The following is a 44769-nucleotide window of genomic DNA, read 5'->3' on the forward strand; positions in this document are numbered from 1 at the left end:
TGGGTTAGCTGTGCGAGTGTTGGTGCCGTCGTTCAACGCCCACCCTGCGGTGCCACCACCCCCGTCCGAGCCTGCGGCTCGAACATCCCCTCCTTGGTAAGGAGGGGAGCTGTCCTTGCGTCTCGCTACCGCCGCGACGACGACTCCCGCACCAGCAGCTTGGGCTTGAGCACAATGGGCTTGGGCGGGCCCACGCGGTTGGGGTTGTTTTTCAGCATCTTTTGCAGCAGTTGCACCGCCGTTTTGCCCATCTGCTCGCAACGCTGGTCCACGCTGCTCAGCATGGGCTCGGTGAGCATGGTGAACATTTCGTTGCTGAAGCCGACAATGGCCAGGTCGCGCGGCACGCGCAGCCGCTGGCCCTTGGCCGCCTGAATGGCCCCGATGGCGGCCAGGTCGTTGCTCGAGAACACGCCGTCCGGGCGCTTGGGCAGCTTCAGCAGCTGGCGCATGGCCTGGGTGCCGCCCTTCTGGCTCATCTCGCAGAACACAATCAGCTCCTCGTCCAGGGGCAGGCCGTGGGCTTTTAGGGCGTCGCGGTAGCCCTGGTGGCGGTTTTTGTGAATGTTGAGGTGCAGCGGGCCGGTGAAGTGCGCAATGCGGGTGCAGCCCTGCTCGATGAGGTGCGTCACCACCTGATAGGCGCCCTGGTAGTCGTCAATCATCACGGCGCTCACGTTGCTGCCGCTGAAATCTTCCACCACGCGGTCGAAAAACACCAGCGGAATGTTCTGCTGGCGCACGGCTTCGAAGTGGCCGAAGCTCTGGGTGGTGTTGGCCAGCGACACCAAGATGCCTTCCACCTGGGAGTTCATCAGCAGGTCGATGTTCTTCTGCTCCTGGCGCACGTCTTCGTTCGACTGGCAAATCATCACGTTGAAGCCCAGCTTGGCGGCTTCGGTGGCGATGCCGTGCACCACCTGCGGGAAAAAGTGCCCCGTGATGTGCGGCACCAGCACGCCCAGCGTGTTGCTGCGGCCGCGGCGCAGGGCGGCGGCCAGCTGGTTGGGTTGGTAATGAAGTTCTTCGGCGAGCTGGCGCACGCGGGCCTTGGTGGCCTCGCTCACGTCGTCGTGGTCGCTGAGGGCGCGCGAAATAGTGGACGGCGAAAGCCCCAGCGTCTTGGCTAGGTCAGTAATGGAAGCGCGGCGATTGGCCATCTGGTGGTCGGAGCAAGGTGAAAAAATACCCGAGTTCGGCTTGCAACCGACAACTGCGGGACCTATTCAGTGCCTAAGAAAGGGCGGCCTTGCGGACGCCTCGGCACTGTGTGCTGACAATGAACCGGAAGCGGGACGGCGACCTGGACAAAAGCCGCCTCTTCCGGTAGTAGATGGGAATTCAGCCGCAATCTACTCGGCGGAAAGCATTCGGAAACGCCGCAAACGATTTTTTTTACTGGGGGTGCTACGGCGGTGCTTATAGCTGGAATAAGCGGCGCCCCGCCCGCCCGTGGCGGCCTTATTCCACCACCAGCCCAAACTTGGCCACCACGCCCAGCAAGCCGTGCAGCGTGAAACGCGCGTTGAGCAAAGCATTGCTCACCGGGTCGATGGTGAAGCCGGTGGCGGTGGTGAAGTCGGCGCCTACCAGCTTGGTGTTTTGGAACACCGCGCCTGCTAAAGAGCAGCTCTCAAAGGCGGCGCCCGACAGGTCGGCGTCGGCAAAGTCGGCCTCGTCGAGCTGGCAGCCCACGAAGCGCGTGCCCGGCATGGTGCGCCCCGCAAACGACACGTAGCGCATCGGGCACTGGTCGAAATGCACGCCAAAGAGCATGTCGCGGCAGGCCGTGAACTGCAGCCCCAGCAGCTTGCACTCGGCAAACGCCACGTTCTGCAAGGCCGTGCCCGCCAGCTTCACCGCCGACAGGTTGCACCGCTCAAACAGGCAGTCCGTGAAGCGCAGGTGGCTAAAATCGGCCCCGGTGAAGTCGCAGTTCACGAAGCGAAACGCGTCAAACTCGGTGTGGCCCACTAAGTGCCGGGCATCCCAGCGCTCGGCCACGTTGTCTTCGGGAAAATAGTCAGGTTTGCGGGCAGCCGTGGGCTTGCGGCGTGGTTTCATGGGGCGAATTTCGGCAGCGGCAGCGAAATCTGACTGGTTTTGTCCCGCGGAGAGCCACGGCGGCGCGGCCGTAGCGTGGACTTTTAGTCCGCGTGTTTACTGAATAGGAGTGGGTGACTCGCGGACTAAAAGTCCGCGCTACGTCTCGTCAGGCTTCGCTTTTTGGAGAGGCGCTGGAAGTGAGGTTGCGCGCAAACCTACAGCTTCACCACTCGCTGCACCTGGTTCAGGCCCGCGCCGTGCAGGTGCAGCACGTAGGTGCCGGCTGCCAGTGCAGCGGTGCGGCGGTCAACCTCGGTCGCCAGCGTTTCCGCAGGGCTACTTAGCGACAGCACCCGCTGGCCTAGCAGCGAAAACACTTCCAGGGTGAGGGGCTGCGCGGCGGGTGCGCCCGTGATGCGCAGGTTGAAAGCGCCGGTAGCGGGGTTGGGGAATACCTCCAGCTGAGCCCCCGCGCCGGCTTTGGCGGTGGCCGTGGCCACGCCTCGGAAATTCAAGCCGATGAGGATGGGGTCGTGGTCGGAAGAACGGAAGGGGCTGGTGATGTCGGTGGCAGCGCCGGCCACGTCGTACTGCAGAAATGCTGGCTCGGCGGCGTTGATGTGCCATTTTTCCACGGCGGCGCGGCTGGCCAGGTTGGGCGTGAGCACCACGTGGTCGAGCGAGCCGCTCTGGCCGTCGAAGACGTAAGAGGTGCTGCCGGCGGAGCCCGCCACCAGCAGGCCGGCGGCGCGCAGAATGTCCATGGGGTCTTCCTCGTAGTTGGCGTTGTAGTCGCCCACGCTCAGCACGTAGCGCGTGCCCGCTGGCCGCACCGTGGTGTTGATGAACTGCACCAGTTCGGTGGCCTGGGTCTTGCGACGGGGGTTCGAGGCGCTTTGGCCGTCGCCCTGGTCGGCGTTGGCGCCGGTGCCGCTGGCTTTCGATTTCAGGTGGTTGACGACGACCGCAAAAGTGTCTTGCACGGCCGCCAGGGTGGTAAACAGCTGGGCCACCGGCGGCCGCTCAAACACGCCGGTCGTGGCCGAGAGCAGCACGTTGCCGTAGGGCGTCACCACGGCTGGCTTGTAGAGTATGGCGCAGCGAATCAGGTCGGTGTTGTTGGGCTGGCGCATGGCCCCGTCGTTCACAAATGCATAGGTGCCCGCGCCCAGGGCCTGGTTTAGCCCATTCACCATGTCCTGGAGGGCCGAATTGGCGCCGGTACCGTCGTTCTCAATCTCAATCAGGCCCACCACGTCGGCGTTCATTTGAACCAGGGCCGCGAGGATTTTGCTGCGCTGGCGGTTGAAGTCCACCAGCGTATTGGCGCCGCGGGCCGTGGGAAAACCGCCGCCCGCGCCGTCGCCGTTGAAGTAGTTGAGCACGTTGAAGCTGGCCACTTTCACCTGAATGGGCCCGAAGGTGGGCACGGCGGGGCGCACGGTCGTCACGGCGGGCGCGTCGGCGCCGGGCAGGGGCTGCACGCGCCACCGGCTAAAGGCGTAGCCCAGAATGCCGCGCAGGTTGGCCACGGTGCTGCCCACGCGCGCGGTGCCGGTGGTGGGGTCGAGGTAGGGGATGGGCGTGGGGTTGGTGGCGGCGCGGCCGTCGTCGAGCAGGAAAGACTTGTTGACGTTAGCGGCCTGGTAGGCGGTCACGGCGGCCACGTTGCTAGTGCCGGTGCTGCTGGTACCGCTGGCGGGGCTGTCGTTGGGGTCCACAAACTGCGTGGGCTGGTACACCAAGCCCTGGGTGGAAATTTCCAGCTCGCCGCGCGACTTCAGCGTCGACACATCCGACACGGTGACTGGACCCGAAAACTGCACGCGCATGCCCTCAAACGGCTCGGCCGTGGCGTTGGTGAACGTGGCGTTGTTCAGTACGGTGAAAGCGGGCAGCGCGGTGCTGGCCGCCAGCACCGTGATGGCGGGGCCGGTGAGCACGGCCTGGTTGAAGGACGGCGTGCCGGCAATTTCCTGCACGGCGCCGGTGATGCGCACCCGGTTGCCGACGGCCACCGTGGGGGAGGTTTGCACCACGAACAGGGCGTCGGAAGTGGCGGGGTCACCGTCGGCCGCGGCCGCGTCGTTTTGCACGTAGAAACCGGCCGGGCTCAGGTTGGGGTACACGCCCGTCACCACGGCCTCGATGGTGTAGGTGCCCGACGCGGCCAGCACCCCGCTGCCCTGAATGGCACCGATGGAGGTAACCATTTGCGCCTGGGCTGCCCCGTGGGCCAGTGAGCAAGCTGCGGTGAAGAGTAATGCCTTAGTAAAGAGTTTCATGCAGCCGAATATGGGAACGGGAATAATCAAGGGATACAAAAGTACCTGACTTTAATCCATTGGAGATGAAGTCTGGTTAAATAGCGTGTCATCTTTAGATTAGAAGAGTCCCTGCTGGGCACGGCCGCGCTACTCTCATGCCCGCCATAGTTGAGTTCAAAGGGTTTGGAGGCAGTTTTCAGCTCTCAAAAGGCAACACTCGACGGGGAAAGGCGCGTAAGGTCATTACCACCTTTCCCCTTTCCCCATGTTCCAAGAAAACACTTCTGCCACAAGTCCTTTCGACTCTTCCACGGGCCCCGGGCCCGGATACGACGAGTCGCGCCGCCAGTTCATCAACCACGCCGGACGGGGGCTGCTGGCCGTGGGCGTAGCCGGTGCCCTGCCCCTGGCCGCGGCCGAAGCCGCTGGCGAGGCCGCCGCGCCGCCCCCCAGCGGGCCCCTCGACATCAAGCTGCCCCCGCTGGAGGCCCCCACCGACCCCAAAGGCTCCGAGCCCTTCAACCCCGACGCCCCCGAACGCCGCGTAGGCTTTGCGCTGGTTGGCCTGGGCCACCTCACGCTCAATGAATTGCTGCCCGCCTTCGGCCAGTGCAAGCACGCCAAACTGACGGCCCTGGTGAGCGGCGACCCCGAGAAAATGCGCAAAGTGGCGCAGCAGTACGGCATCAAGCCCAGCAGCTGCTACTCCTACCAGAACTACGACAACATCAAGGACAACCCCGAGGTGGACGTTATCTACATCGTGCTGCCCAACTCCATGCACCACGAATTCACGCTGCGCGGGGCCAAGGCCGGCAAGCACATCCTCTGCGAAAAGCCCATGGCCAACTCGTCTAAAGAGTGCGAGGAGATGATTGCGGCCTGCAAAAAAGCCGGCAAGAAGCTCATGATTGCCTACCGCATTCAGTACGAGCCACTGAACCGCATGGCCATGAAAATGGTGCGCGACAAAACCTACGGCGCCACCAAGCTCATCGAAATGGTGAACTGCCAGAACCAGGCCCACGACAACCAATGGCGCCACAAAAAAGCCCTGGCTGGCGGCGGCGCCCTGCCCGACATCGGCCTGTACTGCCTCAACACCACGCGCTTCCTGCTGGGCGAGGAGCCCACCGAGGTGTCGGCCCAGATTTATAACACGCCCGGCGACGCCCGCTTTAAGGAAGTGGAAGAGAACGTGACGTTTACCATGCGCTTCCCCAGTGGCGTGCTGGCGCAGTGCATGACCGGCTACGGCACCTTCAACAGCAAGGCCTACACCGTGCACGGCGAAACGGGCAGCATCAAGATGGACCCGGCCTTCAGCTACCAGGGCCTGCACCAGGAGCGCGTGCACGCCCCCAAAGGCAAGCAAACCAAGGAAACGCCCACCGACCCGCAGGCCGACCAGTTTGCCCTGGAAATGGACCACATGGCCGAGTGCGTGCGCAACAACAAAACGCCCTACACGCCCGGCGAAGAGGGCCTGCAGGACCACCGCATCATGGAAGCCATCTACCAGGCTGCAAAAGATAACAAGCCAGTGAAGTTGCAGGCCGTGAACAAAATAGACGCCTTCCGCGGCACCCCGCCCACTGACGAACAGGCCTAAACATTCACCCCAGTGCGGCGCTTTACTGAGCCGTCACGCCAGCGAATGTCTTGCACCAGAACGTGTCATGCTGAGCGCAGCCAAAGCATCTCTACCGCGGCAGTAATTATTTACTCTTCGCGGTAGAGATGCTTCGGCTGCGCTCAGCATGACACGTTCTTTTGCATACTATTCCCGTTTCAAGTAAGAAACATACTCCCTCGAATGCGCACCATTAAGCAGCAGCACCGCGCCGTGAGTGCGCCCATTGCCGACCTGGTTACCTACCGGGCCCTGCCCACAGAATCGGTTGAATACGTCGACCCGTTTCTGTTTCTGAACCACCACGGGCCGCAGGTGTACCGGCCCAACAACAACGGGCTGCCCTTCGGCCCGCACCCGCACCGCGGCTTCGAAACGGTCACGTTTATCCTCGAAGGCGACATTCTGCACAAGGACAGCAGCGGCCACGAAAGCGTGATTGAAGCCGGGGGCATTCAGTGGATGACGGCCGGCAGCGGCCTGATTCACGCCGAAGTATCGTCCGGTAATTTCAAGAAAACGGGCGGGCCGCTCGAAATTCTGCAGCTGTGGGTGAACCTGCCAGCCAAGGACAAGATGACGGCCCCGCGCTACATCGGCCTGCAAAAAGACGAAATCCCGACCGTGACCCTGGACGGGGGAGTATGCATTCACGCCGTGTCGGGTGAGTGGGCCGGCGCCCCGGGCGCCGTGCAGCCGCTGGCCGATGTGCAGCTGGCGTGGCTGGAACTGCCCTCGGGCAGCCGCACCACGCTGCCCATTGCGGCCGAGCGCAGCATTTTCTTCTACACCGTGCGCGGCGGCCTACGCGTAAACGGCACCGAAACCCAGGCCCTGCAACTCGTGGAGTTCAACCACGACGGCGACGAGCTGGTCATTGAGGCCGCAACCGAGGCCCTTATTCTGCTGGGCCACGCCCTGCCGTTCAACGAGCCGGTGGTGTCGTATGGGCCGTTTGTGATGAACTCCGAAGCTGAAATCCAGCAGGCTTATGCCGACTACCGGGGCGGCGCATTTGGCACCTGGAAAGGCTAGCGTCGAAAAAAGATTGCCCGGAAATTAACCTCAGACGCAACGTAGCGGTTGTGGGCTGCAAACCTGCGCCATTCGGCGCGTTGACGTTTATTTTAGGTCGTATATTTCTTGATGCCGCAGCTCGTTCGCTCCCTTTATTTTGAAAACAGCATTGGCCGGATTTGGGAGGAACCCGGCGACTACCTGCGGCTGGAATACCGGTCGGGCCCGCGCGAGCTCATTCAGTTTCGGGCCCTGCTCACCCACACCGCGCAGGCCCTGGTGCGCCGCGGCTGGGACAAAGTGCTGGTCGACCAACGCCACATGGCGCCCTACAGCCCCGTGGAACAGGACTGGATGACCAACGAGTGGTTGCCCCGCGCCGTGAACGAAAGCCGCTACCGCTACGGCGCCGTGCTGGTGGCGCACGACGTATTTGCCCGCCTGGCCATGAACCAGTTCATGATGGCCAGCCGCAACCTGCCCCACACCTACCGCACCTTCGAAACCGAAGAAACGGCCTTGGCCTGGCTGGGGAACCAGCGTTAGCCAAGCCACCGGGCCAGGGGCTGCCTAGTCCATCCGGTGTAGCTTTGAGCCACACCTGAACCTACTCTGGTATGCTCAAAACGTTGCTTTTCGTCACAGGCTTAGCCCTGACTGCGCCCGCAGCCTTCTCCCAAACAATTCCCACCGTCAGTGCGGCTAAAGCTCCGCAGTATGAGCACTGCATTTTGGTGCTAAGAGGGACGTATTATGCTAGCAGGAACATATATCTGGAGTTTGGGCAGGATGTAAAAGATGCGCCTCAAAATCCCGAACTACTGCAAGCGAACGCAGCCCTTCGCAAGCTGGCTTCGGTGGTATCTGCCCTCAACTACATGAGCAGCCAAGGCTGGGAGTGCATTAGTGTGAACACCCTGCCCGGCGACAGCGGCGACGCGGGCTACCTGCTGCGGCGCGCCAAGTAAGCCGGCTTGCGCCTAGCTCACTTTCTCTGCTTCTACAGTATCTACCTGTCCGGCCAGCAGGTCCTCGAAGGTCTGACGGCGGCGGATGAGGCGCAGCTGCCCGTCTTCGAGCAGCACCTCGGCGGGGCGGGTGCGCGAGTTGAAGCTGCTGCTCATTTCGAAACCGTAGGCGCCGGCATTGTGGAAGGCCAGCAGGTCGTTTTCGCGGATTTCGGGCAGCAGCCGGTCCCAGGCGAAGGTGTCGGTCTCGCAGATGTTGCCCACCACGGTGTACAGCCGCTCCGTGCCCTTGGGGTTGGTCAGGTTGCTGATGTGGTGGTAGCTGTCGTAGAACATGGGCCGAATCAGGTGGTTGAAGCCCGAGTTCACGCCCGCAAACACGGTGGCGGTGGTTTGCTTCACCACGGCCACGTTCACCAGCAGGTAGCCGCTTTCGCTCACCAGGTACTTGCCCGGCTCGAACCAGCATTCCAGCTCGCGGCCGTACTCTTTCTCGAAGCCCTTGAAGGCGTCGGCCACTTGCTTGCCGAGAGCGTTGACGTCCGTTTCGGGGTCGCCGGGCTTGTAGGGCACTTTGAAGCCCGAGCCGAGGTCCAGGAAATCCAGCTCGGGGAAGCGGCCGGCGGCATCGAACAGAATTTCCAGCGCGCGCATGAACACGCCCACGTCCTTGATTTCGGAGCCGGTGTGCATGTGCAGGCCGCGCACGTGCAGGCCAGTGCCTTTCACCACGCGCTCCAAGTGGCGCAACTGGTGAATGCTGATGCCAAATTTGCTGTCGATGTGGCCAGTTTGAATCTTGTAGTTGCCACCCGCCTCAATGTGCGGGTTGAGGCGCACGCACACCGGGTACGAGCCGCCAAACGTGGCGCCGAAACGCTCCAGAAGCGAGATGTTGTCGATGTTGAGGTTAACGCCCAGGTCTTTGGCCTCTACCAATTCCTCAAACGTCACGCTGTTGGGCGTAAACAGGATGTCGTCGGGCGCGAAGCCGACGTGCAAGCCGAGCCGCACTTCGTTGATGCTCACGCAGTCGAGCCCCGCGCCCAGGCTCAGAATGTGACGCAGAATCGAGACGTTGCTCAGGGCTTTGCAGGCGTAGAAAAAGCGCGTTTTATGCCCCGAAAAAGCTTTGGTGAGCTTTTTGTATTGGCCCGTGATGGACTCAGAATTGTAGACGTAAAGGGGGGTGCCGAACTGGTCGGCAGCGGCGCGCAGCGCATCGTTAATACCAGACATAATCACAAAAGTAAGGCCCGCAACGGCGCCTTAGATGAACCTCAGGCAGATAGTACATTCACGACCCATTCATAGTTTCCCGTTTTCATCCCTTATGCCTCCTCCCGAAACCATTGAAGTCTGGCTGCGCGGCCCGTTGCCCGCCGTTCCGCCGTTGCTCCAGCCCGTGGCTCACGCTCTGCTGCAAGCCCGCGAAGAACTCACCGCCGCCCTGCACGATTTCCCGCCCGTGCTGCTCAACGTGCGGCCCGAAGGGGTAGCCTCGGTGGGCTTCCACCTCCAGCACCTCACCGGCGTGCTCAACCGCTTGCTGACCTACGCCCGCAAGGAAATGATAACCGAGGCGCAACTCGAAGCTTTTCACGCCGAAGTGCCCCCGCTCACCATTGAGGAAGGCTTGGTAGAAAGGTTGGTCAAGGAATTCAGCGACGAGGTAGACCATGCCCTCAGCCAGCTTCGCAGCACCGACGTCGGCACCCTGACCGACGTGCGCGGCGTAGGACGGGCGCAAGTGCCCTCCACCCACCTCGGCATTCTGGTCCACGCCGCCGAGCACACCACCCGCCACTTGGGGCAGTTGCTCGTCACGGCTCGCTGGGTGAAAAGCTTGGCCTAACGCAGTAGCGCGGACTTTTAGTCCGCGTCTAAGGCCCGGACGCGGACTAAAAGTCCGCGCTACTGCGCTACCGCTGGCTGGCGGCGGTTTGCACGCGCGGTTTGGCCCGCTCGTATTGCACCGGCCACTTCATTTCGGCGCCCAGCTCATGCGCCGCGTACAGTGGGAAGTAGGGCTCGCGCAAAAACTCCCGCGCCAGCAGCACCAAGTCGGCTTGGCCGTTGGCCAAAACGGCCTCTGCTTCGGCTGGCGTGGTGATGAGGCCCACGGCCCCGGTCAGGATGCCGGCCTCTGCCTTGATGCGCTCGGCAAATTGTACTTGGTAGCCGGGGCCCACGGGGATGGGTGCCTTGGGCACGTTGCCGCCGGTGGAGCAGTCAATCAGGTCGACGCCGCGGGTTTTGAGCATGGCGGCCAGCTGCACGGCTTCGTCGGCGTTCCAGCCGCCATCGGTCCAGTCGGTGGCCGAAACGCGCACGATGATGGGCAACTCTTCCGGCCACACTTCGCGGGTGGCCGCCACCACTTCGAGGAGCAGGCGAATGCGGTTTTCGAAGGTGCCGCCGTATTCATCGGTCCGGTGGTTGCTCAGCGGCGACAGAAACTGGTGCAGCAAATAGCCATGCGCCGCGTGCAGCTCAATCACCTGAAAACCCGCCGCCAGCGAGCGGGCCGCCGCGGTCCGAAAATCGGCCACGACCTTCTGGATGCCGGCAGCGTCCAAAGCCGTGGGTTGGGGGTAATTATCGGCAAAGGCCACGGCGCTGGGGCCGACTACCGACCAGCCGCCTTCGCTTTCGGGCACGGCGCCTTCGCCTTTCCAGGGGCTGTAGGTGCTGGCTTTGCGGCCGGCGTGAGCCAGCTGGATGCCCGGCACGCTGCCCTGGGCCGTGAGAAAAGCGGTGATGCGCTGAAGCATGGGCAGGTGCTCGTCTTTCCAGATGCCGAGGTCGTCGGGGCTGATGCGGCCTTCCGGCGACACGGCCGCCGCTTCGCTGATGATGAGGCCGGCGCCACCCACGGCGCGCCCGCCCAGGTGCACCAGGTGCCAGTCGTTGGCGAAGCCGTCCACGCTGCTGTACTGGCACATGGGCGATACCACAATGCGGTTTTTCAAGGTGACGCCGCGGAGGGCGAGGGGTTCAAATAGCTTGGGCATGAGACGAATTCTAATGGGAAATACCAAGCAGGCTAAACCGGGTTTTCGAGGCGAAGGTTATGGACGAACCGGCAAGGACTAGTAGGCCGTCATGCTGAGCGCAGCCGAAGCATCTCCACCGCTATACTAAATCAGATTAGTGACGCAGTAGAGATGCTTCGGCTGCGCTCAGCATGACGGATTGGAAGAGTAGCAAATAGTGGGCAATGAATTTGCATTTCCCAAACTCCTGCCTAACTTGCCAGCACATTCACCACCAGCATGCTCCAGACGCGCTACTTTTTTGGCTACTATTATTTCTACGCTGCCGCGTAGAACGAGCCGCCGTTTGTAGCTAACCCAACAAACTTCTCCAGCGCCGCTCGTTCATCGGGAAGGCGCTTTTTTAATGTCCATTTACCTCATGGCACCCACGCAGCAAGTGTTTTTTACCTACGGCTATTACTTCTTCTATTCGAAGAAGCCGGCCCGCTGTTGCCAGAGTTAACCACCACACTCTCCGCCAACAACACAAGGGCCCCGCACTCCGGAGGCCCTTTTTTATTGCCTGAGTATTAGTTGTCAGTTGCTGGTTGTCAGTTGTCAGGGGTTCAACAGCTAACCAATAAAACTAAACAACTGACACTGACAACTGACAACGAGCAACTAACAACTAACCAACTAACGCCATGCCCACGCACGTGTCCATCCAAGGTTTCCAGGGAAGCTTTCACGAAGTAGCCGCCCGCCAGTATTTCGGGGTGGCGCCCGCGCTGTTGCCCTGTGCGACTTTTGCGGCCGTGGTGGCGCACGTGGTGAGCGGCAGCGCGGGCGCGGGCCTGATGGCCATGGAAAACTCACTGGCCGGCAGCATCCTGCCCAACTACCTGCTGCTGGAGCGCCACGCCGTGCAGGTAACGGGCGAAGTCTATTTGCCCATTCATCAGCATCTGTTGGCGCTGCCCGGTACCACGCTGGCCGACGTGCAAGCCGTGCACTCGCACCCCATGGCCCTGCGCCAGTGCGGCGAATTCCTGGACCGCTACCCGCACTGGAAACTGGTTGAAACCGATGACACCGGCCACAGCGCCCAACTCCTGGCCGAAAACCGCACGCCCGGCGTGGCCGTGGTGGCCGGCGCGCAAGCCGCCGAGCAGTTCGGCCTGCAAATCCTGGCACCCGCCATCCACGACGACCCGCACAACTACACCCGCTTCCTAGTGCTGGAGCGCGCCGACACCGCCCAGCCGAACCCGCAAGCCGACAAAGCCTCGCTCTATTTCTACACCAGCCACGCGCCCGGCAGCCTGGCCGCGGTGCTCACCCGCGTGGCAGCCCACGGGCTCAACCTGAGCAAGCTGCAATCGTGCCCGCGTCCCAGCCAGCCCTGGCACTACGGCTTCCACGCCGACGTGGAGTTTGACACCCTGGCCCAGCTGGATGGCCTCCTGACCGATTTGGCCGCCGTGACGGAGGAGCTGCGCGTGTTGGGCGCCTACCGCCGCGGCCAATGGAACGAAACTCCCCTCCTTACCAAGGAGGGGACGCCAGCGCTTAGCGCTGGCTGGGGTGGTTAAATCGTTGAACAACACCCGAACGAGCTTTTCCCGCGACTCTCACGCCCACAACCACCCCCGTTTTCGCTGCGCGAAAACATCCCCTCCTTGGTAAGGAGGGGAGTCTGCTCCGCTCCGCCATGACAAATTCACCCATGCAAGTCTCCGTTGCCAGCCGACTGGCCCATACCGGCGAATACTACTTCTCGCGCAAGCTGCGCGAGTTGGCGGCCCTCAATGCGGACGGCGCCAACATCATCAACCTGGGCATCGGCAGCCCCGACTTGCCACCGCACCCCAGCGTGACGGCCGCTCTAACGGCCACCGCGGCGCTGCCCACTGCCCACGGCTACCAGGGCTACCAGGGCACGCCGGCCCTGCGCGGCGCCATGGCCGACTTTTATCAGCGCCACTACGCCGTTGCCCTCGACCCAGCCAGCGAAATAATGCCGCTGCTGGGCTCCAAAGAAGGCCTCATGCACGTGGCCATGACGTTTCTGGAAAGGGGCGACGCCGTGCTGATTCCCAATCCCGGCTACCCCACCTACCGCGCCGTGGCCGAAATCTGCGGGGCCGAGGTGCGCGAATACGACCTCACGGCCGCCACCGGCTGGCTCCCCGATTTGGACGCGTTGGCCGAAACCGACCTGTCGCGAGTGAAGCTGATGCTGGTCAACTACCCGCACATGCCCACCGGCACGGCCGCCGACCTGCCGTTCCTAACCCGCTTGGTGGCCTTTGCGCGGGAGCATGAAATCCTGCTGGTGCACGATAATCCTTACGGCTTCATCCTCAACGAAACGCCGCCCATCAGCCTGCTGGCCGTGCCCGGCGCCCGCGAAGTGGCCCTGGAGCTGAACTCGCTCAGCAAATCGCACAACCTCGCTGGCTGGCGGGTGGGCATGCTGGTAGGCCGCGCCGATTTGCTGGCCGACGTGCTCCGTTTCAAAAGTAACATGGACTCGGGCATGTTCCTGGGGGTGCAACAGGCCGCCGTGGCCGCACTGGCGCTGGGCGACGACTGGTTCACAGAGTTAAATGCCACCTACCGCGCCCGCCGCGAATTAATTATTGAGCTGCTGCAAGCCGTGGGCTGCGAGCCCGCGCCGGGCCAGGTCGGCTTGTTCATCTGGGCAGCCGTGCCCGCGGTCTATGCCGATGGGTACGCCCTCAGCGATGCCGTGCTGGCTGACGCCAAGGTTTTCATCACGCCCGGTGGCATCTTCGGCAGCAACGGCTTGGGCTATGTGCGCGCCAGCCTCTGCCAGCCAGAAAGCGTGCTGCGCGAGGCACTGGAGCGGGTGAATAATAGCCTTCTGTCATCCTGAGCGCAGCGAAGGACCTTCTCATGCCCGAACGAGACAGTGCTACGTGACAAGGTCCTTCGCTGCGCTCAGGATGACAGAAAGTAGGATAGAAAACATTCAGCACTCAAAACTTAACCCTTCCAATATGAACGTTACCATCATCGGCTTAGGTCTCATCGGTGGCTCGCTGGCGCTCAGCTTGCGGCACCACGGCTTGGCTCAGCACCTCGTTGGGGTCGAAGCCAGCGAGGCGCATGCCCGGCGGGCGCTGGAATTGGGTTTGGTCGACGAAATCGAAGCCGACCTTGCCAGCGCCGTGCGGCGGGCCGATTTTATCGTGGTGGCCGTGCCCATGGATGCCATGGTGACCGTGCTGCCGCCCGTGCTCGACGCCGTAGCCGCCCACCAGGTCGTCATCGACGTGGGCTCGACCAAGCAGGCGCTGCTGGCGGCTGTAGCCCAGCACCCCAACCGGGGACGCTTTGTGGCCGTGCACCCCATGGCCGGCACCGAGCACTCCGGCCCCGAAGCCGCCATCAACGGCCTGTTCGAAGGAAAAACCGTCGTCATCTGCGACGTAGTCAACAGCGACCCCGACGCCGTGCGCACCGTGGAGCAGTTGTTTCATGCGCTGCCGATGCGCCTGCTCTACCTCGACGGTGCCGACCACGACCTGCACACGGCTTACGTGTCGCACATTTCGCACATCACCTCGTTTGCCCTCGCCCTCACGGTGCTCGAGAAGGAAAAGGAAGAGCAGCGCATTTTCGACCTCGCCAGCGGCGGTTTTGAGTCGACGGTACGCCTGGCTAAAAGCTCGCCTGCCACATGGGTGCCCATTTTTCGCCAAAATCGCCTCAACGTGCTCGATGTGCTCGACGAGCATTTGCACCAACTCCAGCGCCTGCGCGAGCTGCTGGCGCAAGAGGATTACCAAGGCCTCACCGAGCAAATTCAGCTAGCCAACCACATTCGCAAGATTCTGCCGTGATACAGAACAAAAACTCCCCTCCTCAGATGAGGAGGGGATGTTCGCGCTTCAGCGCGGACAGGGGTGGTTGAATCGTTGAACGACTCGCTTTAGAATCATCCAAGCCACTTTCAACGCCTACAACCACCCCAGCTGCCGCTTCGCGCCAGCATTCCCTCCTTGGTAAGGAGGGGAGTTTGTTTCAGATTCAAAAATCAACCCCAATCCCATGATACCGACCATGAAATCTGCGCTGTTCAACCGGCAGCCCGACGACAAACCCTTCCTCATCTCGGGCCCTTGCTCGGCGGAAACCGAAGAGCAGGTGCTCGACACCTGCCAGCGCCTGGCCGCCACCGGCAAGGTGCAGGCCCTGCGCGCCGGTATCTGGAAGCCGCGCACCAAGCCCGGCATGTTTGAGGGCGTGGGCACCAAGGGCCTGCCGTGGCTGAAAAAAGCCAGCGAGCTAACCGGCCTGCCCACCGCCGTGGAAGTGGCCACCGCCAAGCACGTAGAGGATTGCCTGGCCTTCGGCATTGACATTTTGTGGGTGGGCGCCCGCACCACCGGCAACCCGTTTTCGGTGCAGGAAATTGCCAATGCCCTGCGCGGCGTGGACATGCCCGTACTGGTGAAAAACCCCATTCACCCTGAGCTGGAGCTGTGGGTGGGCGCCGTGGAGCGCCTCCAGAAAGCCGGCCTCACGCATGTGGGCCTCATTCACCGGGGCTTTTCGAGCTACGGCAACACTGACTTTCGCAACGCCCCGATGTGGCATTTGCCCATCGAAATGAAGCGCCGGATGCCCGAAATGCCGCTACTCTGCGACCCCAGCCACATTTGCGGCCGCCGCGACACGCTGTTCACCGTGGCCCAGCAGGCCCTCAACCTGGGCTTCGACGGCAACATGATAGAGTCGCACCAAGACCCTGACGCCGCTTGGAGCGACGCCAAGCAGCAAATCACCCCGGAAGTACTGCGCGACCTGATTGAGGACCTAGTGTGGCGCCACGAGAGCACCGACAAACGCGAGTTTCTCACGGCGCTGGCCAGCTTCCGCGAGCAAATCAATCACCTCGATGCGGAAATCATGCAGCTGCTGGGCCGCCGCATGGCCGTGGCCGAGAAAATTGGTCAGTACAAAAAGGAAAACGACATCACCATTCTGCAAACCAGCCGCTGGAACGAGGTGCTAGAGCGCGCCCTGCGCCAAGGCTCAGCCGTGGGCCTGACCAACGATTTTGTGGAGCAATACCTGGCCGCGGTGCACCTGGAATCCATCAACCGCCAGAATAAAGTGATGGAAGGCTAAAATGGTATTTCTGATTCTGGGGCAGACTACGCAGAAAGCCGCTGAATAAAATAATAGCCCGTCATGCTGAGCGCAGCCGAAGCATCTCGCTCGCATCGTTCAACGATTGAATTACTACCACACGCGAGATGCTTCGGCTGCGTTCAGCATGACGGGCTTTGTGTATAGTAAGGACGTTGACTGAATCACAAAAAAGTGCCTATACGGTTCGGTATAGGCACTTTTTTTGTGAAACATGAGGCCAAATAGGTAAGTAAAAAGACGTGCCAGAAAGGCAATAGTTCTTTTTGTTCAACCCTTAACACTTTAGCGTCATGGCTATTCAAAAGTATCAAGACTCTTTCGGCGACATGATGCCGCAGAGTTTCTCGTCACTGCTTGACCGGTTCTTTCAGGACTCGATGGCGGGCCGCGGCCGGGTCAGCGCTTTTTCGCCCCAGGTAGATGCTTACGAAACCGAAAAAGGCTACCAAGTGGAGGTGGCTCTGCCCGGCCTGAAGCGGGAAGACATTAAAGTAGACTTCCATCAGGGCCGGCTCACGATTTCGGGCGAGCGGCACTTCCGGAACGAGCAGAATGACCGCCGCTACCACATGGTGGAAAGCTCGTACGGCTCGTTCCACCGCTCTTTCCAACTCCCCGACACCGTGGAGCCGCGCCAGATTCAGGCCAACTTTGAGGACGGCATTCTGCGGGTGACAGTGCCCAAAAACGAAGAGAAAACCATGCGGCACCAGATTCAGGTGCAGGGCGGCCAGAGCAACCAGCAGCAGAGCATGGGCGCTGGGCAGATGTCGGAGCGCATGGGCCAGCAGGCCACCGACGTGCAGGTGCAGCAAGGCAACGGCGACGGCCAAAACAGCCCCAACGGCGAAAACAGCCAGCGGGAGCCGCAGATGGCCGCTCACTAAGTAACTTGCACGCCAGCTCGTGAGCACAAAAGTGTTTTGTGCGAATTTTGTACTGATAGTATATAAAAAAGACGCCTTGTGATAAACAGGGCGCCTTTTTTATGCTGAGTAAGTTGCGCTACGCGGTGCGTTTGCGGCGCAGGCGGCGAAGTCCCAAGCCCACGCCCGCCGCTACCAACAAGCTCACGCCGCCATCAATGGGCACAGCGGTAGGGTCGGGAGTAGCAGGAGTGCCCGGGGTGGGGCCGCCGGTGCCCGGCTGGGCCTGAGCTGTGGTAAAAGTACCCGTAGAAAGCCAGAGCGCAGCCGCAGCCAGCGTCAAGCGCAAGAAAGTATGTTTCTTCATAAATCAGAGAGGAGAAAGTGACTGTAATTTCCCCAGCGCGCCTGGGCACAAACGGCTCAAGCGCGCTGCGGAAACAAGGCTTAATTGACGGTCAGACGCTTGCTGATGGTGCCTGCTGCCGTTTGCAGCCGCACCGTGTACACGCCCAAGGCAAGGCTGGGCAGATTTAGCGAGCGCACGGCGTCGGTGTTAGCCGGCAGGGTCTGACGAGCTACGGTTTGGCCTAAGGCGTTGAGCAGCATGACTTCCACGGTTTGCTGACGCAGAGTGGCTGGGAGGCTCAGCGAGACGCTGTTGCCGTGCACGGGGTTGGGGAATACTGCCACTTGCTGGCTGATGGCCGCTGGGGCCGTGCCCAGCACGCGGTTGTACGTCAGCACCAGCGTGAAGCGGCCAGTGGCGGCCACACCCGCCAGCAGGTCGACGGCGTAGCCGCTGCTCTGGCTCAGGTCGAACTGGGTGCCCGACTGGGCATCGCGCAAGTAAGCGTTTAGGCCGGTGGGCAGGTTCAGCAGCTCGGTGGCGCGCAGGGTGTAGCGGCCCGCTTGCGGTGCTTGTACGCGCAGGGGTACCAGCACATCGGTCGTGCCCAAAGCGGGCAGTGCGTTGATGGAAAGCAGGGCCGTGGCGCTCAACTCGCTGGCCAGCACGGGCGTGCCGCCGGCGGTCAGCTTGTAGGCATCGGCTTGAGCGTCGAAGCCGGCCGTGGCGCTGCTGTTGAAGTACACCACGGCTTCATCCGAAGGGCCGGTGGCGCCGCTTAGGTCCAGCCGCACCAGCGGGTCGGTGCTGGTGGTGCGCTGAAATACTGGGTTGAGGTAGGTCGTGGCCCGCGCCGTATTGGCAAAGTTGATGGCGCCGGGCGTGGCCGTCGACGTGGTGCGCACGAAGAAGCCTTGCATGGCGGCAATGTCGCGGGTGCCGCCGTTGGTGCTGGCGCCGCCCGGTACGTAGCTGGAGTAAGTGCCCGCGTACTGGCCGGTTGAGCGGTAAACGTACACGGCTGCATCCAGGCCCGTGGTGCTCACGGCGTCCCAGTTGAGAGGCGCGGGGTAGGGGTTGCCCAAGAGCTGCCAGCCCGACTCCGCCTGCGCGCTGCGCGAAAGGCCCGTGCGGCTGATGGGGCCGTTGTTGAGCGTGCCCACGAAATCGACCAGCTGCGTGCCGCTCAGGTTCACGGTGTAGCCCTGGCCGGGCGTCATCACGTCGTTCAGTGCATTAGGAGACTCCCAGCCGTAGTCGAAAGCGCTGGTCAGCGGTGCGGCTGAGGCCGTCAGGCGGGCGCTGTTGTAGCCGAAAACCGTGGGGAAAGGCGTCACCAGCGAAGGATTGGCCGCCGTGTTATAGGCCGGATTGACCACCGGCGTGAAGCTGGCAGTAGTCAAGTCGGCCACCGTGGTGGCCGCTACCGGCGCCGAATAGTGGCGGTAGCCCAGGCCGGGGTTGCTGGGCGTGATGTAGCGCTGCACGGTGGCATTGCCCACCACGGCGCCGGAGGTATTCACCACCATGGCCGTGCCAGAGGCGTCAGAAAACAGCGTAAACGCCCGCCCGTTGGTGGTGAGGTTGCCATTCAGCGTCAGCAGTTGGCGCACGCCCGCGGGGGCAGACAAGCTGGCCGAGGCGGAACCCACGGTCAGGTTCTGGAAGTTGGAAGCACTGGTGCCACCAATGGTCTGGGCGGCCGTGCCGGCCAGCACCACGGTGCCGGTACCGCTGCCGGCCAGCGTGCCGCCGTTGTTGGTCAGGTTGCCGGTCATGGTGAGCACGCCGCCGTTGGCGGTGGTGAGCGAAGCGGCCGCCCCCGACAGTGTGACGTTGCGGATGGCCTGGGCGCTGCTCACCACGGGCTGGTTGGCGGTGTAGCCGGGGAAAAAGGCGTCGTCGTTGGCAGTGGGTAGGGTGTAGGCAATGGCCGACGACGCGGCCGCGTTGGCAGGGGCGCCGTCGCCGGTTATCCAGTTGCTGGCCGTGCCCCAGGCGCTGCTGGTGTTGCCGGTCCACATGGGCGCAGTGTAGGTACCGGCCACGTAGGTGCGCAGCCAGGCCAGAGCCGGGCGCTCGGTGTTGTCGGCGTTGGCAATGTTGGCGCCTTGGGCGGTGCGCCAGTGGCCCACGCGGTAGCCCCACATGGTGATGCCGCGCACGGCCGGATTCTCCCAAAACAGTGGGAAGATGCGCTGGTAGTCAAGCAGCTGCTGGGCGTCATTCAAGCCATCCAGGTCAAATTCCGTGATGTAAAGCGGCAGGTTGGTGGCCGCCAGCGTGGCCATGTTGCTTTGGATGGAGGCCGTGGAGGTGGGCAGCAGCGAGAACGAGTGACCCTGAATACCGATGGCGTCGATGAGGCCGCGCGCCTTCAGTAAATTGGCAATGACGACATAGGTGGCCGCCCGGTTGCGTTCGTTTTCCACGCTGTACTCATTCAGCATCAGCTTGGATTTGGGAAAATACTGGCGCGCTAGTTCGAAGGATTTGATGACCCAGTCCCAGCCGGTGGTGCCGCTGCCGCCCAAGGCGTTGATGTAGCCACCGCCGTCGGGGCCGGATGCGCCCGTGGGGGGCTGGTGGGTGGGCTCGTTCACCACGTCAATTAATTCGATTTTGGGGTAGCGGGCCGCCAAGGCGGCGTACCATTCTTCGATTTCTGCCAATTGGTCGGCGGGCGACAAGCTGGCAATCCAGGTGGGCTGCTGAGTGCCCCAAATCAGGGTGTGCAGGCGGAATGGGCCGCCTACAGCCTGGGATTGCGCGTAAGCAGCGTCCAGGTCTGCCCAGTTAAACACGTCGCGGGTAGGTTCGGCAACGCCCCACTTGCCGCCGTTTTCTGCGGTTACTGAGTTCCAGTACACCCCGAAAAAGGGCGCTTGTGCCTGGCTGTAGGCCGAGCCCAAGTACTTAGGCTTGCCCGTGGCAATGGGCGTGCCGGTGGGCGTGAACGGCACTGGCGCCGTGGTCGAACCCTGCTGGCCGGCGTCGAGGTTAGCAACGGTGAAAAACAGGCCGGTTTGGCCAAAAACAAACTTATCGAAATCCAGCCCGTCCTCGCGGGCCCCAATCTGAATGGTTTGGGTCAGGCTACCCGCCGTGACGGTGTAGGTGATGGGCACCGTGCCGTTGCCCGTGAACTTAGACAGGTTTACCCATTTCCAGGCGTTGGTCGTGATGCCGCCCCCGCCGTCCACGGCCAGCGTGGGCGTGTTGTAGCCCACCACGTTCAGGCCGTTCAGATTAAGCCAGTCGCCGGCCGCGGCCGGTGCCTTGGCACCAAACCCCCGGCCGATGAAGAAGCTGTCGTCGTTCGCTCCGCCCCCGGTGGTGCCCACCCGAATGCGGGCGTACAGGTCGTAAGTGCCGGGGCCGGGGAACGTAATAGTGTAGGACAAGACCCGGTTATCGTTGCCGGGAAAGGCGCCACCGCCCACAATGGATGCCACATCCGTAAGCGCAGTGGCATACGTGATGGCCGGTGCCGAGCCAGTAGAAGCAATGGTGCGGAAGTCCCAGTCGCCTTGCTCGGCCACGTTGGTGCCCACGGTAATGGGCGCCCCGGCCGAGACGCCGGTTTCGGCTTCAAAGCGCACGGGCGCGTTCTGGGCCGAAAGGGTGAGGTGGCCGCTAAAGGCCGCCACCAGCGTAAAAATAACGCGTTGAAGTTTCTTCATAGGAAGATGGGTTGGGTGGGATAAAAGGATGAAAATGATGGCTGCCCGGGAGCAAATGTCCCGGCCATTACTTTAAAAGTATAGTTCTGGTTTAATCATTAACTATCGTTTTTTCAGTGCTTTATGTAATGTTTTTATCGGCAACGATTGTGATAGGTACACAACCGTTGCCGATAGGTGAGCAAGGCCAAAATGTTGTTAGCGGCTGATTGAATGAATCACAGGAATGACCTGCGCACAACGAAGAAGGGCCCCCGCCGTAGCGGGGGCCCTTCTTTACTTTTTACCTATCGAACGCAATGCCGAAGCTGGTTCAATGAGAAAAATATCTTACCAAATCACGGCCCGTTCCATCGTGGGCCGCACCATCTTATCACCCTCCTTGCAGCCGAACGCCTGCTGGAACTGCGGCATGTTCATCAGCGGGCCGATGGTGCGGTACTGGCCGGGCGAGTGCGGGTCCGTCAGGATTTGCTGGCGCAGGGCTTCGGGCCGGATGTTGGTGCGGCGCAGCTGGGCCCAGCTCAGGAAATAGCGCTGCTCGGGCGTGAAGCCGTCGAACTTCGGGCGCGGGCCGTTGCCATAGCGCTGCTGCAGCTGCTTTTGCAGGGCGCCGTACACCACGGTGAGGCCGGCAAAATCGGCCAGGTTCTCGCCCATGGTCAGCTTCCCGTTCACATGCACCGAATCGAGGGGCGTGAAGGCGTCGTACTGCCGGCCCACCACCTCCGCGCGCTTCGTGAATTCGGCCGCGTCGGTGGGTGTCCACCAGTCGCGCAGGTTGCCTTCCGAGTCGTACTGGCGGCCCTGGTCATCGAAGGCGTGGGTGATTTCGTGGCCCATCACCCCACCAATGGCGCCATAGTTGATGGCATCGTCGGCTTTGGGGTCGAAGAAGGGCGGCTGAAGGTAGCCAGCCGGAAACACGATTTCGTTGAGTGGCGGGTTGTAATACGCGTTAATGGTGGGCGGCGTCATGGCCCATTCGTTGCGGTCGATGGGCCCGCCAAATTTGGCGGTCTCGCGCTTGTTGGCCCACTGGCGCGCCGCCAGAATGTTCTTCAGGTAGCTCTCGCGGCTGATTTTTAGGGCCGAATAGTCCTTCCACACGTCGGGGTAACCGATTTTCACGCGCAGCGCGTTCAGCTTTTTCAACGCCTCTGCTTTGGTGGGCTCGCTCATCCAGGTGTTGGTCCGAATGTGCTCAGCCATGCTCGATTTGACGTTGTTCACCATTTCCAGGGCCTTGGCTTTGGCCTCGGGTGGGAAAGCTTGCTCCACGTACAGTTGGCCAAACGCCTCGCCCAGGGTCTGGTCGGTGGCAGCCTGCATGCGCTTCCAGCGGGTGGCTTGTTGCTTGGCGCCGGTCTGGGCCTGGTTGTAGCGGAAGGCGGCGTCGGCGTAGGCTGCCGGTAGGGCCGGGGCCACCGAGCGCACCAGATGCCAGCGCATATACGTTTTGAGGTCGGCCAGCGGCTCGGTTTTCAACACGGCGTTCACCTCGTCAAAAAACGCGGGCTGCCCGATGATGATTTCCTGCGCCTTGCCGAGCTGCATGTCGGCCAGCAGCTTTTTGGGGTCGAGGGCCGAGTAGCGCTTTTGGGCGGCCGCCACGGTCATTTTGTTGTAGTTCGACTGCGGGTCGCGCAGCTCCACGCGGTTGCGCGAGGCCTTGGCCAGCCGGGTTTCCAGTCGCTCTACCGTGGCGGCGTTGCGCTGGGCCACGGCCGGAGCGTCGCCTAGTAGTCCGAACACCTCCGTCATGTAGGCCCGGTAGGCCGTTTTCACCTTTTCGGTGCGCGGGTCGTTTTTGAAGTAGAAGTCGCGGTCGGGCAGCGTGAGGCCGCCTTGGCCAAACTGCACCGCGTATTCGGTGGTCTTTTTCTCGTCCACGTCCACGCCGCCGCGGAAGAAAACACCGGTGTTCAGGTTCTGCAGGCGCACGATGGCGGCGCGCAGCGCGGCCTTGTCGCGCACGGCGGCCAGGCGGTCCAGCTCCGGCTGCAGTGGCTTGAGGCCGGCCTGCTCAATGGCCACGGTGTCCATAGCAGCGGCGTAGAAGTCGCCCACTTTTTGGGCGTTGCTGCCGGGCGCGGCGTTGCGGTTGGTAGCAGCCTCTTCCAGAATGCGGCGCAGCGTTTCCTGGGTGCGGTTGCCGAGCAGGTTGCGCGGCCCCCAGCTGGAAGCGTAGCTCGGAATGGGGTTGTTCTTCAACCAATTGCCACCCGAGAATTGGTAAAAATCACCGCAGGGATTCGCCGTGCGGTCAATGTCGGCCATGTCGAGGCCCACGCCGGGCGGGAATGATTCGACCGGCGCAGGTGCAGCGGCTGTAGGCGTGGTGGCAACGGTGGTGGGCTTGGTGCCGGCGCAACTGGCCAAGACCAGCGTGGCCGCTGCCAGCCAGGGGCGGGAATAGCGTTTCTTCATGGAAGCAAAAACAGGGTTGACAGACGCAAAGTAGCGGAAAAGACGACTGCAAGCGCCCCAGGCTGCATCAGCATCCTGGATAGCACCTGCTAACTCCTGCCCCCGAATTTCCGCTACGCAACTACGGGCGTCCCGCTTTTCGTTTGGGCCATTGCCTAAGTAACCCAAGTTGCGAAGTAGTTTGGTGAGCCCCGGAGGGGCAGCATGTGGGCAGCAAAGGCCGTACGGGTTGGGGTGATAAAGCCCCAGGTGGGCGACACTTGCGGGAACGAATGCCGCCCCCCTGGGGCTTTGCCGTGCTTAACTGCCGGATGGTCTACCGACATGCCGCCCCCCTGGGGCTCACCGGGGCACTCCGTAACTTGGGTTAAGTAGACGCCAGCACGTAGAGCAACTGGATTGCAACGGGCAGCACCCGCTCTGCCTGGGATTGAGTAGCCAGCCAACCCTGTGGGTACGGGGCAGTCTTTCGCAAGTCTTCCATGGCCGCGTGGGCTCGTTCGGTGAGCACGTCGGACAGCAAGGGAGACGCCAGGTACTTGCGCAGCAGTTCCGCCGCCCCGCGCCGGGCCGTATCGGCCAGGAACCAATCTTTGGCCTGACTGCCGTCGGCGCGCTTGATGTGAGCTAGGCAGGCAGCTAGAAACACGCGTTCTTCGCTGGGATGGACGACCGGGGAGTGGGACATACAGGAGGCCCTACGCAAATCTTGCCGCTGAAGTAAGAGTACATCTTCTACGTTCCCACTTTTTCATGGTTTGCGCCGTGCCTTCGTCCTGAAAACATGGCCACGCCTTCAAACAAAAAGCCGGGCGGGGTAATCCCGCCCGGCTTGGACTGTGCTGCTTGTCTCAACTGGTCCGCTGGCCTAGCGAGCCGTGTATGATTCAGAAATAAAATTGCCTTGTTTGTCAAACACCAGGTACCCTGGCCGCCGCCCAATTACAATCTCGGCCTGATATTGCGGCGTGCCGTCAGTAGCCTGCAACTCCTTCACACCCAGCAGTCGGGCTTCCGGGTATGTTTTGGTGATGTACGCCAGGGCTGGCGCGGCCAGGTAAGCCACGCGCTTGGGTTGTTCGGGGGCTGCGGCAGGAGCGGAGGCGCTTACGGCCACGCCGAATTTCTCGTTGAAGGCCCGTACTTCAGGATTTTCCTGGTTTCGCTTACTCGTAACCACTATTACACCCCCGGCACCCGCTTCGCCGGCCACCTGACGCGCCTGCTCGCCCTTGAATATGCTTATCGACGCAATGTCCTTTGGGTTAATGTCATTGATGTTCGGGCCCGCGGCTTGGCCGTCGAGGTAGTAAACGGGCGGCGGGCCGTTGGGCTTCGCAAGGCTGCCTTGTACTGGGGTGGCCGGCTTAAGCCTTACCGTGGTGGCTTTGCTGCGAGGTTTGGCTGGTTGCGGTTGCGACTTCCGGATGCCCACCACTGCCGGCTGCCCCGCGGCGTCGAAATACAGCTGCTGCCGCTGGCCGCCGTCCACAATCACCGCCATGTACTGAAAACCTGGCGCCACGCTATTCCTTTCCTGCAACGACGTCCAACTCGCCAACTGGGCCTGGGGGTAGTGTTTGTCGAGGTAGGCCCGCACGGCGGGCGGCATATCTGCACCCGCCGCCGCGGTGGGCGCCTTGGCCACGGGCGTAGCAGCGGCCTTGGCGGGCAGCACCGGCCCGGCTCCTTGGGCCTGCACCTGCGCTGCCGAGAAGCTGAGGGCCACGGCCAGCACCGCCGGCACGGCCACGAAATAACGGGCCAACTGCCCAGGCGAAGAAAGCGGAGTATTCATCATGGCAACGCGGTTTTTGAGGGTTGGAAAAGTGAAATGAGTAACCAAAGCCGGCACCGCGGCCCCGCCGCTCAGCCGGAGCAGGCTGTACTGGTAAGCTTGGCGGTCGAGGCCGGTTTGCAAAGCGGCCTGGTCGGCCAGGTATTCGAGGTTGTCGAGCAGGGCGCGGCGCAGCAGCCACGCTGCCGGGTTGCACCAGCCCAGCGCCTGGACCACTTGGGCCAGCAGCACGTCCAGGGTATGCCACTGGCGCACGTGCACTTGCTCGTGGCGCAGCACCGCGGCCAGCTCCGATGCCGGGTGCTGCCCAGGGTTCAGGTAAATGGTTTGCCAAAATGAAAACGGGCTGACTGCTCCCGTCAGCACCCGCACCGGCTGCCCCTGCACCACCGCCGGCCGCGAGGCGTGCCGCACCCGCCACAGCGACAGCAGCTGCACCAGCAGCCGGCCCAGCAGCACCGCGGCCCCGGCGCCGTACAGCCACAAGGCCATGGCCTCCCAGTCAATAGGCGTTGCGGTGGGGGGCACCGCGGCGCTGCCGACGGGCGCGTATTCGGTTGCCACGACCACCAGCGGCACGCTGGTGGCGGCCGGAAACAGCGCGGGCAAGGGCAGGGCCGGGTAAGCCGCCGAAAACACCAGCGCAAACAGCAGAATAAAGCGGTTTAGCCGGAAAAAGGTGAGCCGGCGCAACAGCCCGAAATAAGCCGCCGCAAACAGCAGCAGCGCCACGTTGGCCTTCAGCAAGTAGAGGAGGGCGGGCGACATGGCTACCGGTTCTTTTTGCTTTCGATGAGCTTGATAATCTCCTGCAAATCCTCCGCGCTGATTTTATCCTCTTGCGCGAAAAACGACACCAGCTCCTTATAAGAGTTCTGGAAGTGCTGCTTCACCAGCGTGCCCAGCGAGCGGCGCTGGTAGTCGTCGGCCGACACCAGCGGCACAAAACGGTAGGAGTTGCCCAGCTTTTCACTGCGCACGTAGCCCTTGCGCTCCAGGTTGCGCAGGGTGCTGGCCAGCGTGGTGTAGGGCGGGCGCGGCGCCGGCAGCCCGTCGAGCACGTCTTTCACAAAGCCCCCATTGGGCAGCGACCACAGCACGCGCAGGGCATCTTCTTCGGGTTGGGTGAGGCGTTCCATTGGATTTGGTATAACAGCAATTACGATTGTGTCGTAAATCTACGATAATTTCGTAATTAGGCAAACGAGTGTTGAGATAATAGGTTGCAGTAAAATGAAAAAGCGCGTTTTCCACCGGGAAAACGCGCTTTTTGGATGGAAATAATTTTTGTCCATTCCCACGGGACCTCACCCCCGGCCGCTCTCCCCAGGAGAGGGGAGCCTGACGAGTGCAGGCGAAAGTTGACGCTAGCGCCGCCGTAGCTCCCCTCTCCTGGGGAGAGGGGCCGGGGGTGAGGGGAACGCGGGAGAGCGTATGGGCTTGTTAGTGCACCTTGTCGGTCTGCTGAATCTGCAGCCAGCGAATGGCGGCCCCTTCGTCCCCGAAAAAAGAGATGGCGTAAGGCTTGTCGTCGTATGCTTCGGCCGATACGTAGCCCGGCTGGCTGACGATAGACTCGTGCAGGGCCGGGCCCACCAGGTAAGCCACGTAGAGGCGGCCCCCCAGGCGGCGGGCCATGTCGGGAAAGTAGACGTTGAGCAGCCAGAGCGTGGTTTCCGGGTCGTTCATGGTGCGGCGCCGAATGTCCTGGAGCCAGAAACGGGCCTTTTCCTGCAGGGCCCGGTCGGTCATTTGCTGGTACACGGCCGGCAGCTCGCGCGGGTGCGGCTGGTAGGCCCAGCGGCTCACGAGGATGTCGAGGTCGGCGCGGTGCGAAAAGTCAATGAGTGGCGCGGGGATGTCGGTAGGCATAAGCGAAAAGGACTGCGGTGGGTAGACTACGTGGTTTGCAGCGCTGTGGGTGCGATTTGCAAGCCGGCCGTAGCCCCGCTAATGCGCCGGCAGGGCTTTGGCCGATGTTGCCAAAGCATCCACCGGCGGGTGCCGGCGCAGCGAGCGCACCGCCAGCAGCACGCTGGCCAGGGCCAGCACGGCCCCCAGCAAAAACGGCGCCCCCGGAAACTGAACCGGCGCCGCCGGCCGCGTGAAATAGCCAAATAAATACGTCATCAGCAAAGGACCCACCACGCCCGTGGCGCTGATGAGGCTGGTGAGCGCGCCTTGCAGCTCGCCCTGCTCGTTGGCCGGTACCTGGCCCGAAATGGTGCTTTGCAGCGCCGGACCCGAGATGCCGCCCAGGCAGTAGGGCGCCAGAAAAGCCAGCATGAGCCAGCCCCGCGACGCGAAGGCAAACAGCACAAAGCCCACCGTGTAGCACAGCAGCCCCACCACAATGGCCCGCGCGGCGCCCAGCTTCGGGATGGCCACGCGCACCAGTCCGCCTTGCACGAGGCCCGAAAACAGGCCCACCACCGCCAGCGAAATGCCCACCAGCTTTTCCGTCCAGCCAAACTTGAGCATGGTGTAGAACGACCACACCGACTGCGTGGCCGAGCCCGCCAAGTACAGCAGCACCAGCGACGCCACCAGCCCCAGAATGGCCGGGTAGTGCCCCAGCCGCAGCAGCGAGGCCACGGGGTTGGCACGGCGCCACTCAAAGGGGCGCCGCTTGTCGGCGGGCAGCGACTCGGGGAGCACAAAGTAGCCGTAGAAAAAATTGCACAAGCTCAGCCCCGCCGCCACCATAAACGGCACCCGCGAACCAAAACCTGCCAGCAACCCGCCAATGGCCGGCCCCACAATGAAGCCAACCCCGAAGGCCGCGCCCACCAGCCCAAAGTTCTGGGCCCGCTTTTCGGGCGTGCTGATGTCGGCGATGTAGGCCGTGGCCGTGGTGAAGCTGGCCCCGGTGATGCCCGCCACCACGCGCCCCACAAACAGCCACGCCAGGGTAGGGGCAAAGCTCAAAAAGATGTAGTCAAGCCCCAGGCCCAACAGGGCGGCCAGCAGCACCGGCCGCCGCCCCAGCTTGTCGCTGAGCCCGCCCATCACGGGCGCGAAGCAAAACTGCGCCGCCGCGTAGGCAAACGTGAGCTGGCCCGAGTACTCCGAAGCCCGGCTCAGCCCCTCGCCGGTAAGCTGCTGAATGAGTTTGGGCACCACCGGAATGATGATGCCCAGCCCAATCACATCGATGAGAATGGTGACGAAGATGAAACCAAGGGCGGGCGGGCGTTTATCAGACATGGAAATAGCAAAGAATGGGGGGTGGACCCTGCTGGCCGGGTAAAGTTCCGTCAAAAAACACGCGGGCGCGCAGCGAAGCTCCTGCCTTGACTCCGTTCGGCCGGTTTCTGCCCGGGCAGAAGCGTATTTTGCGGGCCGCCCCGGCGGGATTCTCCACTACGCTTCATGCCCGCCGCGCCCCTCACTGCCCTTGCCTACCGTGCCGAACTTACTAGCCTTCGGGCGGTAGCCGTGGGCATTGTGCTGATTCAACACTGGCTCCGGCCCGCCTTTCCGCTGGGCGAACTCGGCCCCAGCATCTTTTTCGTGCTTAGTGGCTACCTCGTTTCGGGCATCATCTGGAAATACGACGCCTACGTGGGAGCGCCGGGGGGATGGCGGCGCCGGCTGGGCACGTTCTACCTGCGGCGGGGGCTGCGCATCGTGCCGTTGTACTACTTGGCCTTAGCGGGGTGCGCGCTGCTCCCGTTGGCCGCCGTGCGAGAGTCGCCGGGGTGGTTTCTGCTGCCAGGGGCCAACCTGCTGATTTACAAGCGTGGCGGCTGGCCCGATGGCATGGGGCATTTCTGGACTATTGCCATCGAGATGCAATTCTACTTGCTTTGGCCCATCATGTTGGGCATAATAGGCAAACGGATTAATTTCTTGCTGGCCCTGGTGGCGCTGTCCTGGCTATTTCGGGCGCTGTGGTCGGCTTGGGTAGGGCCGAGCATGGTGCACCTGCTGTTGCCCACCAACATTGATTTGTTTGCGCTGGGAGCGTTGCTGCGGCTGGAACCGTCGTGGTTGGCGAGCGTTGCCAAGGGCTGGTACGTGCTGCTGGCCTGGCTCGGTTGGATTGCCCTACGTTTGCTGCCGGATTTTACGGGTGCCTGGGCTGCGGGCTGGGCCAGTAGCCAAGCCATTTGGCTGGCAATGGCAGATTTTTTGACCATTGGCTGGCTGCTGTGCGCATCCGGTGCTGGCCAGCGTTTGGGCTTGCACCATCCCGTAGTGCAGTGGGTCGGCAAGCGCAGCTACGCGATGTATCTGTTTCATTTGCCGTTGCTGGTTTTCTGGCAGCGCCTGGTTTACCACCTAGTGCCCGATGCCAGCGGCCGCAGTTTCTGGATGGGAGCAGGCCCCCTCCTGGTGGTCCTCCTTCCAGTGCTAGCCATCATAAGTGCCGCCTCCTGGCGTTTCGTGGAAGCTCCAATTGATAAAATCAAGGAGCGATTTCGGTACGCCTTCAAGCAGCCGGCGCCCAAACACGCGTAGCGCTGCATCCGTCGCCGCCGAGGCAAGAACGCCATTAGCGCCGCTCGTACCTCAAACTCCTACATACAAGGCCGCAGCAGTGTGCCGCTCAGGCCTCGTTGCTGGCACCCAACACTGCCAACGGCAGCGGCGGCCCGGCGTCGACCAGCCGCTGCTGGGCGCTCAGGCCCACATCCAACAAGTCCTGCATCAGGCCCTCGCCGGCCGCTTCGGGCGAGTAGGTGTCGGTGGTGGTGCTCACCACCAGCACCGGCCGCTCCGGCAACGCCACCAACGTGGCTCGCCGGTCAATCTCGGGCGGAAACACGGCGGCGTACAGAATCAATCGGTCGTAGTCCACGCCGTTGCTTGCCAGCCACCGGCAGGCAGCCGCCGCCCCGTGGCCGTAGCCCAGCACCGTGAGCGGCGTGCCCGGCGGGCAGCCCGCCAACACTTCCTGCACGAGGCCATTGAGGTAGGTGCCAAGGTCGGCGAGGTCGGCCAGCAGCGAGTCGGCCGCAAACCAGGTAGCCCCCGTCCGTGGGACTTCGCCGTTGATAACCGGCAGTTCGTGCCGACTCAGGGCTTCGGGCAGCACCAGCAGGCGCTCGGGCGTGTCGAGGTTGGCGAGTTGTTGGGCGAGGTCGGCCACGGGTTGGCCGTGGTCGTGCAGGCACACCCACACGTGCTCGATGGCCGGCCCGGGCTCGCCCAAGCTCAGGTACCGGGCCGTGCGCGGCGTGGTGAAGGAAAGCGGGGTCATAACGTGGACAAAATATCAGAACTAAGCACCACTCTATACGACCAGCGCCGCCCCGTCGCCTGAAAAGCCCGGTTTTTTTGTGGCTGAGTACCACGGCTTCACCCCCGCCACGGCGCTCAAATGAGTTTTTTTGTGGAATTACCCAAAAGTTACCTTACCTTTGTATCACAAACAGTGCGGGGTGGAGCAGTTGGTAGCTCGTTGGGCTCATAACCCAAAGGTCACTGGTTCGAGTCCAGTCCCCGCTACCTAAAAGGCCGTTTTCCATAGGGAGAACGGCCTTTTTTCTTTCTAAGGGTACGCGTAGGAGTACACGCCTTACCTAGTGAGTATGGATGCAGCATAAAACTTGTTCTTCTCTCACTGGCTCAACCGTGGGAGTATGCGGTTCCCTAACTCGCCAAGTTGGCAACCAGCAGCGACCGGAGTAGCTTATTTCTCCAATATGTGTGGCTTCCTGAACAAGCCAGCCATTGGCCAAGGCATCGCGCAGGGTAGCCGCCGGGTTACAAGCCCCAGTCAGTTCGAGCAAGTGCAGCGCTTGCGTTGGCAAGTAAAGAGTATCAGGCGCTAGGCAGTATAATAACGCGGTTGCGGCAGTTGGAGCCACAGTTTTAATTGAATCGAAGCGATGGTAACACGTTAGAAGCTCATAGTGATTCGGCCGCAGGTCCTCTTGGGTGATATGCATCCTATGGGTAGCACTGGTATACTTACAGTTGCTGCCACAAAGCGACTACTTCACCTGATTGGAAGCGCTATACTAAGCGCCTGCTAAGCAGTGTTTTTCTTCTCACGTTTTCTCTTGCGCCGGTCTGCCTCACTTTCGTCCTTACGGTTCATGTATTGTACAAAAGCTTCCCGCAGTTGGTCGAGGAGGGGAGTAATTAGGCCGCCTGGCTTCCGCTTTTGAATGGTTTGTAAGTGTGTAGCTGGATTGTCCCCTAGTTCTATACCGAACAACTCTCCCAGTTTTTTTACAGCCCCCGCCCGATTAGGCGCGGCTACTACTCCGCTTTCAAGTAAGGAATACCCTAGCTCAACTAATTCGGCCTTGCTACCCTGCCATGCTAATGGCACAGTCTTGCTGACTTGTACCTCTTGAGCTGTAGCCAACCGTTGCTCATATCCCTTCAGCCAGTCAATAGCGGCATTCAAGCGCGGTATTTTGATGTGATTAGCTTCGGGTGAGGCTTCAATGGTCAGTTCGTGTACCCGTTCCTGCAATATCTGCCAGTGATACCGAACGTAGTACGCGTCGACAGGCCGCCAATAAATAAATCTATGTTTGTCAACTACCCAAACGTTTACCCTTAACTCTATACTATATAAGGGAGTGTCCTCAACGAGCCCAGCAAAACGGGTTGGCCAGCCTGCTGAGTAAGGTATGTGCGCTCCGTTTTCATCTTGAATGCGTTCAAGCAGGTCATTCGCTTCTTCATCGCTTAAGTCACTCTTTTCGATGTGTTTCCACCAAGCATCCGTAATGAACTCATCAACCTCTTTAGCTGTAATGCCTTTTAAGTCAAGTTTTAAAAATTCACTCAATGCGTAGTTGGATGCCCTGATGAAACCCTCTTCCTCTCGGTCCTCGTCAGGCAGTTGATATAAGTAATCCATAGCTCGATAGTATGCTAGTCGCAGATAAGATTGGCTTGTCTTAGGGGCGGCGTCTGAATGTGGCCTACCGGGTCAACAGGATTCAGTGCCCCAAATACTGCGCCTTTGCCAGCGGCCCCGGTAGGTCAGTTTTCACACATACAGCCCCTGTTTCGTTTTAACTCAACTAGGCACACGTACAGAAAACCCGGCACTGAGCGCGGAGGATGATACAATGAATTTCATAGTAAGTTATGTTTTCTAAGGATAGCCTTACTAAAAAACTAACGGAATAAAAAACTGACGTTCTTGACAATAGGCGGAAACACCCCTATTATCTTTGGCATATCACACGAGTAGTCCCACACCGGGTGTCGCGTTTTCCTGATAGAGGGAAAAGCGAAGCCCCTGCGTTGTGGCGACGCAAGGGCTTCAAGAAGTGGGTGGCTGTACACCCTTTCTTCTGACTCAATGAAAAAGGACCGTGTGCTAAAACTACTGAAAGCGGCTGCTGTGGCTGTCTTTTTAGGGTTAATGGGTGGCTTAGGAAAAGGCGTTGGCCTTCTCCTTGTCACTCATCTTCTCCGGTAACTCCGGTAGTTTGACTGAGGCAGTCTGGCCGTGTGCTGGGCTGCCTCTTTTTTGTGGAGTGTTTCACAAATCTAGGCAATGTTTACGAATCCTGGACAGCATTCGTTCAAATTGATTTGATACTTGCGCGCTATTTGTGGCCTATAACCCTCTGGCATACAGTGCCGCTGTTTCCAATATCTGCTATTTGGTTAAACAAATAGACTTGATAAGTTCTACTCAAGCTGAAAAGAGCCAGGGAAAAGGAAGCCAGTGTTAGTCATTGCTGGGCTCCATACAATCGGTGTAGAGGTACGGTAAGCCTTCGGAATCGGCTCGGCAAGAGCCGAACTGGATAGCCTCGCGCAGCCCAGCAGCCAACGCCTTAGAAGCTGTTTGAGTTAAATCCGGGGTATGGAAGATATAGCGCAGCGCACACGGTATAGTTCCGACCTCTCATCTCGTAATTGGCAGTGGTTGGAGCCGCTGTTGCGGGTGCGTCGGCGGAGCAAGCGGACGCTAACAGAAGGGGGCAATGCAGTGCTGTATGTGCTCGAAAATGGGGGGTTGTGGCGCGACTTACCCGGTGGTTTCCCGCCCTGGGGCACGGTATACTAGTATTTTACCAAGTGGCAGCAGGAAGGCATCCTGGACGAGCTTAACACGTACTTGACTGTAGATTGCCAGGAAAACACCCCCAGAAAGCGCAGCCTAGCTGTGTCATAATTGACACACAAAGCGTCAAAAATGCGGCGACGGCTGCGGGGCCACGGTGGGTTTCAACGCAGGCAAACTGGTCAAGGAGCGCAAGCGCCTGGTAGTGATTGACACGCTGGGCAACGTGCTGGCCATCCGAGTGGTGGCAGCCAATGTGTCGGACGCGGCGGCCATCACGTTCTGGGATGAGGCCGCCGCCCGGCACCCGCTGCTCGGCCAGGGGCCGGTGGTGATGGGCGACAGCTCATTTGCTGGGCTCTTCACCGACCAGGTGCGGCAGCACTACGGCTTGCAGTTCGAGAAGCCGGCGCGTATTGTGCTGGAAAAGAATAACTTTTGCATTCATAAAAAGCGCTGGCTCGTCGAGCGCTCCTTGACTTGGCTCAGCGCCAATCGCCCCTTATCGAAGGAATATGACCGCCTCTTGACACGGGCCAACGCTTGAATAACATGGGCTAACGTTCGCCGCATCCTCAAATTTTGCTAACTCAAACAGCTTCTAATTCGCTATACTAAAAAGACCCGGCCAATTGGCCGGGTCTTTTTGCTATGAGCAAGTGCGTTGTGCCGGCTACTCAATCACCACGCGCTTGGTGACGGTGGCGGCCCCGGCTTGCAGGCGCAGCAGGTACACACCGGTGGCGAGCTCAGCGGTTGGCACCACAAAGAGGGCGCCGCTGGAGGGCAGGGCGACGGACTGCCGGCGCACCACTTGGCCCAGCACGTTGAGCAATTCGGCTTCGACGCGGCTGGCGCTGCCCACCGCGGGCACGGCCACCGTGAAGCTGGCGCGGGCCGGGTTGGGGTACACCGTAACCTGCGTTGCGGTCAGCGCGGGCTGGGTGGCCAGGGCCGTGGCTGGGCGCAGCACAATGGCGAAGCGCCCACCCGCCGCCGTGGGCGTGGCCAGCGTGAAGGTGTAGCGCGTGCCACTCGCCAGGGGAAGCAGGTTCCCGGTGGCAGCATCGCGCAGGAACACGGCCGTGGTGCCGAAATTGGCCAGGTCGGTGGCCTCCAAGGCGAAGCTACCGGCGGCGGGCACGTCCAGCGCCAGCGGTATCGCTACCTCGGCGGTGCCGGCCAGCGGGGCCAGGCCCTGAATGGCGAGCGCCGTGCCCGCGGCGAGCGAAGCCAAGTTCAGGCCGGTGGTGTTGGGCAGCTTCACGGCATCGTACTCGGCATCGACGCCGGCCGTGGCCCCCGCCTGGAGGTAGAGGAAGGTCTCGTCGGTGAGGCTGGCGCCGGCCACGCGCAAGTGCAGTTGCGGACGCGAGTCGGCAGTTTGGCGGCCAAAGGCGTTCTGGGCGCCAAAGGTGGTGACGCGGTTGGCGTTGGTCAGGTTCACGGCGCCGGGCGTGCCGGCCGCGGCTACCTGCACGAAGTAGCCCGAGCCCGCCTCAATCAGCGGCGACGCGCCCCCAATGCCGTTGAGGTACGCGCGGTAGGCGCCGGCGTACTGCCCGGTGCTTTGGTACACGTACATGGCGGCGCTGACCCCGGGGCGCTGGGAGGCGGCCACGGTGCTCCAGTCCAGCGGCGAGGGGTAGGGGTTGCCCAACAGCTGCCAGCCCGCCGCATCGGTGGCGTTGGTCCGCGTGAGGGGGCCCGAGCTTTGGTCGCCCGTGTTGAAGGTGCCCGTGAAGCGTACCGGCCGGGCGGTGGCCGGGGCATTCACGGTGTAGCCGCGGGTGGGCTGCATGGGGTCGCTCAGGCTGGCGGGCGAAAACCAGCCCTTGTCGAAGTCGCTGTAGGTGGAGGCTACCGTGGCAATGCGGCTCTCATCGTACCCGAATATCGTGGGGAAGGGCGCCACCGCACTGGGCGTAGCGCTGGCATTGTACGCCGGATTCACCACGGGCACAAAGCCGCCCGTGCGCAGGCTGTCGAAGGCCACCGCCCGGACGGGCGAGCTAAAGTGGCGGTAAGCAGGCCCGGCGGTTACGCCGCCCGTCAGGGCGCGCTGCATGGCGCCGCCGGTTCCGTTTACCACGCCGCCCGTGTTATCGACCAGTGCGGTGCCCGTGGCCGACGAGCGGAGCAGCAGGCGGCGGGTGCCGAGGGTCAGGTTGCCGCTTTGCAGGCGCAGCACCTGGGCCACGTTTACGCCGTTGGTGAGGCTGAGGCCCGCGCTGTTGTTGACGGTGAGGTTGCGCACGCTGCTGGGCAGCAGCGCCCCCGTTACCTGGGCCGCGGCGGCGGCATACACGTAGTTGGCGCCCGTGCTGAGCGACAGCGGCGCAGCGGGGAACAAGAAGCCGCCCGAACCGGTGTTGGTGATGCCAGCGGTGTTGGTTTCGATGAGCGTGGCCCCGGCTTCCAATACAAAGCGGCCCGCGCCTTGGATGTAATAGTCGGTCGCATCGGTTTGCACCGAGCCGCCACTTTGCACGGTCATGACACCGCCTACAATCAGGTTGTCGTTGAGGGTGGCCGCGCCGGTGCCGGTCACCGTCACGTTGAAGTACGCCCCGCCCACTACCTGCGGCGTGCTGACGATGAGGTCGGTCAGCGTCCGGACGCAGAGGGTGAAGCTGCCGGTGCCCTGCGCGCCGTTGTAGGCGAAGTAGCGCACGTAGTACGTGTTGCCCGCCACGAAGCCGGTGAGCGCGACGGTTTCGCTGCCGTTGGGGCCGGCCACGTCCGCGCAGCCCAGGCTGCTCAGGGTGCCGCAGCTGCCGCTGAATACTTCCAGCACGCCGTCGAAGGCGCTGGTGGCCGTGACGCCGTAGGTGGGGCCGTTGGCCACGAAGCTGTACCACACGTCGTTGGCCGAAGAGCTGGTGGCCCCGCTGCACGCGCTGGCCGGCTGCGACTCGGTGGCCCCGAGCACGCTGCCCGCCGTGGTGACGCAGGTGGTGCCCGCCGGGAGCGCCACGGCGCCCGCGCACTCGTCGTTGAGGGGCCGCGTGGTAAAGGTCAGCGTTTCGGTGCCGGTGAGGCCTGCGCTGGTGCAATTGCTCGTGATGGTGACGGTGTAGGTGGTGCCCGCGGCCAGGCCCGTCAGGTTGAGGGGCGAGGCCGTGATGGTCTGGGTGGTGGTGGCCGGGGAGGTCGTCACGGTGTAGTCGGCTGGGTTGGACGTGCTGGCCGTGAACGACACGCTAGCCGCCGAAGTCGTGGTGCTCACGAGCTGCAGGTTGGTGGCCGGATTGCACACCGGCGGCGACAGCGTGCTGAAGGCAACGGCCGTCGCGGTTGATAGGCTGCCCGCGCCGCAGTCGCCCTGGACGAACACCGTGTAGGTCAGGCCGGGCGTCAGGCCCGTGAGGCTGGCCGTGGTGCCGGTCACGGTCTGGGTCGTGGTGGCCGGCTCGGTGCGAATGGTGTAGCTGGCGGCCCCGCTGGCTCCAAAGCTGAGGTTGGCCGAGGTGCGGGTGATGTTGCTAACCGCCGGACTGGTCGGCGCGGCGCAGGCCGTGCCGGTGGTGATGGCGAAGTTCTCGTTCGAAATGTCGAAGAAGTAGTTGTCGGCCGCTTCCACCATGATGCGGGCCGTGGTGGTGGCCACGTTGGGCAGCGTCACGTTCTCTGAGCCGTCGTTGGCGGTGCCGCTCAGCAACAGGGTGGGGTAGGTGAGGCCGCCGTCGGTGCTGAGGCGAATGTTAACGGTCGCGCAATTCACGTCGTTGGCGGTGGTGCCGGCCTCGTTCCAGGTAATGGCCTGGCTGCTGCCGCCCGCCCAGCTGATGCCCGCCGCGTCGGGGGCCGTCACGAGGAACGGGCCGGCGGCGGCGGTGCTGCTTAGCGTGACTATGTCGCTGCTGTTTACGCCGCCGATGATGCCCTGGCTGCCGTTGTTCTGGTCGCGCACCGTCACCCGAAACCGGAGCGGGCGCGTTACCGTGGGCAGGCGCTCGCCCAGCACGGTCGTGTTGTTCACGAGGCTGGCCAGGCGCGGGAAATAGCGGGTACCATCCGTGGTGGGGTTAAACGAGCGAAAAATGGGAACGGAAGCGTTAGTGACCTGGGCCGCCGTGGGCGAACCAGCGGCTCCCAGGTCGTATTCCTCCCAGCAGTAGCTCAAGGCGTCGTCGTCGGGGTCGAAAGCGCTGGCCGTAAGCTTGAAGGGCGTGCCGACGGGCAGCACTTTGTTGCTGGCGGGCAGCGTGATGCGCGGCGGCGCGTTGCCCGAGGCCGTGGTTACGGCGCAGCTCGTGGTGGCGATGTAGGCCTGAATCTGCTCGTAGCTGGCGATGTGGAAGTAGGGGTCGGAGTTGCGTTGCAGGTTGTTGGCCGTGCCGCAAATGCCCGCGTAGGCCATGATGGTCGTGCCCGAACCCGGCTCGTAGGCATTGGCCGCGCTGCGGGTGGTGCCGGCGCAGCTGCCGGTGTTCCCGTTGAAGGTGTGGCTGCCGCCAAATTGGTGCCCTATCTCGTGGGCCACGTAGTCGATGTCGAAGGCGTCGCCCACCGGCGACGACGTGCCGGTGGTGCCCCGGGCTTTCTGACCGTTGCGGCACACCACGCCCAGGCCCGCCACCCCGCCGCTGGCCGTGCTAAACACGTGCCCAACGTCGTAGTTGGCCGACCCGATGAGGGCGTCGATGTTGGCTTGGTTTTCGGCCAGCAGGGCGTTGTTGGCGTTGCCGTTGGTGTAGGGGTCGGTGGCTGCGTCGGCATACACCAGCGCGGCGTTGTTGGCCACCAGCACCAAGCGCACGGCCAGTTCCTTCTCGTACACGCCCACCACGCGGTTTACCGACGTGACGATGCCGGCGAATGCGCCGCTCACGGTGCCGCCCTGGAAGGCCGTGTATTCGCCGGTAGCGGCCACGGCCAGGCGGTAGGTGCGCAGCACCGGGCCGCTGGTGCGCTGGGCCGTTTTGCCGGCGCCCGTGCCGAGCGGCAGGGCGCCCGAGTCCTTGGTTCCGCACTCAACCTGGCGGCCCGGCATGTCGCGCCGCCAGAAGCTCAGGTAGTGCGAAGTGTTGGTTTTGGTGGTGGGGTCGATGAAAAAGTCACCGGTCTTGGCCGATAGCACCTGGGCGTGAAAGCCGCGCGGCGTCAGGTCGAGCCGCACCGTGGCCCCCGCATCGTCGAGGCCGACCCCCACATACGTTTTGATGGTGGGAAACTGCGCCGCCAGGGCTGGCGCCATGATGGGCGCTTCCCGCACCGCAAAGCGGGCGTTGGTGCCGTCGGGCCGGGGCAAAACGAGCACCAGCGGTTTGGCACCGCGCAGGCTTTCGAGGGGCGCCGTGGCCAGGGCCGTCCGCAGGCCCGGTTCGTTGAGGGTGAGGGCGCGGGAAGCCGTGAGGGCCGCCGCCAACGGCGACGCCGACGCCGCCCGACGCGCCGCGACATCGTCGCGGAAAAAGCCCGCCGAAGCCGGCCCCTGCTGAGCCTGAGCCGCGATGGCCAGCAGCACGCCCAGTACCCCTAGCAGGAGGCGAGGCCGAAGAAGAATGGACGCCACTTCCCGTAGGTAGTCGGCGAATAAGCGCACGTAATGATTTATCATGAGGGAAAGGAAACGGCCGGTGAACAGGAGTGAATGCTACCAAATATACAGGTAGTTGTTACTATAGACTGGACCATTAGCCTTATTCTAATGCCAATGGGTAGAACAGCCCAGTCAGAACAGCCACCGTGACGCCTTAATCTACTGTCCCTGAATCAAAAGAGACGAGTCCGCAGCTGCCCGTTGCGTGCAACAAATTCACGCCTGCTTTCAAGGCCGAAGGCATCCAGCTGCTGACTGCCGGAGCGCGGCAACCCCACGCCGCCGTGGCCGGGCAATGCCCAGGCCGTCGCCCAGCACTTTGCACTGCTCGGCCACGATGTAGGTCTTGCCGTTCGAGCCGCGCACGATTGGGGGTAGTTAACGAAGCCGTCTTCCACGCTCTGGCGGGCTTTGGCGGCCACTTCGTTGTGCCAGCCGTAGTTCTTCACGGCCATCGGTTTGCGCCGGTATCAAGCCAAGAGCTTCAGCGCGGGGCCACCCGGGCCACCACGGCAAAGAGCGGGTCGGAGCGGCCGGGCGGACGGGGGCTGCGGTCGAGTAGCTCGATGCCGTGCCAGCCGCCGGCTGCTTGCAGGTACTGCTGCACCAAGGCCAGGTGGCCGCGGTCGTCGAGGTGGTGCCAGGCGGCAATGGCTTTGCTGGGGAAGCAGCGGTTGGAGAACGTGATGACGAGCGGAGCGTCGGGCCGCAGCACGCGGGCCAGCTCGCGCAGCACCGCCACGGGTTGGGTGAGGTAGTCAATGGACACGCAGATGGCAGCCCCGTCGAACTCCTGGTCCTGAAAAGGCAGGGCGGGCTGCTGGTTGAGGTCCTGCACCACGTAGGATGCGAGGCGGGGGTTGGCTTTGAGCTCGGCTTCGTTCATGCCCAGGCCTACCACGCGGCGGTAGGGCACCTCGGCGGGTAAGTGGCTCACCCAGCTGCTCATCAGGTCGAGCAGGTCGGTGTTGGGCGGGAAATACTCCCGGTAGAGCTGCGTGACGGCCGCAATGGCTTGGTCGTCGATGTGCGTCACGAAGCGCGGGTGGTGGTAGAACTCGGCGTCGGTGCTTTCGTCTTGGCGGCGAAAAAGGTGCGGCGGGAAAGGCTGGTTGGCGTCCATGATAAGGTCCTGCGAAAGGTGGAGCACTAACAATCGGCACGCTCGCCAATTGGTTTGCTCAGTATTCACAGGATTACCAAAGTCGTTGCAGGCTTCGCTATTTTAGCTGGTCATCCCGAGCTTGCGAAGGACCTTGTCACGCTTGTGTGAATTCAGCTTACTGCCACCAGTTCAGGCGTGGTAAGGTCCTTCGCAAGCTCAGGATGACAGTATGCTTAAAGTGCTGAACGGCTGGCTAAGTGCCTTACCTCTTCAGCCTATGCTTTATTTGCCCGTGATGCGGGCCGTCCGGTAACGAACTTGATTTTGCAGACATGAGGGAGCAAGGAGTGCGTCCGGTAATTCGGGTGGTTCGATGGGTGACGGTGGCTTTCCTGCTGCTAAGCGGCGCCACCGCCGGGCACGCACAAGCCGTGCTGCGCAAGGACTTGAAGCGGGACTTTGGCGCCGTCGGCGACGGCAAAACCAACGACCAGGCCGCCTTCGAGCGCGCCGCTGCTTTCTTCAATCAGCGGGCGGCCGCGGCCACTGGGCCCAATGGGCCCGCGGAGCTGCGCATTCCAAAAGGCGTGTACATCGTGGGGCGGCAAAACGCCAACGGCAAGGGCGAAAACGTGCTGGCCCTGACCAGCTGCCGCAACCTGGCCATCGTGGGAGAGGACAGCGCCACCACCGAAATTCGCTTTGCCGACGGCATGCGCTACGGCGCCTTCGACCCCACCACCAACCAGCCTTTCGAATCGGCTTCGGCCTATTTTGTCGATTGGAATTATGGGGCCTTCAGCAACACGGTCATCGTGCTTCAAAAGTGTGACCAAGTGCGGGTTGCCAACCTGGCTCTGAACGGCAACAGCGCGCGGCTGGCGCTGGGTGGACACTGGGGCGACACCGGTATTCAACTGGCCAACGACGGCATTTTCGTGCAGGACTCGCGCCGCGTCACCATGCGCAACCTGGCCATACACCACTTCGGGCGCGACGCCATTCAGGTGCTCAACCGCTTGGCTAAAAGCGTGGACGACCCCGACCGGGAGGACATCGTGCTGGAAAATTCTACCTGCGACTACAACGGCCGGCAGGGCCTCTCGCTGACGGGAGTGAACGGCTTCCGAGCCGTCAACTGCAGTTTCAGCCACACGGGGCGCGTGAAAAACCTGGGCAGCGGGCATGTGCTTTTTTCCAACCCCGCGGCCGGCGTCGATGTTGAGCCGGAAGGCGGCTACGGGACCAACATTGAGTTCATCAGATGCCGCTTAATTGACAACGGCGGCCAAGCGTTGGTGTCGGACCGGCCCGGCGGCCGCGCCCCGGCCATCACCAAAAACGTCCGGCTGACGGCCTGCACGCTCTGGGGCACCACCAACTGGGCGGCCTGGGTGACGCAGCCCGGGTTTCTGTTTCAAGACTGCTCGTTCCACGGCGCCTTTGTGCACGGCTGCGACGCGGCCACGGCTGCCGAAGCCACCCAGTTTCGGGGCTGCACCTTCGAAGACACGCCCTACGCCGGCCGGCCCGCCATGGGGCCTTTCCTGCTGTTCTCACACCAGCACGCGCGCCAGATGAGCTTCACCAACTGCCGCTTCGTGGGCACGCACGATTACTTCATGCACGCTACGCCATGGCGGGGCGACTCGACGGGCTTCGTATTTCGCGGCTGTGAGTTTGTGGCGAACCAGGCCCGCCCGCCGCAGGGGGCCCAAGACTACCTGAGCGGGGCCGTTTTCACGGGCCGGAGCGTGTTTCGCGACGGGCCGCGCCGCACCGCGCCGGTCCGCACGGAGTTCCACCTGGGCAGCGACACCGTGGCGGCCCGCACCACCTTGCTGGCTCCCGGGCGGCTGGAATTCTTGTCGCGCAATTCCTACTACCTCGTGCAAGGCAAGTTCGACGTGGGCCGGCAACCCGCTCGTTCGCAAGACTCGGCGCGGGTGGTGGTGGGCGCCGCCAACGTGCTGGCCCTGCACGCAAAAGCGCCCGGCGCAACCGAGCTATACATTGGTCCTTCCTCCCGCGTCATCATCAAAAAAGACGGTGCCTTGGAATTGCAGCGCTACACCAAAATAGTGGTAGCAGGCCGCCTGGAGGTCGAGAAAGGAGCCTATTTCTATTCCGACCCGGAGGCCACCGTCAGCACCGTGGGCCGCGGCAAGCTGCTGGTGGCGCCCGGCGCGTTGCGAACCAAGCATCCCACGCTGGCGGTGGAGTAGTACAGGTTTATGACTTGCCCAATAGTAGCAAAAAGGCCGTCATGCTGAGCGGAGTCGAAGCATCTCTACTGCTGTACTAAACCTGATTAGTGGCGCAGTAGAGATGCTTCGACTCCGCTCAGCATGACGGTGAACTGGTTCTTGGGCTATGTTCTTGGCTTGACTGACAACGGTTGGATTCAAGGCTTTTTCGTGGCCGGGAAACGGCGGGCTTGCTCGGTCACATAGAAGGCGGCTTCCTGGCGGTAGGCCTCGTGGTTCCATTTGGGCACCACGGCGGCGGCCTGGCGGGCGGCTTGCTCTATTACATCGGCCTGCACGGGGAGAAGCACCGTGGCGGTGTCGGTCAGCAGGCCCAGATAAGCCCTTTGTAATAGTGTTTCCAACCGCAGTATTTCGGCTTGGCCCGCCCAAGGCAATTTCTCGACCGGCGTGCGCAGGCGCGGAAACGAACGGCCCTGGTAAGTTGCCTGGGGAGCATCAGGCTGCCGCGTGCTGCTCGGCGGACTCGGCGGAGCTTGGGCGTGCAACTCTGAAGCTCCGATACAGAGCATGCAGGCAAGCAAGGCGGACTTTAAGTAGAGAGCAGCCATGCGGTCGTTTCAATCAAAATACCTGAGCAGAAGCTCTGACTACGGCAGAGGCTGGCGCGACACATACACCACCGCTGGCCAGCTTACAGTTGGGTCGATGGCTTTGCCCTTGTCGTCAAAGCGCAGACCGGAAGCACCCACGTACAAGCGGCGCTGGGCGTCAAGATGCAGGCCATTGAGGTAGTGCCGGCTCGGCAGGCGCACCGGTGTTTCGGTGCCGCCAGCGGAGCGCAACAAGTCGGAAGCAAGCACCAGCTTTGACGAGGAATTGGGCATGGCTTGAAAATTTTCCTGCGTGCGGTAGGCGACGCTGCCGGCGGTTAGTTGGCCAATCGGTTGACTGAACGCACGGGCCTTATAGTACCCGTTGGGCAGCAGCGTGAAGCGTGCCCAGGTCTGGCCAAAATTCGTTGAGTAGAACTCCGCGTTGATGGCTGTCTTCCGCCCCTGGCTATCAGTACCGGAGAAATTGAGTGAAAAAATGGTGTCGTTGCGCATCACGAAGCCGAACATGGCGCCGGCGGAATTCTGCGTCTCCTGCCAGGTTTTGCCCCGGTCAGAAGAGACGTACACTTGCGCCTTAGTTGATACCACGAGGGTCTTATCGATATCGCCAATTATCGAATAAGCTTCGTCACCTGAAAACTTGGTGGGAATTTCCAGCTTTATCCAGTCCGGGTCTTCGGCTTCGCGGGGGGCCAGTTTGGGGTCGTCTTTTTGGCAGGCCGCGGCGAGCAGGCCAATGAATAGAAGTGGTAGAAAGCGTTTCATTGGCAGAGCGAACTGGGAGAAGTGAAAGGATTTTGGGCAAGGTAAACACGGTGAGGCAACGTTGATTGTCTGAGCAATAACCCAAGGCGTCGTCAGCAGAAATTAGCTTCTGAGGAATTCCCTCAAATACGGCGCCGTGCGGCTTGCCTTCACCTTGGCCACGTCCCGCGGCGGGCCGGCGGCTACCACGCGCCCGCCTTCCTCGCCCGCGCCGGGGCCGATGTCGATGACCCAATCAGAACCCGCCACCACGCGCATGTCGTGCTCTACCACGATACCGTGTTGCCGGCTTCCACCAAGCCTTCGAGCTGCACCATGAGTTTTTCCACGTCGGAGGGGTGCAGGCCGGTGGTGGGCTCGTCGAGGATGTAGAGCGAGGTGCCGCGGCCGATGCGCTGCAGCTCGGTGGCGAGCTTGATGCGCTGGGCCTCGCCGCCGCTGAGCTCGGTGGCCGGCTGGCCGAGGCGCAGGTAGCCCAGGCCCACTTCGCGCAGCACGGTGAGGGCGCGGTGTACGGGCGGCTCGTCGGCGAAGAACTCCCAGGCGTCGTCCACGGTCAGGCCCAGCACTTCGGCGATGTTCTTGCCGCGGTACTGAATTTCGAGGGTTTTGGCGTTGTAGCGGGCGCCGTGGCACACGGGGCAGGGCGCGTACACGCTGGGCAGGAACAGCAATTCCACCATCACGAAGCCTTCGCCCTGGCAATTTTCGCAGCGGCCCTTGGCCACGTTGAAGGAGAAGCGGCCGGCGTCGTAGCGGCGCTTGCGGGCGTCGGGGGTGGCGGCAAACAGCTTGCGCACGTGGTCGAACAGGCCGGTGTACGTGGCCATGTTGGAGCGCGGCGTGCGGCCAATGGGCTTCTGGTCGACGCGCACCAGGCGCTTGACGTGCTCCAGGCCGGCGGTAATCTGACCTTCGGTCAATGAAGAATGAGGAGTTAGGAATGAAGAATAGTCGTCTGCATCGTCGTTTTCAGCGCCGGATTCCTCGTTCTTCATTCCTAATTCGAGCGCGACTAGCTCAACCAAAACCTGACTTACCAGGCTGGACTTGCCGGAGCCGGATACGCCGGTGATGGTAGTGAACACGCCCAGCGGAAACTCCACGTCGAGCTGGTTGAGGTTGTTGCGCGTGATGCCGGCCAGCTTCAGCCAGCCAGTGGGCGTGCGGGGCGGCCGGGCAGGCAGCGCGGGCGCGTCGAAGAGGAACTGGCGTGTCTGCGATTCGGCTACGGCTTTCAGGCCTTCGGGTGGGCCGCTGTAGAGGATGTGGCCGCCTTTTTCGCCGGCGGCCGGGCCTACGTCCACCAGCCAGTCGGCTT

Annotated in this window: 32 protein-coding genes, 1 tRNA gene and 1 pseudogene; 14 read left to right on the forward strand and 20 right to left on the reverse strand. The window is 62.3% G+C overall.

Annotated elements, in window-relative coordinates:
• Positions 1-125: 125 nt before the first annotated feature.
• The 3 genes from VF629_RS24920 to VF629_RS24930 all read right to left on the reverse strand — a co-directional run bounded on the left by VF629_RS24920 (position 126) and on the right by VF629_RS24930 (position 4331).
• Complete coding sequence (locus VF629_RS24920) at positions 126-1160, reverse strand: LacI family DNA-binding transcriptional regulator (protein WP_331061231.1); 1035 nt, start codon at positions 1158-1160, stop codon at positions 126-128.
• 301 nt (positions 1161-1461) lie between these two features.
• Positions 1462-2064, reverse strand: coding sequence for a pentapeptide repeat-containing protein (locus tag VF629_RS24925; RefSeq protein ID WP_331061232.1), 603 nt, complete (start codon positions 2062-2064; stop codon positions 1462-1464).
• A gap of 197 nt (positions 2065-2261) precedes the next feature.
• Entirely contained in the window at positions 2262-4331 is a 2070-nt protein-coding gene (locus VF629_RS24930) for an ExeM/NucH family extracellular endonuclease (RefSeq protein WP_331061233.1), read from the reverse strand.
• 247 nt (positions 4332-4578) lie between these two features.
• Between VF629_RS24930 and VF629_RS24935 the strand changes: the two genes are divergently transcribed.
• From VF629_RS24935 to VF629_RS24945, 3 genes are all read left to right on the forward strand, one after another.
• The gene (locus tag VF629_RS24935; RefSeq protein WP_331061234.1) at positions 4579-5925 is read left to right on the forward strand and encodes a Gfo/Idh/MocA family oxidoreductase; all 1347 of its coding nucleotides are present in this window, start codon (positions 4579-4581) and stop codon (positions 5923-5925) included.
• A 204-nt stretch (positions 5926-6129) separates the two neighbouring features.
• A complete protein-coding gene (locus VF629_RS24940; protein WP_331061235.1) occupies positions 6130-6981 on the forward strand; it encodes a pirin family protein in 852 nt (283 codons plus the stop codon).
• Between the two features lie 111 nt (positions 6982-7092).
• A complete protein-coding gene (locus tag VF629_RS24945) occupies positions 7093-7509 on the forward strand; it encodes a hypothetical protein (RefSeq protein WP_331061236.1) in 417 nt (138 codons plus the stop codon).
• 434 nt (positions 7510-7943) lie between these two features.
• On the opposite strand, the gene lysA is transcribed toward VF629_RS24945, so the two are convergent.
• Positions 7944-9170: a diaminopimelate decarboxylase gene (gene lysA / locus VF629_RS24950; RefSeq protein ID WP_331061237.1), complete on the reverse strand. Its 1227-nt coding sequence runs from the start codon at positions 9168-9170 to the stop codon at positions 7944-7946.
• 94 nt (positions 9171-9264) lie between these two features.
• Between lysA and VF629_RS24955 the strand changes: the two genes are divergently transcribed.
• A complete protein-coding gene (locus tag VF629_RS24955; protein WP_331061238.1) occupies positions 9265-9786 on the forward strand; it encodes a DinB family protein in 522 nt (173 codons plus the stop codon).
• A gap of 67 nt (positions 9787-9853) precedes the next feature.
• Here the strand turns inward: VF629_RS24955 and VF629_RS24960 are convergent, their stop codons facing one another.
• On the reverse strand, positions 9854-10945 hold the full coding sequence (locus VF629_RS24960; RefSeq protein ID WP_331061239.1) for an NADH:flavin oxidoreductase/NADH oxidase: 1092 nt from the start codon (positions 10943-10945) through the stop codon (positions 9854-9856).
• A gap of 668 nt (positions 10946-11613) precedes the next feature.
• On the opposite strand from VF629_RS24960, the gene VF629_RS24965 reads away from it, so the two are divergent.
• The 5 genes from VF629_RS24965 to VF629_RS24985 all read left to right on the forward strand — a co-directional run bounded on the left by VF629_RS24965 (position 11614) and on the right by VF629_RS24985 (position 16980).
• Entirely contained in the window at positions 11614-12501 is an 888-nt protein-coding gene (locus VF629_RS24965; RefSeq protein ID WP_331061240.1) for a prephenate dehydratase, read from the forward strand.
• Positions 12502-12635: 134 nt separating this feature from the next.
• Entirely contained in the window at positions 12636-13808 is a 1173-nt protein-coding gene (locus VF629_RS24970) for a pyridoxal phosphate-dependent aminotransferase (protein ID WP_331061241.1), read from the forward strand.
• Positions 13809-13932: 124 nt separating this feature from the next.
• Positions 13933-14778 (forward strand): prephenate dehydrogenase, encoded by an 846-nt coding sequence (locus VF629_RS24975; protein WP_331061242.1) that lies wholly within the window; start codon positions 13933-13935, stop codon positions 14776-14778.
• Between the two features lie 208 nt (positions 14779-14986).
• A complete protein-coding gene (locus tag VF629_RS24980) occupies positions 14987-16069 on the forward strand; it encodes a chorismate mutase (protein WP_331061243.1) in 1083 nt (360 codons plus the stop codon).
• Between the two features lie 314 nt (positions 16070-16383).
• The gene (locus VF629_RS24985) at positions 16384-16980 is read left to right on the forward strand and encodes an Hsp20/alpha crystallin family protein (protein WP_331061244.1); all 597 of its coding nucleotides are present in this window, start codon (positions 16384-16386) and stop codon (positions 16978-16980) included.
• A gap of 118 nt (positions 16981-17098) precedes the next feature.
• On the opposite strand, the gene VF629_RS24990 is transcribed toward VF629_RS24985, so the two are convergent.
• From VF629_RS24990 to VF629_RS25025, 8 genes are all read right to left on the reverse strand, one after another.
• Positions 17099-17326 (reverse strand): PID-CTERM protein-sorting domain-containing protein, encoded by a 228-nt coding sequence (locus tag VF629_RS24990; protein WP_331061245.1) that lies wholly within the window; start codon positions 17324-17326, stop codon positions 17099-17101.
• A gap of 80 nt (positions 17327-17406) precedes the next feature.
• The gene (locus tag VF629_RS24995) at positions 17407-20991 is read right to left on the reverse strand and encodes an endo-1,4-beta-xylanase (protein WP_331061246.1); all 3585 of its coding nucleotides are present in this window, start codon (positions 20989-20991) and stop codon (positions 17407-17409) included.
• Between the two features lie 330 nt (positions 20992-21321).
• Positions 21322-23421: a M13 family metallopeptidase gene (locus VF629_RS25000; protein ID WP_331061247.1), complete on the reverse strand. Its 2100-nt coding sequence runs from the start codon at positions 23419-23421 to the stop codon at positions 21322-21324.
• Between the two features lie 367 nt (positions 23422-23788).
• Positions 23789-24109: a hypothetical protein gene (locus VF629_RS25005; RefSeq protein WP_331061248.1), complete on the reverse strand. Its 321-nt coding sequence runs from the start codon at positions 24107-24109 to the stop codon at positions 23789-23791.
• A gap of 180 nt (positions 24110-24289) precedes the next feature.
• On the reverse strand, positions 24290-25987 hold the full coding sequence (locus VF629_RS25010) for a M56 family metallopeptidase (RefSeq protein ID WP_331061249.1): 1698 nt from the start codon (positions 25985-25987) through the stop codon (positions 24290-24292).
• Positions 25988-25989: 2 nt separating this feature from the next.
• Positions 25990-26358, reverse strand: coding sequence for a BlaI/MecI/CopY family transcriptional regulator (locus VF629_RS25015; RefSeq protein WP_331061250.1), 369 nt, complete (start codon positions 26356-26358; stop codon positions 25990-25992).
• Positions 26359-26662: 304 nt separating this feature from the next.
• Complete coding sequence (locus VF629_RS25020) at positions 26663-27091, reverse strand: hypothetical protein (RefSeq protein ID WP_331061251.1); 429 nt, start codon at positions 27089-27091, stop codon at positions 26663-26665.
• A 78-nt stretch (positions 27092-27169) separates the two neighbouring features.
• Positions 27170-28426, reverse strand: a complete 1257-nt coding sequence (locus VF629_RS25025; protein WP_331061252.1) for a TCR/Tet family MFS transporter — start codon at positions 28424-28426, stop codon at positions 27170-27172.
• 165 nt (positions 28427-28591) lie between these two features.
• Here VF629_RS25025 and VF629_RS25030 point away from each other — a divergent pair, with 165 nt between their 5' ends.
• A complete protein-coding gene (locus tag VF629_RS25030; protein WP_331061253.1) occupies positions 28592-29683 on the forward strand; it encodes an acyltransferase in 1092 nt (363 codons plus the stop codon).
• 88 nt (positions 29684-29771) lie between these two features.
• Here VF629_RS25030 and VF629_RS25035 read toward each other — a convergent pair whose 3' ends face one another.
• Positions 29772-30425, reverse strand: coding sequence for a hypothetical protein (locus VF629_RS25035; RefSeq protein WP_331061254.1), 654 nt, complete (start codon positions 30423-30425; stop codon positions 29772-29774).
• A gap of 175 nt (positions 30426-30600) precedes the next feature.
• On the opposite strand from VF629_RS25035, the gene VF629_RS25040 reads away from it, so the two are divergent.
• Positions 30601-30673, forward strand: a tRNA-Met gene (locus tag VF629_RS25040).
• A gap of 526 nt (positions 30674-31199) precedes the next feature.
• Here VF629_RS25040 and VF629_RS25045 read toward each other — a convergent pair.
• The gene (locus VF629_RS25045) at positions 31200-32045 is read right to left on the reverse strand and encodes an RteC domain-containing protein (protein WP_331061255.1); all 846 of its coding nucleotides are present in this window, start codon (positions 32043-32045) and stop codon (positions 31200-31202) included.
• Between the two features lie 963 nt (positions 32046-33008).
• On the opposite strand from VF629_RS25045, the gene VF629_RS25865 reads away from it, so the two are divergent.
• Positions 33009-33212: a transposase gene (locus tag VF629_RS25865; protein ID WP_414653935.1), complete on the forward strand. Its 204-nt coding sequence runs from the start codon at positions 33009-33011 to the stop codon at positions 33210-33212.
• 154 nt (positions 33213-33366) lie between these two features.
• Complete coding sequence (locus VF629_RS25050) at positions 33367-33756, forward strand: hypothetical protein (RefSeq protein ID WP_331061256.1); 390 nt, start codon at positions 33367-33369, stop codon at positions 33754-33756.
• A gap of 126 nt (positions 33757-33882) precedes the next feature.
• On the opposite strand, the gene VF629_RS25055 is transcribed toward VF629_RS25050, so the two are convergent.
• Positions 33883-38772: a reprolysin-like metallopeptidase gene (locus tag VF629_RS25055; RefSeq protein WP_331061257.1), complete on the reverse strand. Its 4890-nt coding sequence runs from the start codon at positions 38770-38772 to the stop codon at positions 33883-33885.
• Between the two features lie 466 nt (positions 38773-39238).
• A complete protein-coding gene (locus VF629_RS25060) occupies positions 39239-39877 on the reverse strand; it encodes a class I SAM-dependent methyltransferase (RefSeq protein ID WP_331061258.1) in 639 nt (212 codons plus the stop codon).
• Between the two features lie 314 nt (positions 39878-40191).
• Here VF629_RS25060 and VF629_RS25065 point away from each other — a divergent pair, with 314 nt between their 5' ends.
• Positions 40192-42084, forward strand: a complete 1893-nt coding sequence (locus VF629_RS25065) for a right-handed parallel beta-helix repeat-containing protein (protein ID WP_331061259.1) — start codon at positions 40192-40194, stop codon at positions 42082-42084.
• A 179-nt stretch (positions 42085-42263) separates the two neighbouring features.
• Here the strand turns inward: VF629_RS25065 and VF629_RS25070 are convergent, their stop codons facing one another.
• The 3 genes and pseudogenes from VF629_RS25070 to VF629_RS25085 form a co-directional block, all read right to left on the reverse strand.
• Entirely contained in the window at positions 42264-42638 is a 375-nt protein-coding gene (locus tag VF629_RS25070; RefSeq protein WP_331061260.1) for a hypothetical protein, read from the reverse strand.
• Between the two features lie 78 nt (positions 42639-42716).
• Positions 42717-43448, reverse strand: a complete 732-nt coding sequence (locus VF629_RS25075) for a hypothetical protein (protein ID WP_331061261.1) — start codon at positions 43446-43448, stop codon at positions 42717-42719.
• 102 nt (positions 43449-43550) lie between these two features.
• A pseudogene (locus tag VF629_RS25085) lies at positions 43551-44769 on the reverse strand (excinuclease ABC subunit A); the annotation flags it as partial.

Origin of the sequence: Hymenobacter sp. (assembly GCF_036388155.1) — a bacterium.
Taxonomy (GTDB): Bacteria; Bacteroidota; Bacteroidia; order Cytophagales; family Hymenobacteraceae; genus Hymenobacter.

What these genes read in the sequence shown, in the direction of transcription:
- VF629_RS24920 (WP_331061231.1), bottom strand. Translation starts at nt 1,160, where the DNA reads ATGGCCAATCGCCGCGCTTCCATTACTGACCTAGCCAAGACGCTGGGG.
- VF629_RS25035 (WP_331061254.1), bottom strand. Translation starts at nt 30,425, where the DNA reads ATGACCCCGCTTTCCTTCACCACGCCGCGCACGGCCCGGTACCTGAGC.
- VF629_RS25015 (WP_331061250.1), bottom strand. Translation starts at nt 26,358, where the DNA reads ATGGAACGCCTCACCCAACCCGAAGAAGATGCCCTGCGCGTGCTGTGG.
- VF629_RS24940 (WP_331061235.1), top strand. Translation starts at nt 6,130, where the DNA reads ATGCGCACCATTAAGCAGCAGCACCGCGCCGTGAGTGCGCCCATTGCC.
- VF629_RS25045 (WP_331061255.1), bottom strand. Translation starts at nt 32,045, where the DNA reads ATGGATTACTTATATCAACTGCCTGACGAGGACCGAGAGGAAGAGGGT.
- VF629_RS25865 (WP_414653935.1), top strand. Translation starts at nt 33,009, where the DNA reads ATGGAAGATATAGCGCAGCGCACACGGTATAGTTCCGACCTCTCATCT.
- VF629_RS24980 (WP_331061243.1), top strand. Translation starts at nt 14,987, where the DNA reads ATGATACCGACCATGAAATCTGCGCTGTTCAACCGGCAGCCCGACGAC.
- lysA (WP_331061237.1), bottom strand. Translation starts at nt 9,170, where the DNA reads ATGTCTGGTATTAACGATGCGCTGCGCGCCGCTGCCGACCAGTTCGGC.
- VF629_RS24930 (WP_331061233.1), bottom strand. Translation starts at nt 4,331, where the DNA reads ATGAAACTCTTTACTAAGGCATTACTCTTCACCGCAGCTTGCTCACTG.
- VF629_RS25065 (WP_331061259.1), top strand. Translation starts at nt 40,192, where the DNA reads ATGAGGGAGCAAGGAGTGCGTCCGGTAATTCGGGTGGTTCGATGGGTG.
- VF629_RS24925 (WP_331061232.1), bottom strand. Translation starts at nt 2,064, where the DNA reads ATGAAACCACGCCGCAAGCCCACGGCTGCCCGCAAACCTGACTATTTT.
- VF629_RS24945 (WP_331061236.1), top strand. Translation starts at nt 7,093, where the DNA reads ATGCCGCAGCTCGTTCGCTCCCTTTATTTTGAAAACAGCATTGGCCGG.
- VF629_RS25070 (WP_331061260.1), bottom strand. Translation starts at nt 42,638, where the DNA reads ATGCTCTGTATCGGAGCTTCAGAGTTGCACGCCCAAGCTCCGCCGAGT.
- VF629_RS25000 (WP_331061247.1), bottom strand. Translation starts at nt 23,421, where the DNA reads ATGAAGAAACGCTATTCCCGCCCCTGGCTGGCAGCGGCCACGCTGGTC.
- VF629_RS24965 (WP_331061240.1), top strand. Translation starts at nt 11,614, where the DNA reads ATGCCCACGCACGTGTCCATCCAAGGTTTCCAGGGAAGCTTTCACGAA.
- VF629_RS25020 (WP_331061251.1), bottom strand. Translation starts at nt 27,091, where the DNA reads ATGCCTACCGACATCCCCGCGCCACTCATTGACTTTTCGCACCGCGCC.
- VF629_RS25060 (WP_331061258.1), bottom strand. Translation starts at nt 39,877, where the DNA reads ATGGACGCCAACCAGCCTTTCCCGCCGCACCTTTTTCGCCGCCAAGAC.
- VF629_RS24985 (WP_331061244.1), top strand. Translation starts at nt 16,384, where the DNA reads ATGGCTATTCAAAAGTATCAAGACTCTTTCGGCGACATGATGCCGCAG.
- VF629_RS24995 (WP_331061246.1), bottom strand. Translation starts at nt 20,991, where the DNA reads ATGAAGAAACTTCAACGCGTTATTTTTACGCTGGTGGCGGCCTTTAGC.
- VF629_RS24975 (WP_331061242.1), top strand. Translation starts at nt 13,933, where the DNA reads ATGAACGTTACCATCATCGGCTTAGGTCTCATCGGTGGCTCGCTGGCG.
- VF629_RS24970 (WP_331061241.1), top strand. Translation starts at nt 12,636, where the DNA reads ATGCAAGTCTCCGTTGCCAGCCGACTGGCCCATACCGGCGAATACTAC.
- VF629_RS24990 (WP_331061245.1), bottom strand. Translation starts at nt 17,326, where the DNA reads ATGAAGAAACATACTTTCTTGCGCTTGACGCTGGCTGCGGCTGCGCTC.
- VF629_RS25010 (WP_331061249.1), bottom strand. Translation starts at nt 25,987, where the DNA reads ATGTCGCCCGCCCTCCTCTACTTGCTGAAGGCCAACGTGGCGCTGCTG.
- VF629_RS25030 (WP_331061253.1), top strand. Translation starts at nt 28,592, where the DNA reads ATGCCCGCCGCGCCCCTCACTGCCCTTGCCTACCGTGCCGAACTTACT.
- VF629_RS25025 (WP_331061252.1), bottom strand. Translation starts at nt 28,426, where the DNA reads ATGTCTGATAAACGCCCGCCCGCCCTTGGTTTCATCTTCGTCACCATT.
- VF629_RS24935 (WP_331061234.1), top strand. Translation starts at nt 4,579, where the DNA reads ATGTTCCAAGAAAACACTTCTGCCACAAGTCCTTTCGACTCTTCCACG.
- VF629_RS25055 (WP_331061257.1), bottom strand. Translation starts at nt 38,772, where the DNA reads ATGATAAATCATTACGTGCGCTTATTCGCCGACTACCTACGGGAAGTG.
- VF629_RS25005 (WP_331061248.1), bottom strand. Translation starts at nt 24,109, where the DNA reads ATGTCCCACTCCCCGGTCGTCCATCCCAGCGAAGAACGCGTGTTTCTA.
- VF629_RS24960 (WP_331061239.1), bottom strand. Translation starts at nt 10,945, where the DNA reads ATGCCCAAGCTATTTGAACCCCTCGCCCTCCGCGGCGTCACCTTGAAA.
- VF629_RS24955 (WP_331061238.1), top strand. Translation starts at nt 9,265, where the DNA reads ATGCCTCCTCCCGAAACCATTGAAGTCTGGCTGCGCGGCCCGTTGCCC.
- VF629_RS25075 (WP_331061261.1), bottom strand. Translation starts at nt 43,448, where the DNA reads ATGAAACGCTTTCTACCACTTCTATTCATTGGCCTGCTCGCCGCGGCC.